This window comes from Pseudomonas syringae, assembly GCF_023278085.1.
Taxonomy (GTDB): Bacteria; Pseudomonadota; Gammaproteobacteria; order Pseudomonadales; family Pseudomonadaceae; genus Aquipseudomonas; species Aquipseudomonas syringae_Q.
This window is the reverse complement of record NZ_CP066265.1, coordinates 5,216,512-5,274,182: the sequence shown is the minus strand read 5'-3', so window position 1 is coordinate 5,274,182 and position 57,671 is coordinate 5,216,512. Positions and strand designations below refer to the sequence as shown.

46 protein-coding genes (2 of these 46 only partly in view) are annotated in these 57,671 nt (G+C 60.7%); 22 read left to right on the top strand and 24 right to left on the bottom strand.

All coding sequences use genetic code 11. From position 1 onward, the window contains the following. The 12 genes from I9H07_RS23380 to tssA form a co-directional block, all read right to left on the bottom strand. Positions 1-2,125, bottom strand: the 5' portion of a protein-coding gene (locus I9H07_RS23380; RefSeq protein ID WP_236425079.1) for an RHS repeat-associated core domain-containing protein. 2,357 nt of this gene lie to the left of the window's left edge; only the first 2,125 of its 4,482 coding nucleotides appear in the window; it begins with the start codon at positions 2,123-2,125; its stop codon lies off the left edge, out of view. A gap of 12 nt (positions 2,126-2,137) precedes the next feature. Then, positions 2,138-2,563 (bottom strand): DcrB-related protein, encoded by a 426-nt coding sequence (locus I9H07_RS23375; protein WP_058824817.1) that lies wholly within the window; start codon positions 2,561-2,563, stop codon positions 2,138-2,140. 15 nt (positions 2,564-2,578) lie between these two features. Further along, a complete protein-coding gene (locus I9H07_RS23370; RefSeq protein WP_058391036.1) occupies positions 2,579-4,513 on the bottom strand; it encodes a type VI secretion system Vgr family protein in 1,935 nt (644 codons plus the stop codon). A gap of 45 nt (positions 4,514-4,558) precedes the next feature. After that, positions 4,559-7,246: a type VI secretion system ATPase TssH gene (tssH, locus tag I9H07_RS23365; RefSeq protein WP_236425078.1), complete on the bottom strand. Its 2,688-nt coding sequence runs from the start codon at positions 7,244-7,246 to the stop codon at positions 4,559-4,561. Continuing rightward, a complete protein-coding gene (gene tssG, locus I9H07_RS23360; protein WP_024672786.1) occupies positions 7,239-8,291 on the bottom strand; it encodes a type VI secretion system baseplate subunit TssG in 1,053 nt (350 codons plus the stop codon). The genes tssH and tssG overlap by 8 nt, the downstream gene beginning before the upstream one ends. Then, complete coding sequence (gene tssF / locus I9H07_RS23355; protein WP_024672785.1) at positions 8,255-10,114, bottom strand: type VI secretion system baseplate subunit TssF; 1,860 nt, start codon at positions 10,112-10,114, stop codon at positions 8,255-8,257. Before tssF ends, tssG begins: the two co-directional genes overlap by 37 nt. Continuing rightward, positions 10,111-10,623 carry a type VI secretion system baseplate subunit TssE gene (gene tssE, locus I9H07_RS23350; protein WP_419149019.1) on the bottom strand — a complete coding sequence of 171 codons (513 nt, stop codon included), beginning with the start codon at positions 10,621-10,623 and terminating at the stop codon, positions 10,111-10,113. Before tssE ends, tssF begins: the two co-directional genes overlap by 4 nt. Next, the gene (locus I9H07_RS23345; protein WP_161632854.1) at positions 10,620-10,781 is read right to left on the bottom strand and encodes a hypothetical protein; all 162 of its coding nucleotides are present in this window, start codon (positions 10,779-10,781) and stop codon (positions 10,620-10,622) included. The genes tssE and I9H07_RS23345 overlap by 4 nt, the downstream gene beginning before the upstream one ends. 80 nt (positions 10,782-10,861) lie before the next feature. After that, positions 10,862-11,350: an Hcp family type VI secretion system effector gene (locus tag I9H07_RS23340; RefSeq protein WP_024672783.1), complete on the bottom strand. Its 489-nt coding sequence runs from the start codon at positions 11,348-11,350 to the stop codon at positions 10,862-10,864. Between the two features lie 116 nt (positions 11,351-11,466). After that, entirely contained in the window at positions 11,467-12,963 is a 1,497-nt protein-coding gene (gene tssC / locus I9H07_RS23335) for a type VI secretion system contractile sheath large subunit (RefSeq protein ID WP_024672782.1), read from the bottom strand. Positions 12,964-12,978: 15 nt separating this feature from the next. After that, positions 12,979-13,494 (bottom strand): type VI secretion system contractile sheath small subunit, encoded by a 516-nt coding sequence (gene tssB, locus I9H07_RS23330; protein WP_024672781.1) that lies wholly within the window; start codon positions 13,492-13,494, stop codon positions 12,979-12,981. 95 nt (positions 13,495-13,589) lie between these two features. Next, positions 13,590-14,597: a type VI secretion system protein TssA gene (gene tssA, locus I9H07_RS23325; RefSeq protein ID WP_236425083.1), complete on the bottom strand. Its 1,008-nt coding sequence runs from the start codon at positions 14,595-14,597 to the stop codon at positions 13,590-13,592. A gap of 394 nt (positions 14,598-14,991) precedes the next feature. Between tssA and tagH the strand changes: the two genes are divergently transcribed. The 14 genes from tagH to I9H07_RS23255 all read left to right on the top strand — a co-directional run bounded on the left by tagH (position 14,992) and on the right by I9H07_RS23255 (position 33,709). After that, on the top strand, positions 14,992-16,428 hold the full coding sequence (tagH, locus tag I9H07_RS23320; protein WP_236425077.1) for a type VI secretion system-associated FHA domain protein TagH: 1,437 nt from the start codon (positions 14,992-14,994) through the stop codon (positions 16,426-16,428). A 45-nt stretch (positions 16,429-16,473) separates the two neighbouring features. Next, complete coding sequence (gene tssJ / locus I9H07_RS23315) at positions 16,474-16,980, top strand: type VI secretion system lipoprotein TssJ (protein ID WP_236451779.1); 507 nt, start codon at positions 16,474-16,476, stop codon at positions 16,978-16,980. Between the two features lie 14 nt (positions 16,981-16,994). Continuing rightward, positions 16,995-18,329, top strand: a complete 1,335-nt coding sequence (gene tssK / locus I9H07_RS23310; RefSeq protein WP_236425800.1) for a type VI secretion system baseplate subunit TssK — start codon at positions 16,995-16,997, stop codon at positions 18,327-18,329. 6 nt (positions 18,330-18,335) lie between these two features. Next, the gene (locus I9H07_RS23305; RefSeq protein ID WP_236427110.1) at positions 18,336-19,649 is read left to right on the top strand and encodes a DotU family type VI secretion system protein; all 1,314 of its coding nucleotides are present in this window, start codon (positions 18,336-18,338) and stop codon (positions 19,647-19,649) included. Continuing rightward, a complete protein-coding gene (gene tssM, locus I9H07_RS23300) occupies positions 19,646-23,149 on the top strand; it encodes a type VI secretion system membrane subunit TssM (RefSeq protein WP_236424791.1) in 3,504 nt (1,167 codons plus the stop codon). Before I9H07_RS23305 ends, tssM begins: the two co-directional genes overlap by 4 nt. After that, entirely contained in the window at positions 23,146-23,799 is a 654-nt protein-coding gene (gene tagF / locus I9H07_RS23295) for a type VI secretion system-associated protein TagF (RefSeq protein ID WP_236424793.1), read from the top strand. Before tssM ends, tagF begins: the two co-directional genes overlap by 4 nt. Beyond that, complete coding sequence (locus I9H07_RS23290) at positions 23,800-24,528, top strand: PP2C family protein-serine/threonine phosphatase (RefSeq protein WP_024672773.1); 729 nt, start codon at positions 23,800-23,802, stop codon at positions 24,526-24,528. 11 nt (positions 24,529-24,539) lie between these two features. Further along, the gene (locus tag I9H07_RS23285; RefSeq protein WP_236426465.1) at positions 24,540-27,575 is read left to right on the top strand and encodes a serine/threonine-protein kinase; all 3,036 of its coding nucleotides are present in this window, start codon (positions 24,540-24,542) and stop codon (positions 27,573-27,575) included. Then, the gene (locus I9H07_RS23280) at positions 27,575-28,291 is read left to right on the top strand and encodes an ABC transporter ATP-binding protein (protein WP_236424795.1); all 717 of its coding nucleotides are present in this window, start codon (positions 27,575-27,577) and stop codon (positions 28,289-28,291) included. Before I9H07_RS23285 ends, I9H07_RS23280 begins: the two co-directional genes overlap by 1 nt. Then, the gene (locus I9H07_RS23275; RefSeq protein ID WP_236424797.1) at positions 28,291-29,484 is read left to right on the top strand and encodes an FtsX-like permease family protein; all 1,194 of its coding nucleotides are present in this window, start codon (positions 28,291-28,293) and stop codon (positions 29,482-29,484) included. The genes I9H07_RS23280 and I9H07_RS23275 overlap by 1 nt, the downstream gene beginning before the upstream one ends. Next, positions 29,477-31,201, top strand: a complete 1,725-nt coding sequence (locus I9H07_RS23270; RefSeq protein WP_236427111.1) for a formylglycine-generating enzyme family protein — start codon at positions 29,477-29,479, stop codon at positions 31,199-31,201. The genes I9H07_RS23275 and I9H07_RS23270 overlap by 8 nt, the downstream gene beginning before the upstream one ends. A gap of 86 nt (positions 31,202-31,287) precedes the next feature. Further along, the gene (tagQ, locus tag I9H07_RS23265) at positions 31,288-32,229 is read left to right on the top strand and encodes a type VI secretion system-associated lipoprotein TagQ (RefSeq protein WP_024672768.1); all 942 of its coding nucleotides are present in this window, start codon (positions 31,288-31,290) and stop codon (positions 32,227-32,229) included. A 71-nt stretch (positions 32,230-32,300) separates the two neighbouring features. Then, positions 32,301-33,206 carry a hypothetical protein gene (locus tag I9H07_RS23260; protein WP_058392726.1) on the top strand — a complete coding sequence of 302 codons (906 nt, stop codon included), beginning with the start codon at positions 32,301-32,303 and terminating at the stop codon, positions 33,204-33,206. Next, positions 33,203-33,709: a hypothetical protein gene (locus I9H07_RS23255; protein ID WP_236424800.1), complete on the top strand. Its 507-nt coding sequence runs from the start codon at positions 33,203-33,205 to the stop codon at positions 33,707-33,709. The genes I9H07_RS23260 and I9H07_RS23255 overlap by 4 nt, the downstream gene beginning before the upstream one ends. A 607-nt stretch (positions 33,710-34,316) precedes the next feature. On the opposite strand, the gene I9H07_RS23250 is transcribed toward I9H07_RS23255, so the two are convergent. After that, complete coding sequence (locus I9H07_RS23250) at positions 34,317-35,138, bottom strand: hypothetical protein (protein WP_024672765.1); 822 nt, start codon at positions 35,136-35,138, stop codon at positions 34,317-34,319. Between the two features lie 145 nt (positions 35,139-35,283). Between I9H07_RS23250 and I9H07_RS23245 the strand changes: the two genes are divergently transcribed. After that, the gene (locus I9H07_RS23245; RefSeq protein WP_236424802.1) at positions 35,284-37,212 is read left to right on the top strand and encodes a RecQ family ATP-dependent DNA helicase; all 1,929 of its coding nucleotides are present in this window, start codon (positions 35,284-35,286) and stop codon (positions 37,210-37,212) included. Between the two features lie 59 nt (positions 37,213-37,271). On the opposite strand, the gene I9H07_RS23240 is transcribed toward I9H07_RS23245, so the two are convergent. The 5 genes from I9H07_RS23240 to yrfG form a co-directional block, all read right to left on the bottom strand. Beyond that, on the bottom strand, positions 37,272-37,721 hold the full coding sequence (locus I9H07_RS23240) for a glycine zipper domain-containing protein (RefSeq protein WP_024672763.1): 450 nt from the start codon (positions 37,719-37,721) through the stop codon (positions 37,272-37,274). 216 nt (positions 37,722-37,937) lie between these two features. Continuing rightward, positions 37,938-40,274 carry an FdhF/YdeP family oxidoreductase gene (locus tag I9H07_RS23235; protein WP_236424803.1) on the bottom strand — a complete coding sequence of 779 codons (2,337 nt, stop codon included), beginning with the start codon at positions 40,272-40,274 and terminating at the stop codon, positions 37,938-37,940. Then, a complete protein-coding gene (fdhD, locus tag I9H07_RS23230; RefSeq protein ID WP_058392723.1) occupies positions 40,271-41,107 on the bottom strand; it encodes a formate dehydrogenase accessory sulfurtransferase FdhD in 837 nt (278 codons plus the stop codon). The genes I9H07_RS23235 and fdhD overlap by 4 nt, the downstream gene beginning before the upstream one ends. 103 nt (positions 41,108-41,210) lie before the next feature. After that, on the bottom strand, positions 41,211-42,092 hold the full coding sequence (locus tag I9H07_RS23225) for a LysR family transcriptional regulator (RefSeq protein WP_024672760.1): 882 nt from the start codon (positions 42,090-42,092) through the stop codon (positions 41,211-41,213). 41 nt (positions 42,093-42,133) lie between these two features. Next, entirely contained in the window at positions 42,134-42,814 is a 681-nt protein-coding gene (gene yrfG, locus I9H07_RS23220) for a GMP/IMP nucleotidase (RefSeq protein WP_058392722.1), read from the bottom strand. Between the two features lie 96 nt (positions 42,815-42,910). Here yrfG and nudE point away from each other — a divergent pair, with 96 nt between their 5' ends. Both nudE and cysQ read left to right on the top strand, forming a co-directional pair. Next, on the top strand, positions 42,911-43,477 hold the full coding sequence (gene nudE / locus I9H07_RS23215; RefSeq protein ID WP_024672759.1) for an ADP compounds hydrolase NudE: 567 nt from the start codon (positions 42,911-42,913) through the stop codon (positions 43,475-43,477). Continuing rightward, positions 43,474-44,316, top strand: coding sequence for a 3'(2'),5'-bisphosphate nucleotidase CysQ (cysQ, locus tag I9H07_RS23210; protein WP_024672758.1), 843 nt, complete (start codon positions 43,474-43,476; stop codon positions 44,314-44,316). Before nudE ends, cysQ begins: the two co-directional genes overlap by 4 nt. Positions 44,317-44,588: 272 nt before the next feature. On the opposite strand, the gene I9H07_RS23205 is transcribed toward cysQ, so the two are convergent. The 5 genes from I9H07_RS23205 to rfbB form a co-directional block, all read right to left on the bottom strand. Continuing rightward, positions 44,589-45,062 carry a YiiD C-terminal domain-containing protein gene (locus I9H07_RS23205; RefSeq protein WP_236424805.1) on the bottom strand — a complete coding sequence of 158 codons (474 nt, stop codon included), beginning with the start codon at positions 45,060-45,062 and terminating at the stop codon, positions 44,589-44,591. Next, positions 45,049-46,434 (bottom strand): sigma-54-dependent transcriptional regulator, encoded by a 1,386-nt coding sequence (locus I9H07_RS23200; protein ID WP_236424806.1) that lies wholly within the window; start codon positions 46,432-46,434, stop codon positions 45,049-45,051. The genes I9H07_RS23205 and I9H07_RS23200 overlap by 14 nt, the downstream gene beginning before the upstream one ends. After that, on the bottom strand, positions 46,431-48,239 hold the full coding sequence (locus I9H07_RS23195) for a sensor histidine kinase (RefSeq protein ID WP_058824899.1): 1,809 nt from the start codon (positions 48,237-48,239) through the stop codon (positions 46,431-46,433). Before I9H07_RS23195 ends, I9H07_RS23200 begins: the two co-directional genes overlap by 4 nt. A gap of 134 nt (positions 48,240-48,373) precedes the next feature. Continuing rightward, positions 48,374-48,919 (bottom strand): dTDP-4-dehydrorhamnose 3,5-epimerase, encoded by a 546-nt coding sequence (gene rfbC, locus I9H07_RS23190; RefSeq protein ID WP_058824833.1) that lies wholly within the window; start codon positions 48,917-48,919, stop codon positions 48,374-48,376. A gap of 83 nt (positions 48,920-49,002) precedes the next feature. Next, positions 49,003-50,085: a dTDP-glucose 4,6-dehydratase gene (gene rfbB / locus I9H07_RS23185; protein WP_024672684.1), complete on the bottom strand. Its 1,083-nt coding sequence runs from the start codon at positions 50,083-50,085 to the stop codon at positions 49,003-49,005. Positions 50,086-50,310: 225 nt separating this feature from the next. On the opposite strand from rfbB, the gene I9H07_RS23180 reads away from it, so the two are divergent. The 5 genes from I9H07_RS23180 (at position 50,311) to I9H07_RS23160 (ending at position 57,581) form a co-directional block, all read left to right on the top strand. After that, the gene (locus I9H07_RS23180) at positions 50,311-53,223 is read left to right on the top strand and encodes an aminotransferase (RefSeq protein WP_236424816.1); all 2,913 of its coding nucleotides are present in this window, start codon (positions 50,311-50,313) and stop codon (positions 53,221-53,223) included. A gap of 440 nt (positions 53,224-53,663) precedes the next feature. Further along, the gene (aguB, locus tag I9H07_RS23175; RefSeq protein WP_003380768.1) at positions 53,664-54,542 is read left to right on the top strand and encodes an N-carbamoylputrescine amidase; all 879 of its coding nucleotides are present in this window, start codon (positions 53,664-53,666) and stop codon (positions 54,540-54,542) included. Positions 54,543-54,547: 5 nt separating this feature from the next. Further along, positions 54,548-55,654, top strand: coding sequence for an agmatine deiminase (gene aguA / locus I9H07_RS23170; protein WP_236424808.1), 1,107 nt, complete (start codon positions 54,548-54,550; stop codon positions 55,652-55,654). Between the two features lie 218 nt (positions 55,655-55,872). Further along, positions 55,873-56,079 carry a hypothetical protein gene (locus I9H07_RS23165; RefSeq protein WP_032606068.1) on the top strand — a complete coding sequence of 69 codons (207 nt, stop codon included), beginning with the start codon at positions 55,873-55,875 and terminating at the stop codon, positions 56,077-56,079. A 227-nt stretch (positions 56,080-56,306) separates the two neighbouring features. Continuing rightward, on the top strand, positions 56,307-57,581 hold the full coding sequence (locus I9H07_RS23160) for an OprD family porin (protein WP_236424810.1): 1,275 nt from the start codon (positions 56,307-56,309) through the stop codon (positions 57,579-57,581). Positions 57,582-57,667: 86 nt separating this feature from the next. Here I9H07_RS23160 and I9H07_RS23155 read toward each other — a convergent pair whose 3' ends face one another. Continuing rightward, positions 57,668-57,671 carry the final stretch of a helix-turn-helix domain-containing protein gene (locus tag I9H07_RS23155; RefSeq protein ID WP_024672048.1) on the bottom strand. The gene runs 323 nt beyond the window's last position, so the window shows 4 of its 327 coding nt (coding positions 324-327); the start codon falls outside the window, past its right edge; the stop codon is at positions 57,668-57,670.

Below are 57,671 nucleotides of genomic sequence, written 5' to 3'. Positions count from 1 at the left end.
CGCGTTCGTCATAGCGATACTGCGTCACCTGACCCAGCGGGTCTGTCTCGGCAATGCAATTGCCACGCTGATCGTAGCGGTAGCTCCAGTTGTTGCCGGCCGCATCGGTTTCCACCAGCGGCAGTGACCACAGCTCCAGCCACAGAACGGACTCGCGACGGCCGAGCGGGTCAAGCGTTTCGCTCAGATTGCCCGCTTCGTCGTAACTGTACTGATACTGCCCGCCCAACGGATCGGTTGCGCTCAGCAACTGGCGCTCGTCACTCCAGTTGAAGCGCCAGGTGTTGCCCAGCGTGTCGGTGTATTCGGTGATCTGTTGCTGCGCATTCCAGTGGCGAACACTGATACGTTGCAGGCCGTCGATGACGCGGGTGATGCCGTTGCGCAAATCGTAATCGAATGTGTAGCTGTCGCCTTCGTCGGTCCAGTGCCGGACCACGCGCCACTCGACGCTGTCCACCTGCGCCCACTCATAGAAACAGCGCATGCCGGTGGGCAGTTGATGCTCGGCCATGCGCTGGCCCGCGTCATACGCAAAGCGCCGCTGGACCTGCCCGAGCGCATCGCGAACTTCGGCCAGATTGCCGAGAGCGTCGTAATCGTAGCTGACCAATACTTCACGTTGCTGATCGGCAAACAGCCGCTCAACGTGCTGTACGCGTTCAGGCCATTGCGCGCTGTAGGTCAGTTCAACCTGCACAAGGTCCAGCGTGTCGCGCAGACCGATCAGTTTTCCTGCGGCGTTGTAGTCGAGGTAAATCCGGTTGTCGTTGCGGTCGCCGAGTTGGCTGAGGCGCAGCCGCGCGGGATCAGCGAGCGTCGGTTCGAACAACCGGTACAGCCCGTCATCACTCTCGATCAGCAGCTGGCCATTGTCATTGCGACGCACCGCCAGCCCCTCGCCGGGGCTGAAGACTGCTCCACCCAGGGCGATGCTGCCCATGTCGATGCGTCGGGCCTGTTCATCGGTGTAAATCAGCCGCTCGCCGCCATCAGGATGTGGCTCAATCTGCACGCTGATTTCATAGGGTACGCTCCAGCCTGCACCCAGCAGACTGTGCTGGCGCTCATCGCGGCTGTTGTAAAAGCGCTGCCAGTCGATGAGCAAAACGCCCGGCAATACGAAGTCAAGTTCGTCCTCGCCACCCAGCACCTTGGCGCCCGTGGCGGCATGCACCGGATTGGGCGAACCGGACATGGCGTTGTTCAGCGCCCCGGTGACCTGGCTGACGACATAACCGTTCACGGCAGACAGCAGCATGCAGGGCAGGTTGGCGCGAAACTTACCCTTGCCGCCCTTGAGCATCATCAGGACGGTCAGCGCCAGGCCGACGCCAGGCGTTTTACCGCTGCGGATTTCCCGCACCACCACCGAATCGCCGCCGATGGTCACGTTGGATGAGACCATTCCCGACGACACCACCTTGGCTTCGCAGGTGCTGCGGTCGCCGCTACGCACGGCGGGCTGGCCGTTGATGCTGACCTTTTCCGAGCCTTCCGCGAGAAACTGCGGTGGCATCGGCGGATGCTTCATGCAGGTGACCAGATCCAACGGCTTGGGCACCGCACCGGGCACCGGTTCTGCGACAGTGGGCTGCCAGAGCTGCGAGAAAAAGCCCTTGGCCATGTCCAGAAAGCCGGACTCTTCCGGCTTGCCGACACTCATCAGGTTCGGCCCGGTGTGCGGGGCTTCTTCGTTTTCAGCGTCTTCCTGTTCGCTGTCCAGTGAGCGCAGCGGGTTCATCTGCGACGGCACGGCGCCAGCCGCTCGTGCAGCCGGAATCGAGTTGATCAGTGTGTTGGTAGAACCGGTGAGAATCGTGGCCTGTACCGTGGGCGGGAACAGGCCATTGGCAATCGTTTCGCATAAATCAGTGAGCCCTCGGTCTGCCCCCGTCCTGCTCATCGCCAGACCGACGATCACCCCCACCACCGCACCGAGCACACAGGCACCCAGCCCGCCGGTGGCAACGGTAATGCCGGTCGCCGCGACCACCGCCATCGTGGCCAGCGACCCGATGGCGGCGTACGCGGCGACCTCGAGCACGCCGCCCAGGATATCGGCCATCATTGAGCTGTGTTCGAGACCGTCGCCCAGTCGGGCAGCCCATAACGCGTCAGACATTCAGGGCGCTCTTCATGCGAGGGTCAGCGTCTGCTTGAGCGTCGCCCAATGGGCTGCCTCCGCATCTCCCAGCGGCTGAGCCTTGACGTAACTGAGGGCGATCATCTTGCGGGTGCCCGGCAGCACCAGCGCCAGCTGGAACTGAAAGACTTTTTCAGCGCCCTTGCTGAACTGGCTGCGCAGTTCGATCGCTTCAATCGACTGATCGGCACCCAAGCGTGTGCTTTGCACCGGTTGATAGCGCAGGTCCTGAACCTGCTGCTCCAGGCGCTTCAGTTGCGCGTCGAAGTTGCTGTGCAGGGTTTCGCCGTCGGCCAGTTGACTGCGGCTGACAATCAACGACGTTCCCAGCGCCGGAAACTTGAGAATGTTGATCGATGCGTCCAGCAGTTCGCTCTCGGGCAGTTGCAGCTGAAACTCATTGAGGCGGTAAACCATGGGGCTGACATCTCGTTATTGGGGCTTGGGAAAGGCGCTGGCGATATTGGCGTCGATGGTGGCTTTGATGCCCTGACCGTCAGGCGCGGCATCGGCACCCTTGCCATTGTTCAGGTGCAGCACGCCACCGGTATTGAATTGCGCGTCGCCGCTGGCGTGCAGGCTGATCTGCACACCGCAGATATTGATCTGGCCGCTGGCGTTGAGCTCCAGCACGCTTTTGCCGCATACCAGACGCAGGTTTTCACCCACTTCAATGATGTAGCTCTGGCTGACGCTGTCGGTCTTGCTCGATCCGACGGCCAACACATCGTCCTGTTTGACGATGCGTACGCGGTTGTTACCAATCAATACGGTCTCGTCATGACCGATACTCTTGAACCGGTCGTGGCCCACCGAATGGCTTTCATCCACCTCGACGATCACGTCCTGATTGCGCTCCGCATGAATGTACAACTGCTCTGCACCTTTCTTGTCCTCCATGCGAATCTCGTTGAAATTCGCAGGCGTGCCGCCCTTGCTGGAGCGGCTTTTCATGCCGCTCTGGGTGGCATTGGCGGGCAGGTCGTAAGGCACGGTCTGTTCGGCGTTGTACACACGGCCAGTGATGATCGGACGGTCGGGATCGCCTTCCAGAAAACTGACGATCACTTCCTGGCCGATGCGCGGGATCTGCATCGACCCCCAGTTCTTGCCGGCCCAGGCCTGCGAGACGCGAATCCAGCACGAGCTGTTTTCGTTGGACTGGTCGTGGCGGTCCCAGTGGAAATGCACCTTTACCCGGCCAAACTGATCCGTCCAGATTTCCTCGCCAGTGGGACCGACCACTACGGCGGTCTGCGGGCCTTTGACGATGGGGCGCTGGGTGCTGGCCAGCGGCCGAAAGCTCTGCTGGGCATCGATGCAGCTCAGGCCCAGTTCAAATTGCACACCGCCACCGGAAGCGCCGCTTTCCAGGCTTTCCTGCGCCAGGTAGTAACGTGCGCCGACAATCAGGTATTCGCGGTTCTGATCCTGACGGCCGAAACCGGTCAGGCTGAACAGATGCCCGGCACCCAGGCCGCGCGCGTTGCCGCTGAGCTCGATTCGTTCGTGCAGGCTTTGCAGTGCCTCCAGACGAGTGCGCGCATAGTGTTCGCCGTCCTGGCTCTGCACGTAGGTGCCGGGGTAATCGTACAGCGGGTAATCGCCGGCTGTGTGCGGACGCGGCATGGCCGAGCGTACGTCGATGCTCGCGCTCGGCCGCTGGAAGTCGTAGTCGTTCAGTTCCAGTGAGCCCGGCTGCACTTCCTGAGCCAGCCGCCAGTCATTGATATGATCGCGCTCGCGGTGCTGGCCGTCGGGTGGAAAGTAGGGCACCGATTCATAACCGGGAGCGGGCTGATGAGCGCCATAGGCATCGGCCAACACCAGTACGTGGCGGTCTTTTTCGTGACGGAAAAAGTAATAAATGCCTTCCTGTTCCATCAGGCGGCTGACGAAATCGAAACTGCTTTCGCGATACTGCACGCAGTATTCCCACTCGCGATAAGGCTTGCTCAGGGCGTCTTCAAAATCGGAAAAGCCCAGATCGCGGAACACTTGCTTGATGATCTGCGGAATCGTCAGGTTCTGGAAAATCCGGCAGTCGGACGTGCGGGTCAACAACCACAACCACGGGCGCAGCGTGACCTGATAGCTGGCGAACTGATCGCGGGTCACGTTCTGGCTACAGCGCGCCACAATGCCATGAAAATAGCGCTGCGCACCGCCCGCCAGTTGCACGGACAGGCTCATCGGCTTGCCCAGCAACTGGTTGAGATCCAGAGCGCCGTCCACCGAGGTCAGTTGCAGGTCATAACTGAACAGCCGCCCCAGTTCATCGCCACCGCTCATTTCCTTGAGCAGCAGCACATCCGGGCCGAGCGGGCTGCTGACTTGCGCCAGACGCGTGAGTTGCTGGAAATTCATAGGTTGTCCCGTTCAGCGTTCAACGGCTGCACCGCGCCGAGCGTTTCAGGCCGCTGCATCACTGAACTCATAATGCAGTTCGTTATCGCGCTGGCTGATGCGAACCCCCGCCAGCGCCTTGCCTTCCAGCATGCGGGTCAGGAACTCGCGGCTCATGTCCGGCAGCAAGGTGTTGGTCAGGATCGTGTCGATCATGCGTCCGCCGCTTTCGGTCTCGGTGCAACGCGACACGATCAGGTCGATGACGTCATCGTCGTAATCAAACGCCACCTTGTGGGTGCTCTCGACCCGCTTTTTGATCCGATCGAGCTGCAGGCGCGTGATGGCCTTGAGCATGCTGTCGCTGAGCGGGTAATAGGGGATGGTTACCAGGCGACCCAGCAGCGCAGGCGGGAAGATTTCCAGCAGCGGCTGACGCAGTGCCTTGGCAATGGCTTCCGGGTCCGGCACGTTCAATGCGTCTTTGCACAGGTGCGAAATCAGTTCAGTGCCCGCGTTGGTGGTCAGCAGAATCAGGGTGTTCTTGAAGTCGATCACCCGACCTTCGCCGTCCTCCATCACACCCTTGTCGAACACCTGAAAGAAAATCTCGTGCACATCCGGGTGAGCTTTTTCGACTTCATCCAGCAGCACCACGCTGTAGGGCTTGCGGCGCACCGCTTCGGTCAGTACGCCACCTTCGCCGTAACCGACATAGCCCGGAGGCGCGCCCTTGAGGGTTGAAACGGTATGCGCTTCCTGGAACTCGCTCATGTTGATGGTGATGACGTTCTGCTCGCCACCGTACATGGCCTCGGCCAGCGCCAGCGCCGTTTCGGTCTTGCCCACCCCGGACGTGCCGGCCAGCATGAACACGCCAATCGGCTTGCTCGGGTTGTCGAGCCCGGCGCGTGAAGTCTGGATACGCTTGGCGATCATCTGCAAGGCATGGTCCTGACCGATGATGCGTTTCTTCAGGTGCTGATCCAGATTGAGGACGGTTTCCAGCTCGTTGCGCGCCATGCGGCCCACCGGGATACCGGTCCAGTCGGCAACAACCGAGGCCACTGCCTGATAGTCCACGGTCGGCAGAATCAGCGGGTTTTCGCCTTGCAGCTCGCTCAGACGCCGCTGCAAGTCGACCAGTTGCTCGCGCAGCGCCTGTTGTTCGTGGTTATCCGGGTCGGCAATCACATCGACAGTCCCTGCGCGGTCACGCAGTTGCGCACGTAGTGCCAGCAGCTCATCAACCAAGGCCTTTTCATCGGCCCAGCGGGTTTCCAGCACTGCCAGACGCTCGCGCTCGGCGTTGAGCAGGGTTTCGCTGTGGCTCTGGCGGCTGGCCGTGACAATGCCGATGGCGTGTTCACGGGCGATGATCTGCAGTTCGGTTTCCAGCGCCTCGATGCGGCGACGGCTGTCGTCCACTTCGGCCGGCACCGCATGCAGGCTGATGGCGACGCGGGCGCAGGCGGTGTCCAGCAGGCTGACGGACTTGTCGGGCAACTGACGCGCCGGAATATACCGATGGGACAGTTTCACCGACGCTTCCAGCGCTTCATCAAGGATCTGCACCTGATGGTGCTGTTCCATGGTCGACGCCACGCCGCGCATCATCAGCAGCGCCTTGTCTTCCGACGGCTCGGCGACCTGCACAACCTGAAAGCGGCGGGTCAGGGCCGGGTCTTTTTCGATGTGTTTCTTGTACTCGGCCCAAGTCGTCGCCGCGACCGTGCGCAAGGTACCGCGTGCGAGTGCCGGTTTGAGCAGGTTGGCCGCATCGCCCGTGCCTGCCGCGCCGCCCGCACCGACCAGCGTGTGGGCTTCGTCGATGAACAGAATGATCGGCTTTGGCGAGGCCTGCACATCTTCGATGACCTGACGCAGGCGTTGTTCGAACTCGCCTTTCATGCTGGCACCGGCCTGTAGCAGACCGACATCCAGGCTGCGCAATTCGACATCCTTGAGCGCCGGCGGCACGTCACCGGCCACGATGCGCAGGGCGAAACCTTCGACGACGGCCGTTTTGCCGACACCGGCCTCACCGGTCAGGATCGGGTTGTTCTGGCGGCGGCGCATCAGGATGTCGACCATCTGACGAATCTCTTCATCACGACCGACGATAGGGTCCAGCTTGCCGCTGCGCGCCTGTTCGGTCAGGTCGACGGTAAATTTGTTCAGCGCTTCCTGCTTGCCCAATGCACTGGGCGACATCGCGCCGCTGGCTTCGCCCGGCACTGCACCGGCGTTGAAACCGTCGCTGGCGCTCAAGGCGTTTTCCGGGGAATCGCCAACGTATTCGTCAAAACGCTCGCTCAGGGTTTCGACCTTGAGCTTGTCGAACTCCGCCGACAGGCCCAGCAGGGCATGCCGCAGGCTTGGCGTCTTGAGGATGCCGATCACCAGGTAGCCGCTGCGCACCTGGCTTTCACCGAACATCAGGCTGCCGTATACCCAGCCACGTTCGACCGCTTCTTCAACGTGGGAAGACAGATCGGTGATCGAGGTCGAACCGCGTGGCAGACGATCCAGGGCCTCGGTCAGGTCGCGGGCCAGTCGCGCCGGTTCTACGTTGAACTGACGAATGATGCGGTGCAGGTCCGAGTCCTGAAGCTGCAACAACTGATGAAACCAGTGCGCCAGTTCGACATACGGGTTGCCCCGTAACTTGCAGAACACCGTGGCCGCCTCGATGGCTTTGTAGGCGACGCTGTTGAGTTTGCCGAACAGCGCGGCGCGACTGATTTCACCCATGTTTCCTGCTCCTTGAAATATGTGCTGACGTTGCCTGGTCGGCGTAGTGCCGGGCCAGAATCAAATCCCTGGCGTCCTCTTCGGGTTTGCCGAGCCAGGTATTGAAACCCAGCCGCTGGCGCCCGTTGAGTTGAAAAGCCGGAACCTCGGGCTGTTCGAGGATCAGGTTCAGATCCCAGTCCAGTTCGTGGCCCAGATACTCGGCAACCCAGGCCACCAGCTCTTTGAACGACTGACCGTCAGGCAACATGCCCATGTAGTCATCGAACTTGAGCGGCCCGAGCCGTATACGAAATTTGTGCTGACGATCCCAGACGTGGCTGCCCAGACAGAAATCCACCCCCAGTTGGTTCGAACTGACACCCACGCGGCTGCGCTCTGGCAATTCAAGCCATTGGCCGACGTACTCTTCGATCTCCACCGGCAGGCCGAAGTACTCGGACAGAATGGCGCGCAGGCCATCCGGGTAGCGGGTCTGGGCCGCCAGATGGCCGCTGAAATGCAATTTGGCCGTGTCTGCAATCAGACCCTGCTCAAGCAGGCTCGGCATGCCGCGTCCGCTGAGTGCTGCGAGCCGTGCAGACCAGTAATCATCGTCCGGACGATCATGGCTGACGGTCGGGCGGGCTTCGGCCCAGGCGCGATAAAACAGGCTCAACAGCCGATGATGGAACACGTCCAGAAAGCGTTTGCTGGTGCTGTCGGCGTTGTTGCGTTGACGTTCGCGCACGTACTCGGTGATGTGCAGCGGTAGCGGTCCATTGGGGCCGCCCAGGCCGAAGAAGAATTGCTCCAGACGCGCCGGACTGTTTTCGCTCGCCGGCGTCATGGAGGCCAGCGTCGACGGTGCGAAGGCGCTGTCCGGTTGTTGCCCCATACGTAGCGGGTCGTCGGCCAGACGCACCGAATGGCCGATCCTCGGCAGGTCCGGCGATTCGCACTCGATACGCCGCAACGCCTGGAAGAAATCGAATTCCCAGGGCTGCTCCTGCATGGCCGTCACAGTATTCAAAGGGTCGGACGGCGTCCGGGTCTGGCTTTCCATCGCATGATCTCGCCGCGTTCGGTGGTACGTAACACCGTCTCGGTAAAGCTGTTGATTGACACGTAACGTGCCAGGAAACGCTCGAACACCGTGCCGAGCAAAAATACCCCGGTACCGCGAAATGCGTTCTCGTCAAACTCCAGAGTAATCTCCAGCCCCCGGCCAAACACGATCGGGCCTGGCATAGGCAGACGGCGCGTGCAGGGTTTGCTGCTGACCTCGCGCAGGCCTTCGATCTGCAATTGCAAGGCAACGTCGTGATCGTCGCCGTATAAGCGGAGCAATTCGCGCAATGCCGCTGCGCCCTGACCCTGTTCGCTCAACGACAGGTAGTTCAGTGACAGCTGGCTGATCAGGCGCCAGGCCTTGTTGTCGTGGGCGTGGCTGGCGCGTGGACGGCTCGGGCCAGCCAGGCAACGCACTGCCGACACCGGCGCGCTGTCGGCGAGGGTAAAATCGGTCTTGCCGCTGCCCACACTCATGAACAGGGGCAGGTCACGATTGGTGCATAACGCGCTCAAGCCCAGTTGCCGCAAGTCATGCCGGTAGGGCGCTTGCTGGCTGTCGACAAGGCTGATGAACGTTTCGCTGCCCACATAGTTCGAGCGTGTGCCGTTGCGTCGCTGCTCGCTGGACAGCACGCGTGGCTCTCGGCGCAGCACGTAGTAAGCCTTGTCGCGGCCGTAACGCGACGGGTCGCGCACAGCATAGAACGGCAGAAATGGCTGATCCGGTCCGGTGCCGTGCCCGGTGACGGTCTTGAGCGAATGAATCTCGAAATCCATCGGTCGGGTCCGGTCGGCAATCGCATGATGCTCGTGGACGCGATCAGTCAGATGAATGCGGTCAAGACGGCGCGGGAACAGGTTGATGGCAGGTGTGCAAAACGGCACGAATTGCTCTGCGCCAACGCTGCTTTCCAGGCTTTGCTCGAAACTGTTGAACAGCACGATCAGCTCCAGTTCCTGCCCGGCGCAGCGCTGCACGGCACGGGTCAACTGGCTGAAGTCGACGAACAGAAAGCGCTGCGGCAGGGCAAAGTATTCCTGCAACAGGCGGTAGCCCTGAAATGCCTGGGGCACTACAGGCAGTGCTGCTTCACGGTCATCGAAACCGCAGGGGCGCAAGGCGTCGGCGGGCAGGCGCTCCACCCAGTCGCCGCCCGGCTGGCGGGCAAACACGGCACAGGCGTTGCCGAGCAGTTGCTCGTAAAGGCGGAAGGGTTGCTCGTCTGCGCCATGCAGGAACAACGGCAGGTTATCCAGCCCCAGCTTGTCAAAAGTCAGCTCTGCGCCAGTGCGCAAGGTGATGCGCAGCCCTGCCTTGGCCTTGGGTTCGCTGGCAGCAAGGCGTCCGAGCACTGCCGCCGGATTGCCGAAGTACTCGGCCTGGGTAACCTGCAAGGGCCACAATGTCACTTCATGAGCGCTTCGATACTCGCAGGGTGTCTGGGAATCGCGGCCCAGCGACGCGCGCATCACGCTGTCGCGGGGCAGGGTGAAGCCGCTGCTCAACGAACCCTCGTTCGGGTCGGTCTGCATCTGCACGACGGTCATCGAAGGCGTGGGCGCCAGGTAATGCGGGTAGGCGATTTCAAGCAGGTTGTGAGTGAAGGTCGGGTATTCGGCGTCCAGTTTGAGCTGCACGCGAGCGGTCAGGTAAGCAAACCCTTCCAGCAGGCGCTCGACATACGGATCTGCGCAATCGAGCCCCGACAATGTCAGACGTCCGGCGATCTTCGGGTATTCCCTGGCGAACTCGGCAGCGCTTTCGCGAATATGTTGCAGTTCCTGGTTGTACAGCCCCAACAGGCGCGGATTCATGAGCGCCTCCGTTGTTCGGCAGGCATCACCTGTACATGCCCGGATTCCAGATCCAGCTCGGTGCGCAGCAACAGGGGCAGGGCGACCGGTTGAGCCCACAGGTCGCCCTGAATTTCGAAACTTAAAGCGTTGTGATTCATTTCGTCACGTCCCACTCGGGCCCTCACGTGCAATGTCTGGGGCAGGATGCGTGGCTCGTAAGTCACAATCGCGCGGTGAATCAGGCTTTCCAGCAGGCCGACATCGATACTCGACGCGCTGTTGCCCGCCAGCGCCGGCAATCCGTAATTGACCACCGAAGTACCGGCTGGGGTGTGCAGCGTGGTATCGGCGTCCAGCAACGACGTGGTGTTCAGCAGCCAGGCCAGATCACGCAGCACCGAGGCTTTGAGCTGACTGAGAGACAGCACGCGCTTGTCCGCACTTTCCTGCGGATTGCTCGGGTCTTCGTCGGTCAGCCGATCAAGCAGCGATGGCTGCAGGCGCTCGCGCAGAGTGATGTCGTTCACCAGTCGAACAACGCTGTGTAGTCTTTCTGATCGCCGACGCCGCGCACGAGACGGGCGCACTGGTTTTTCCAATGCCCGTCGCAAGGTTTGCCCAGCTCGAACATCGTCGAGATCTTGAGGTATTCATTGCACACAGTGATAAACGAGGGCTTGGCCATGACTCAGGCACCTTGCGGCAGTAGATCCATTGCTGTTCAAGGCGTGGCGCCCCCAACGCTGTGGTCGGGGGCGCGTGCACTCAGCGCTTGGTGTTGGAGCGGATGTTCCAGCCGTATTTGACCGGGCCGCCTTCCTTGGTGCCGTCGGCTTTCTGTGGCTGATAGTCCACCAGCACCTGGGCAAAGTTGAGGGTGACGTTTTCGATCAGGCGATCATCGCTGCCCGACCCGCCGGTGCTCAGAGACGTGATGAGCACTTCTTCCAGATTGATGATCAGGTACTCGACCTGATTTTCACCGCCGGCCTTGCGCACGGTCAGCTTGACCTTGTCGATGTGCTTGCCGCTGGAGCAATGCATCATCAGGTTCGGGGTGGACTTGTCGACATACTTGGTAATCGACAGATCCTGAATATTGACCTTGCCTGCGCCACCGCCTGTACCGGTGTGCATGTTGCCGGTCTGGGACATGCCCCAGCTCCAGTTCAACACATCGATCTCTTCCTTGTGGGCCTTGTCCATGGACTCGCCCTTGATGTCACCGATCTTGATAAAGATATCGACTGCCATGTTCTCTCCTGATGTGGCGTGGACCACTCATGTGTTGATTGGCTGCACGCCGGTTCGGGCGTGCAGCCTGTTCGCATTTTTCGCAAAACCGCTCGCAGCTTTACCTGCGGGCGTGGTCAGGCACCCTTGGCCGATGGCAACTTGGAGACCAGACGCAGTGACACGGTCAGGCCCTCCAGCTGATAGTGCGGGCGCAGGTAGAATCTGGAGTTGTAGTAACCCGGATTGCCTTCGACGTCTTCGACCACTACCTCTGCTGCTGCCAGCGGATGCTGGGCCTTGGTGGTTTCGGTGGAGTGCGCAGGGTCGCCATCGACGTAGTTGAGAATCCAGTCCTGCAGCCAGCGCTGCATTTCGTCTTTCTCTTTGAACGAGCCGATCTTGTCGCGCACGATGCACTTGAGGTAGTGCGCGAAGCGGCAGGTGGCGAACAGGTACGGCAGGCGCGCAGCCAGGTTGGCGTTGGCGGTGGCGTCCGGGTCATCGTATTCGGCAGGTTTCTGCAAGGACTGCGCACCGATGAACGCTGCAAAATCAGTGTTCTTCTTGTGCAGCAGCGGCATGAAGCCGTTCTTGGCCAACTCGGCTTCACGACGGTCCGAAATAGCAATTTCGGTCGGACATTTCATGTCCACGCCGCCATCGTCGGTCGGAAACGTGTGAGCCGGCAGGTTTTCCACTTCGCCGCCCGATTCGACACCGCGAATCCGCGAGCACCAGCCGTAGTGCTTGAACGAACGGTTGATGTTCACCGCCATGGCGTAGGCTGCGTTGGCCCAGGTGTACTTGGCGCTGTCTGCACCGTCGGTGTTTTCTTCAAACGCGAAGGCTTCCACCGGATCAGTCTTGGCCCCGTAAGGCAGGCGCGCCAGGAAGCGTGGCATGGTCAGGCCGATGTAACGTGCGTCTTCGGATTCACGCAGCGAACGCCAGCCAGCGTATTCCGGCGTGGTGAAGATTTTGGTCAGATCGCGCGGGTTGGACAGTTCCTGCCACGAACCCATGCCCATCACGGTAGGCGAGGCCGCAGCAATGAATGGCGCATGCATGGCGGCACAGACCTTGGACAGCTCGCCCAGCAACTCGACGTCCGGAGGCGACTGGTCGAAGTAGTAGTCGCCCACCAGGCAGCCGTACGGCTCGCCGCCGAACTGGCCGTACTCTTCTTCGTACATCTTCTTGAAAATCGGGCTCTGGTCCCACGCCGTGCCTTTGAATTTCTTCAGGGTCTTGTGCAGCTCCGGCTTGGAGATGTTCAGGACACGAATCTTCAGTTGCTCGTCGCTTTCGGTGTTGCTGACCAGATAGTGCAGGCCACGCCAGGCACTTTCCACTTGCTGGAAATCCTGATGGTGGATGATCTGGTTGACTTGCGCGGTGAGTTTGGCATCGATCGCTGCAATGATCGATTCGATCGACTTGATGGCGTCGTTGGACACCAGATCGGTTTGTGCCAGAGCCTGTTCGGCGAGGGTGCGCACAGCGGTTTCGACCGCTTCGCGAGCGCGCTCGGTCTTGGGTTTGAACTCTTGCAGCAGCAGCGACGCAAACTCGCTGGTCTGCTCGGTGGCGCCTGCGGTTTGTGGCTGATTTTCGCGACTCGATTCGGTCATGATGTCTGGTCCTGATTACGCGTTGGGCTCGGAGTCCTGAGGCTTTGGCGCACTCGCCAGGGCCTGGAGCAACGCAGGATCCTTGATAGCCTTCATGATGATTTCTTCAGCGCCGGTCTTGCCGTCCATGTAGGTCAGCAGGTTGGCCAGCTGCGTCCGCGCTTCGAGCAGTTTGTTCAGCGAGTCGACATTGCGCGCTACTGCCGCAGGGCTGAAGTCATCCATGCTTTCGAACGTGATGTCCAGGCTCAGATTGCCCTCGCCAGTCAGCTCGTTGGGCACGTTGAACGCCACGCGTGGCTGCATGGCCTTGAGCCGTGAGTCGAAATTGTCGACATCGATTTCCAGAAACTTGCGATCGGCAACCGCTGCCAGAGGCTCTGCCGGTTTGCCGGCAAGGTCTGCCATGACACCCATGACGAAGGGCAGCTGGACCTTTTTCTCGGCGCCGTAAAGCTCCACGTCGTATTCGATCTGAACTCGCGGCGCACGGTTGCGCGCAATGAATTTCTGAGAACTGGTTTTCGCCACGTTGCTCCTCCTGGTCGCTGCTGCGACGGTGTTGGCGTCATCGGTCGTTGCCGGTAACGGGATTGCGTGATCCGGACGAAGACCCCGTGAGGGAGTCAGTCAGTCTCGGGTCCGCGCAAGTTTTCGAACTGCGACATACCGTCTGGAATCAGGTTACGCACGATGGCTTCGAAATCGGCGTGCACCAGATTCTTTGCTCGGTTCAACAGCACCGGCAGCGGGCTCGAAGGCTCGTGGCGGGCGTAATAACTCAGAATTCGATCAAGGCTGCGCAGCACATCGTCGCGACTGGCAATGTCGCCGGACACGCGTGGCGTGGCGGGTGTGGACGCTTGCACGGCAGGCTCGAGAGCTTCTGCGGCGGGCTCGTCGTCAGTGCTGGCGACGCTCTGTTCGCCCAGCATCTGCAGTGCTTGCCTGAGCAATTGTTTAAGCGGGGACAGGTCGACACCCTGCGCCGAACCGACCTGCCCGGACACGAAACCCTCGATGAATTCAGCGGCCGTGCGTGCTTCGCTCAAGGCGCTTCGGGTAGCGTTCAGTTGCTCGGGATCACTGTCGCGCAAGGCGGCGGACAGCGTCTCTGCGGTCAGTGTCTCGTCGGCAAAGCTTTGCAGGCCGCTGGCATTCAGCGCGGCGCGCAGGCTGACAGTGCCGAAGGCCCGCGAGCGGATCAGCGTGCTTTCTCGCAACAGGCGGATGTTGGTATCGCAGGTCAGGCCGGACAGCGCATTGATGCGCACGGTCGGGTCGTTGTCGTCATCCGCGTCAAGCTGCGGGTAGATATCGGCCCAGTAATGCCTGAGCAGTTCGCTGATGAGCGTCAGCACGTTGCCCAGGCCGGCAACGCCGTCCAGCGCCAGAGCACTTTGCAGAAGGAAATGGGTGATGCGCAGGTCTTTGCTGCGCTGCAGGAGTGCAACGCTCGCTTGCTCGATGGCGCGCCATTGGGGCGGCTCGGCAGGCTGTATGGAGTCGCCCATGACGCGCTCGGGGCGGCCTTGGGCATCGCGCTCCAATTGCAGAAAGTCCGGGTCGTATTCCAGATCATCGCCGCAAGGAACGTTGGCGGAAACTGCAGCGAGCAGCAACGATACATCCACCAAGATTGATCTCCCTATCACATCAGTTGTTGTAGCGCGGCTCGTCAGGACATTTCCTGAGCAACTTCCATGAATTGCCAACCCCTGTCTGCAGTGATGTCAATATGAAATCAACGGTGCATGGGCGTTGTGCATTTTTGGTGTAGTACAGATGGCTTGTCAAGGTTAAGCTATGTCGGCTTTGCGCAGGTGTGACGGGGCTGGCAACCGAAATGTTGTTTTGCCGTCGCCTGTGTCACTGTCATGGAATTGTGTATAAAGTCGCGTGCTTTCATGTTCACCGATAATTTTTAAAGTCGTTCTTTGAGCGTTTTTGCCTTATCCAGGCTGCTGCGTTCATCGTTTCAGGTTTTTCGTTATTGTTGTTCGTGCGCGTTGTAAGCAAGGAGGCGCAATGACGCTGTGTCTGACGATCACTAGTTATCACAAGATAACCCCTGGCCAATGTCCTGAAAAATCAATGGACAATGGGGTGATGGCGATTGGTCGTGGCCCGGAGAATGACTGGGTACTTCCTGATCCCGAGCGACTGGTTTCCCAGAAGCATTGCGTCGTTCAGTACAAGGATGGCCGTTACTACCTCACCGATTACAGCACCAACGGCGTAGAGCTGATCAAGGCCGGTGTCCGTCTGCGCCGCGGCAACAGCGAACCGCTTCAGGATGGCGAAATCATCCGCATCGGTGAATACGAAATACAGGCGCGAATCGACTCGGGCCTGAACCTGGCCGATCTGAACCTGGCCCATGCAGGGCCTGCCAGCGGGATCGACTCACCCAACAGTTTCGAAGCATTGATGGGGCGCCAGAACGGATCGCTGCAACCCGACGTTGCGCCTGTGAGCAGCCCGCCTGCCACCGCTCATTTTCAGGGTGGATCGGCGCACGACACTTTTCCCGATCTGTTCGACTTCCTGACGCCATCAAGCATCGCGCCGCCGACCCGGTCCGATCACGTCCCGGCCGAACAGCATGACTTTCGAGCCCCGGAGCCCTCAATACCGGCCCCCGCGCCCAAGGTGCCTGACGCTGTGCCTGCTGCCGGTCTCATTCCCGAAGACTGGGATCTGTTCGCTGATACGCCCGCGCCGATACCGACACCTTCACCGACACAGCAGCTGCCCGATACCCTGCCCGAGCCTGAGCTGGCGAGCCCTGAACCCACGCCGATCCCGGTTCCTGCGCCAGCCGCTGCGCCAGTCGCTGCAACATTGCCAGCCGAAACTGCGTCCGTTCGCACGCCGGACCTGCTTCAGGCGTTTCTACGTGGTGCAGGCCTTGATCAACTGCGCATCGACACCGCCCAGGCCGAGGCCCAGATGGAGGCAATAGGGCGCAGCTACAGGCTGATGGTCGAAGGGTTGATCGACGTGTTGCGAGCGCGCACCAGCCTCAAGGGCGAGTTCCGCATGCAGCAGACCGTGATTGGTCCGGTGGAAAACAATCCGCTGAAATTCGCCCCGAATGCCGATGAGGCCCTGTTGTTGCTGCTGCGCCACGGCAACCAGGCGTTCATGGCCCCGGAACAGGCGGTTACAGACAGTTTTGATGATTTACGCGCCCACCAGCTGGCTGTCATGGCCGGTGTGCAGGCAGCGATCAAGCATCTGCTCAAACGCTTTGAACCTGCCGAGCTTGAAACCCGGATGAGCGCACCGTCAGGTGCTTTTTCGAGCCTGCTGGGTGGTTCCCGACAGGCCCGTTACTGGCAGCAGTTCACGGAGCTCTACAGCAATATTTCGCGCGAAGCGGAAGACGATTTTCAAGAGCTTTTCGGGCGTGAGTTCAGCCGCGCCTATGAGCAGCACAGCACCCGTTTGCGCCGCCCCTGAGTTGCAGGATCAACCACCAGATAGCCAGAACATAAAGGATCAAGGATGTTTCGCAGCGTTGTATCGGCCGCTCTCACTGTATTGCTGCTGGGTGCCTGTGCCAAGGATGTGCAAACCCCGAAGGATGCGTCTGCATCCTCTTCGGACGCCGCCGTCACGTTCGATTTTCAGGCAGTCGCAGAGCTCAATCCTGGTGCGACCGGTCAGGCTGCGCCTGTTCGGGTGCGCCTCTATGAACTGAAAAACACCGCGTCTTTTCTGCGTGCGGACTATTTCGCACTGGCCGAGCGTGCGCCCGCCACACTGGGGCCTGATTTGATCGATCAGGATGAAGTGCTGGTACAGCCAGGTGAGCTGCAACGTGTGGTTCGCCAGCTTGATCCGGCGACCCGTCACGTGGGTCTGGTGGTCGGCTATCGCGCAATCGATCGCGCGCAGTGGCGTGCCGTCATCAATGTCGCACCTCGACAGTCCAGCGAACACCAGATCAGCCTCGATGTGCATGCCGTGCGCACTGACGTCGTCGCCCACCCAACCCGCCCGGCTCAATAGCAAACGGAGTACCCATGTCCTGGAACAATCGAGTGGTCTGGTCGGAAGGCATGTTTATCGGAACCCAGCACTTTCAGCAGCATGACCGCTACCTGGAAAACCTGATCGACGCCCGTAATCGGCCGCTGTCGGCAGGCGCGTGGGGGTTCTCCGAGCTGTTGATCGATCAGGGCCTGCTGGCTCAGGGCAAACTGGCAATCGTTTCGGCCAGAGGCCTGCTACCCGACGGGACGCCTTTCAGCATTCCGCAGGATGATCTTGCACCCAGCCCGCTGAGCATCGATGACAACCTGCGCGATGGCGTGGTGTATCTGGCCTTGCCGCTCAGGCGCGCCGGTGCGCGGGACACAGTGGATGAAGGCGAAGAGCTGGGTGGCGCGCGTTACCTCAGCCAGGTGCGCGAGGTGCGCGACGATAACGCGCCGTTCGAAAACCGGGCGCCAGTCGCCGTCGGCTCCAGAGCTTTGCGCCTGCTGACCGCCGCGGATGGCTTGAGCGATTACGCCGCCATCGGCGTGGTCCGAATCAAGGAAAAACGCGCCGACCGCGCGCTGGTACTGGATGACAGCTACATCCCGCCCGTCCTCGACGTCACCGCAAGCAGACCGCTTTCGGCGTTTCGCAGCGAACTGCAGGGCCTGCTGCGCCAGCGTGGCGAAGCGCTGGCCGGGCGGGTTGTGGCGTCCGGTGCGGGTGGCGCTTCGGAAATCGCTGACTTCATGCTGCTGCAACTGGTCAATCGCGCCGAGCCGCTGATCAACCATCTGAGCCAGTTGAGCCCTGTGCACCCCGAGCGCTTCTACAGCGAGCTGGTCAGTCTGGCCGGGGAGTTTGCGACCTTTTCGTCCAGCAGCCGTCGCCCTGAAGATTTCCCGCGCTACCAGCATGACGACCTGACATTGAGTTTCACGCCGGTCATGCATGCATTGCGCGAGGCGCTGTCGATGCTGATCGACAGCAAGGCCACGCCTATTCCAATTGTCGAAAAAGCCTACGGCGTGCATGTCGCCATGCTGGCAGACAAAACCCTGATCGACACCGCAAGCTTCATCCTTGTGGTGCGTGCTGATATCCCGAGCGAAACCCTGCGCGGGCGTTTCAGCCAGCAGAGCAAAATCGGCTCGGTGGAGCACATCCGTGATCTGGTCAACCTGCAACTGCCAGGCATCGGTCTGTTGCCACTCCCCGTGGCGCCGCGGCAGATTCCTTACCATGCCGGTTCGACGTACTACGAACTGGACCGCGGTAGCGAGCACTGGAAACAACTGATGCACTCCGGGGGTTTTGCATTTCATGTCGCGGGTGAGTTCCCGGGGCTGAACCTGGCTTTCTGGGCCATTCGAGGATAAACCGCGATGCATTCCAACGACGACGGTTCATCCCCGCCCGCCAGTGACCGCACCCAGTTCATGCCGCGCCCGGGCGGTCGCAGCGGGGCCGGTGGCGCCCCGGAGCCAACACCGCCGCTGAGTGTGCCGTCGGCGCCACTGGCGACCGGTCAGGCGCAAGGGCTCAATCCGCTGGAAAGTGCCGCAGGTCCGTTGCTGGCGTTGCTTGCCCGGCTGCGCAGCACCATTGCCCACCCGGCACCGGCCAGCCTGCGTGCGCAATTACTTGCCTGGCTACGCCAGTTCGAGGAGCGCGCCGAAGCGGCCGGGGTAGCCCGCAATGATGTGTTGCTGGGGCGTTACGTGCTGTGCACCGCGCTCGATGAAGCGGTCATGAGCACCCCTTGGGGCAGCACCAGCGAATGGGGCAAACAAAGCCTGCTGATCACGGTGCATAACGAAGCCTGGGGCGGCGAAAAGGTTTTCCAGCTGCTCGAACACTGCTTGCAGAGCCCGCGCGAGCGCTTGTACCTGCTGGAGCTTTTGTACCTGTGCATGTGCCTGGGTTTCGAGGGCCGCTACCGGGTGATGAACAACGGTCGCAGCGAGCTTGAAGCCCTTCGCGAGCGCACCAGCGCCGCCATTCGCAGCGCACGCGGCGAGCACGAACGTGAGCTGTCGCCGCACTGGCGGGGCCTGACCCTGGCCCGTGATCGCCTGACCCAGTTCATGCCGCCGTGGGTCGGTGTCGCCATCGGGCTGGCGCTGTTGCTGCTGTTGCTGTTCGTGCTGAGGCTGAAACTGGCGTCTGACGCCGAACCGGTGTTCAAGAATATTCATGCGCTGGGCGAGATTCCGGTGCAGTCCATCGACCGTCCTGTCGTGCAGCCGAAACTGATCGAGCGCCCGCGTCTTGCTGGCTTTCTGGCCGATGACATCAAGGCGGGCAAGGTGGCGGTTGAAGACGCTGTGGACCGCTCGGTGGTGACGATTCGCGGCGACGAGCTGTTTGCATCGGGCAGCGCCACCATCGTTGACGACTTCCAGCCACTGATGCTGCGCATCGCCGATGCCATCCGCAAGGTCAAGGGTGACGTGCGCATTACTGGCCACAGCGATAACCGTCCCATCGCGACCCTGCGCTTCCCGTCCAACTGGGCGCTGTCGCAGGCGCGTGCCGAGCAGGTACTGCACATCCTCGCCGCAAAAACGGGCCAGCCGCAGCGTTTCACCGCTGAAGGGCGCAGCGATACCGAGCCACTGGGCTCCAACGCGAGCGCTGAAGGCCGGGCGAAGAATCGCCGGGTTGAAATCACTGTATTGGCGGAGGGGGTCGAGTGAAGGTTTTTTTCGGTTTTGTCATTCGCTGGCTCGTCCCGTTGCTGGGCCTGATCGCTCTCGGCCTGATCATCTGGTTCGTCGGCCCGCTGCTGGAAATACTGATCCCGGAAGGCCGTCGCTGGGCGTTAATCATCCTGTTGTTCGCGATCTGGATCGGTTACCGGGTGTTTCGTATCGTTCAGGCCCGCCGCCAGGCCGCGGCGGTCATGCAGAGCCTGGCCGCCGAGACCGCGCCAGACCCGGCCAGCGTCGCCACCGCCGAGGAACTGGCGACCTTGCGTCAGCGCATGGACGAAGCGCTCACCCTGCTGAAAAAGGCCCGCCTGGGCGGTGATCAGCGACGCAACCTGTATGAGCTGCCGTGGTACGTGATCATCGGCCCGCCCGGTTCGGGCAAGACCACTGCGCTGGTCAACTCGGGGCTGCACTTTCCGCTCGCCGCACAACTGGGCGCTGGCGCCGTCCGTGGTGTGGGCGGTACCCGCAATTGCGACTGGTGGTTCACCGATCAGGCGGTTCTACTCGACACCGCAGGTCGCTACACCACTCAGGACAGCCACGCGCAAGTCGACAAGGCAGCCTGGCTGGGCTTTCTCGACTTGCTCAAGACCCAGCGTGCGCGTCGGCCCATAGACGGCGCGTTCATTGCCATCAGCCTTTCCGATCTGCTGCTGGGCAGCGATGCCGAACGCGCTGATCATGCTGCAGCGATTCGCCTGCGGATTCAGGAACTGCACACTCGGCTGGGTGTGCGTTTTCCGATCTACCTGATGCTGACCAAGCTTGATCTGGTGCCGGGCTTCATGGAGTTCTTCGATGCGCTGAGCAAGGAAGAACGCGCTCAGGTCTGGGGCATGACGTTTGCGCTGGACGATGGCAAGAGTGCCGAGGGGCCGCTGCAGGACTTTCAGAAAGAGTTCTCGGCGCTGGAACAGCGTCTCAATGAACGGTTGGTGGAGCGCTTGCAGCAGGAGCGCGACCCGGCGCGGCGCGACCTGATCTATGGCTTTCCACAGCAGTTCGCTGCATTGCGACAAACGCTGCAAAGCTTTCTAGACGGCGTCTTCAAGCCCAACGCTTTCGAGGAGCGCGCTCTATTGCGCGGGGTGTATTTCACCAGTGGCACGCAGGAAGGCAGCCCGATCGATCGCCTGATCGGCAGCATGGCCCAGAGCATGAATCTGGACCGCCAGCAGTTGGCGCGACAAACCGGAACCGGGCGCAGTTATTTCATCGAGCGGTTGTTCACGGCCGTGGCGTTTGCCGAACAGGGACTGATGGGGGTCGACCCCAAAGTGGAGCGCCGCCGCAAGTGGATTGCCCGCGCTGTGCTGGCCGCTACGGTCGCGCTGATGTTGCTGGTCGGGACACTGTGGCTGATCAGCTACAACGCCAATCAGCACTATATCGAGCAGGTTGATCAGAAAGTCGCACCTCTCGGACAGACCGTCCAGAACCTGAGCCCCGCTCAGCGTGATGTATTGGCGGTGCTGCCGCTGCTCAACGCGGTCCGGCATCTGGCAAGTGAACCACCGGACTGGGCGCAAGGGCTGGGCCTGTATCAGGGCGACATGCTCGAAGCCGAATCTTCCAGCGTCTACCGCAAGCTGCTGATCGCGGTATTCGCGCCGCGCCTGGTGACAAGGCTGGAAGAGCAATTGCACAGCGGAGGCTCTTCGGACTTTTTGTACGAAGGCCTGAAGGCTTATCTAATGCTCGCCGACACTGAGCATTACGACCCGGACTTCATCAAAGCCTGGATTGCACTGGATTGGGACAGCAGCCTGCCTCGCGATCTGCCGCCGGAGCAGCGGCTGGCCTTGGGTGAGCATTTGCAGGCGCTGTTTGAGCGACATCCGCCCAAAGCCCGCCTGGACCAGCGTCTGATCGATGATCTGCGTCGCCAATTGCAGCAGCTACCGGTAGCGCAGCGCGTGTATGACCGGGTCAAACGGCAGAAACTGCCTGACGGCGTGCCGGATTTTCGCTTGAGCGAAGCCGGTGGTCGTGATGCTGCGCTGGTGTTCAGTCGCAAGAGTGGCAAACCCTTGACTGAACCGCTCAGTGGCCTGTTCACCGCCAGGGGCTATCGCGAAGGTTTCCTGCTCAGCAGCCTCAACCAGGCGTCAACGCTGGCTGAAGAGCAGTGGGTACTGGGCCGTGATCAGGCCGAACAACTGGACGTTGCCAGCCTGGCTGCCGAAGTGCGTCGCCTGTACTTCCAGGATTACATGCGTCAGTGGGATGCGTTGCTGGCGGACATCGACTTTGTGCCGATCACCAGCGTGGCGCAGGCAGCCGATGTGCTGCGGGTGATCTCGGGGCCGGCTTCGCCGTTGAAAAAGCTGCTCTCGGCAGTGGCCAGAGAAACCGACCTGCAAGAAGAAGAAAAACTGCTGGCGGCACAAGGCAAGAAGGTCGACGGCAATGTCGACCAGCTCAAGCAGCGCCTGGGCTCCTTGTTAGGCCAGCAACAGGCTGCCGCCAGCAGTGCGCCGGTCGCAGTGGAAGATCCGGTGAGCGCCCACTTTGCCGATCTCAAGAGCCTGGTCAGTAAAGGCGAAGGCGAGCCTGCAGCAATCGATGCGTTGCTGTCCGACATGAACGCGCTCTATGTGCAGGTCAGCGCAATGGTCGGCGCCAGTGGCGATGCGTTGCTGGGTGAAGCCAAAAACCAGGCCACGGCCGCCGCGGCGCGGGTCAGCCTGACCGCAGAGCGCCAGCCACCTCTGGTGCAGGGGCTGGTCAAATCAGTCGTCAGCTCCACGACCAATACGATGATGGGCGGTGTGCGCAATCAGCTCAATGCCGCCTGGGTCAGCGAGGTGGTGAACGTCTATCGCCAGTCCCTCAGTGGCCGCTATCCGATGTCCCCCGGCAGCGCGCGTGACGCAACGCTGGACGACTTCGGTCAGTTCTTCGGTGTCGGTGGCGTGATGGACAGCTACTTCCGCAAGTACCTGCAACCTTACGTCGACACCTCTGCAAGCACCTGGCGCTGGCAGCCGGGCGCCGCGCAAAAGCTTGGGATCAATGCGGGCGTGCTGCAGACATTCCAGCGTGCGAGTGCGATTCGCGATGCCTTCTTCCGCTCCGGAGGCACGCAACCGACAGTACGTTTCGAGCTGAAACCGATCGCCATGGACACCTCCATTACCCAGTTTCTGCTGGATCTGGATGGTCAGCAGATCAGCTACGACCACGGCCCGAGCCGCCCGGTTGCCATGCAATGGCCCAACCCGGGCAGCATTGGCGTTGTGCGGCTGTCGATCTCACCCCCGTCTGCCAGTGGTCGTTCAGGTGTAACGCTTGACGGGCCTTGGGCCTGGTTTCGCCTGCTGGAACAGTCAGACCTGACGGCTGGCAATGCGCCAGATCGCTTCAACCTGCGACTGCGCGTTGACGGCGTGAGCATCTCTTACGAACTGCGCGCCAACAGCGCATTCAACCCGTTCAAAAGTCGTGTACTGAGCGGCTTCAGTCTGCCGGAGCGGTTATGACAACGGTGGGCTTCTACGGAAAGCTGGCCAGCCGTGGTGACTTCGTCAGCCGCGACCTGCCGCAGAGTTTCATTCAGCCATGGGACGCCTGGCTGGCGGCGGGCTTGCTCGCTAGCCAGAAACAGCTCGGCGGCGCCTGGCTGGATGCCTATCTGATCAGCCCGCTGTGGCGGTTCTTGCTGGCCTCCGGGGTGTGCGGGCCGCAAGCCGTCACGGGCGTATTGATGCCGAGCATTGATCGGGTCGGTCGTTATTTTCCAATGACGGTCGCGGCGCCCATCGACGCCGGGCAGGCGGCCGGGGCTTTGGTCAGTGGCGCGGATGACTGGTTCGAGCAGGCGGAAGAGCTCTTGCTGGCGACGCTTGAGCCGCAGGCGACGTTCGAATCGTTCGAAGCCGGGCTGCAGGTGCTGGGTGCGCCTGTGTTGGCGCAAAGCGAGCCCGTGCATGCCTTCGCCGGGCTGCAACGCTTTTCTGCTGTCACGCCTCAGGAGCGAAGTGTCGCACTGGTCGAGCGTGCCTGCGAAGGGGCCAGCGTCTGGTGGGGCAACGGCTCGGACAGCATCACGCCAGGCATGCTGCGCTGTCAGGGGCTCCCGGCTGCGGCGGATTTCGGCAGTTTTCTATTGGGCAAGGGGGCCGGGGTCTAGATGAGCGCAACCTCCACCATGACGTACACGTCGGCCAGCTACAGCCATGTCGGCATGGTTCGTCAGATCAACGAAGACGCCTTTCTGGAGATGTCGGCCGACGGCTTATGGGTCGTGGCAGATGGCATGGGCGGGCACGCGGCGGGCGACTACGTCAGCAGCCTGATCGTCGACACCCTGCGCAACTCGCCTTCTGCCTCCGCGCTGGAGGCCTGTGCCGAGCTTTTGCGGGAACGGCTGGATGAAGTGAACGCGGCGGTGCGCAAGGAAACCCATCAACGCAATGTGAGCATGATGGGCAGCACGGTGGTGCTGTTGGCTGTGCGGGAGAATCAGGGCGTTTGCCTGTGGGCCGGGGACAGCCGCCTGTATCGCCTGCGCAATGGCGAGCTGCAGAGCATTTCACGCGACCACAGCTATGTGCAGGACTTGATGGACAGCGGTCTGCTCAACGAGGCGCAAGCGCGGGTGCATCCACGTTCGAACATCGTCACCCGGGCAATCGGTGTTCAGGACCGGCTCGAACTGTCACAGGCGCAGCTACAGATTCTGCCCGGCGATACCTACCTGCTGTGCAGCGACGGCCTGAACAAGACCGCCGAAGACCATGAGATTCGTGACGTACTGAGTCACAAGGACCCGTACGAAATCGTGCGCAGCCTGGTGCATCTCGGGCTGACACGCGGTGCACCCGACAACATTACTGCCATCGTCGTCAAAGCCGGTTGAAGAACATACACATGGACATACGGATTCCTGGATTTGACATAGAAGGCGAGATTGGCGAAGGCGCCATGGCGACTGTCTACCTGGCTACCCAGCGTTCGCTCGAACGCAAAGTGGCGCTCAAGGTGATGGCCGCCACGCTGGCTGCCGATCCGAGTTTCTGCGAGCGTTTTCTGCGTGAGGGCCGCACGCTGGCGCGCCTGTCACACCCGCATACCGTCACTATCCACGACATCGGCAACGTCGATGACCTGTATTACATGGCCATGGAGTTCCTGCCCAACGGCACCCTCAAAGAGCGCATTGCGTCAGGCCTGAGTGCCGAGCAGGGTTTGCTGTACGTCCGGCAGATCGCCTCTGCGCTGGGTTATGCCCATGATCAGGGCCTGGTGCACCGGGACGTCAAGCCCGCCAACATTCTGTTTCGTGCCGACGGCAACGCCGTACTGTCGGACTTCGGCATCGCCAAGTCGCTGGATGATCGCACTCAGTTCACGCAGGCCGGCTTTGCTGTCGGTACCCCCAGTTACATGAGCCCGGAGCAGGCCCGTGGTCAGGATATCGATGGCCGCGCTGACCTGTATGCGCTGGGTGTGGTGCTGTACGAAATCCTCGTCGGCAAGCTGCCCTACAACGGTATCGACGCGCTTTCCACTGCGCTGGCGCATCTCACCGAACCGCTGCCCGAGTTGCCGGTGCACCACGGCCGCTATCAGGACATTCTCACCCGTCTGCTGGCCAAGAATCCGGCCGAGCGCTTTCCGGATGCCAAGGCCTTGCTGGTCGCGCTGGACAAGCTGGGGCTCGACGATACGGAGCGCACGGTGTTTCAGCCGTTGCTCAAGCCCGACGCGCCGCGTGATGAGCTTGCCGGCCTGACGCCGGTGTCCATCGATATTCCGGGCAGCCCGCCGCCGGTGACCGCGCCCGTTTCTACTCCGCCGCCGGAGCTGACACTGAGCAAGACCGCGCCGCCGGAAAAGCGTCGTGTGTTGCCGTTGGCCTTGCTCGCCGTTGCGATTGCTGCGGTGATCGGAGCCGGTGGTTACTGGTTTTTACGTGGCGACGGGCGTGATGCCGATATGCGAGACACCACGGCGCAATCCATGCCGCCAGCAACGGCTCCGTCGGCGGCTGCGGCACAGCCAGCGGTTCAGGCACAGCCTTCCTCCGCATCGACCGATAGCGACGGTGGTCAGCGACCCTTGCTGATGCCGGGCAAGAAGACGCTGTTTCAGCGCGTGTTGAGCAAGCCTGGCGCGCGCTATGCCAGTGAACCCGGCGCTGCGGGCGGGCAGGCGTTGCCAGCGTTTTCCGTGTTGTACGTTTATCAGCGCCAGACCGTCAACGGCAGCCCGTGGTTACGGGTCGGCGCAGCCAGTGACGGGCGCAGCGAGGGCTGGTTGCCCGCCGAGCAGGTCAGCGACTGGAAGCAGAGCCTTGTGTTGAAATTCACCGAGCGCTCCGGACGGGCCCCCGTGATGTTCGTGCGCCAGCCCGAGCAACTGGAAAAGCTCATTGCTGACCCTGCGGCGGCCAAAAAGCTGCTGCTCGATGCTCAGAAACACGCCGAAGACAATACTCAGGTGCTGGCTCTGGAGCCCACCGCCAGCGCGGTTCCCCAGGAACAATTCTATCTGCTGCCGATTTTCGCATCGCAGGAGAGCTTCGATGAAAACGGTCAGCCGGTTCAACTGTTGAACGTGGCGTCGATCGATCCGGGCAACCTGCCGCAAAAGACTGCAGGCAATGACGTCAGAACGGCTCAAAGCGCCGACGCCTTCCGCACTGCAGTGGTGCTGGTGGTGGACACCTCGGTGTCGATGCAGCCCTACATCGATCAGGTTCGCGAGGTGGTGCATGGCTTGCAGGAAAAAATCGCCCAGCGCGGCGAGCTGGACAGCGTCAGTTTCGGTCTGGTGGGTTTTCGCAACAACATCAGCAAAACCCCGGGGCTCGAATACCTGACCAAAACCCTGGTCACGCTGGACCAGGGCCGTGACCCGCAACGCTTCATGGAACTGGCCGCGCAGGTCAAGGCTACCTCGGTCTCCAGCCATGCGTTCAACGAGGATTCCTTCGCCGGCGTGATGCAGGCGGTCAACGACATGGACTGGTCGGGCTATGGCGGCCGGCTGATTCTGTTGGTCAGCGACGCCGGTTCGCTGCGCAAGAGCGATCCGCTGAGCAGTACCCAGATGAACGAAGCCGAGGTGCGGCAGGCGGCGCTTGGCAAGCAGATCAAAATTTTTGCCCTGCACCTGCGTACCGATGCAGGCAAGAAAAACCATGCGTCTGCCGAGCAGCAATACCGGACGCTGACTGCCGATGCGAACCCGCAGATCGGCAACCTTTACATCCCGGTAGCGGGCGGCGATGTGCGCCAGTTCGGCGCGCGCGTCGACGAGATCGGTTCAGTGTTTGCCGACCTTGTGCATCAGGTCCGCAGTAACCCTTCGCAAGCGGTGCCGGTCCTCACTGCTGCACCGAGTATTGCCGAGAAATCTGCGGCGGTCGGTTACGCCATGCACATGGATTTTCTGGGGCGTAAATCAGCCAGCCAGGCACCGCAACTGGTCAGCGCCTGGACGGCCGACCGGGATGTCACCAACCTGAAGCTTCCGGCATTTCAGGTGTGTGTGATGTTGACCAAATTGCAGCTCAATGACTTGCAGCAGTCGCTCAAACTGATCGTGGACGCCGCGCGCAAGACCCAGACTTCGCCCAAGGACTTCTTTCAGGAAATCGCCAGCGCCAGTGCCTACATGAGTCGTGATCCGTCAGCCCTGCGCAAGGGCGGGAATCTGACTGAAGGCGGCATTCTGGGTGAGTACCTGGAAGGCCTGCCGTATCGCAGCAAATCGCTGAACATGACTCAGGACCTGTGGCTGTCGTTGAGTGTGGCCGAGCAGGAAGATTTCATCGACGAGCTGGACTCGAAAATCCGCCTTTATGAAACCTTCCATAACGACCTGGCCAACTGGGTGCGTTTCGGTGATGCCGAGCCCGGCGACGCGTTGTACCGCGTTCCATTGTCGACGCTGCCGTAATGTTGAGTCTGCGCGAGGTACACAAGGCCCGAGGGCAGGGCAGTCAGCGCTACAGCCTGGTAATTCCGCGCCTGGAGCTCAGGGCCGGGCAGCAATATGCGCTGGTCGGGCCTAGTGGCTGTGGCAAAAGTACCCTGCTGGATATTCTCGCGCTGGTGTCGGTTCCGGACCGGACACAGCGCTTCGACTTTTCGACCCCCGCAGGCGAGTACGACATCGGCAGTCTGTGGCGCGAAGGTCTGCAGAAACAGTTGGCCGATCTGCGCAGTCGGCATCTTGGCTATGTACTGCAAACCGGCGGGCTGCTGGGTTACCTGGATGTGCAGGGCAATATCGAACTGTCGCGCAGGCTGCTGGGCCTGGCCGACGACGGCACGGTCAGGCAACTGGCCGAGCAACTGGAAATCAGCGATCAACTGCGCAAGAAACCTGCGGCACTTTCGGTCGGGCAACGCCAGCGCGTGAGTTGTGCGAGGGCGCTCGCGCATTCGCCACAACTGCTGCTGGCCGACGAACCCACCGCTGCGCTCGACCCGCTCAATGCAGGCCGGGTCATGCAGTTACTGCTCGAACAGGCAAAGAAACAGAATGCCTGCTGCCTGATTGCAACCCACGACGAAGCGCTTGCCCGCAGCGCCGGGCTTGCAGTGCTGCGCATCGAGTGTCGACGTGATGCCGACGGCGGCGTGACCGCAACGCTGGGAGAACCGAGCTGATGCGCGTGCCTCTCATCGCCAGCCTGGCCTGGCAGGATTACCGCAGCGAAAGCAGGCTGTCAGCCTGCAACGTGCTGGCACTGGTCGCGGTGATCGCGCCCTTGCTGGTGTTGTTCGGCCTCAAGTTCGGCTTGATCGGCAGCCTCACCGAGCGTCTGGAACAGGACCCGGCCGTGCGCGAGGTCATTCCGCTGGGCGGCGGTCGTTTCACCACGCAATTCATTCGCAGCCTGGCCATGCGGCCCGACGTCAGCTTTGCACTGCCCAGAACCCGGCAGATAGCTGCAACCGCTGATCTGTCGCTGAATAACCAGATGCTCAACGTCGAGATGATTCCGACTGCAAATGGCGACCCGCTGTTGAGTGCCCTGCCTTCACCTCAGGGGCTGGACAGCGTGGTGTTGAGCAGAACCGCCGCAGAAAAACTCAGTGCCCAGGCAGGTGACTGGCTTGACGCCGCGTTCACCCGTCAGGTTTCAGGCGTGCTTCAGGCGCAACGCACTCGATTACGCGTCTTGGCAGTGCTCCCGCTGGAAGCGTTTCAACGAGACGCATTGTTCGCGTCATTGGGGCTGTTGCAAGCCGCTGAAGATTATCGCGATGGCCGCGCTGTACCTGCCTTGGGCTGGCTGGGTGAGTCGGCCCCTGAAGCGCAACGTATCTATCCGGCCTTCCGGTTGTATGCGCGAAACCTGAATGATGTCGAAACATTGCGTCGCTACTTTGCCGACAGTGGCCTGCTGGTTTCAACCCAGTCGCAAGCCATTGCCCAGGTTCAGTCGCTGAGCCGCAACCTTTCAATCGTGTTCTGGATCATCGCCGGTCTGGCCCTTGCCGGCGCGTGCGCAGCGATCTTTGCGGGGGCTCTGGCCTCGGTCGAGCGCAAACGCCGTGAGCTTTCAGTGCTGCGCCTGTTGGGTTTCAGCACCGGCGCATTGCTGTTGTTCGTGGTCTTGCAGGCTGTTTACAGCGGCGCACTGGCCGCGCTGGTCGCCGCTGCGTTGTATGGCGCAGCCGAGCTGGGCCTGAATCGTCTGTTCGTGCAGGTGGCCGGCGAGTACGCCAGCCATCTGCTCCCCCGTCATTACCTCGTGGCCCTGTTTGCCGTGCTGGGCGCCAGTGCCGTTGCTGCCGCGCTCGGCGGCCTGCATGTGGCCCGAATCGAAGCTTCGGAAGGAATCAGAGATGTTTGAGTTGCGCAGAGCTGCCCTGATGCTGGCGATCGCTTCGCTGTGTGTATCGTCGTTCAGCGCCTTTGCGGATGACAACGACACGCTGGATAACCCCAAACCCTTGGCGGACGACATCAGCCTGCCGTTGCCATGTGACGGCGAAATGGTTTTCCGTTACGTGTACATCCTGGCTCAGGGCAGCCTGGACGACCGCGAGATCAACCTCGGCTATCCGTTCAGCGAAGGCGAGGCGGGCTACAAACAATCGTTCATTTCCGGCTATCGCCGCGACTTCATCAATGGGCAGTTCACGCTAAAGGACCTGCCCGGCGACTGGCGCAAGGTCATCGGCCCGCTGCTGCCGAAAACCGATGCCGGAACACCACTCAAACCGATGATGTACTTCATCGGCAAATACGAAGTCACCGCGCGGCAGTATGCGCAGGTCATGTCTCAGGCTCAGTCCCTCGCCAGCGGCGAAGCCCCGCCCGCCTGTGATGTTCCGCCGGGCATGGCGGGGCGCTTGCCCAAGGTCAAGCTGTCGCGCTTCGAGGCTGAGCGCTTTGGTGCGGTGTACAGCGCCTGGCTGCTGAAAAATCACCGGGATCTGCTGCCGGTCAGCGGGCGCGGTACCGACGCAGAAGACGGCGGCGTCGGTTTTGTCCGCCTGCCGACCGAGGTCGAGTGGGAGTTTGCTGCACGCGGCGCGCAAGCCGTCAGTCGCCAGGACATGGATGGACGTCTGTTTCCACGCCGTATCGAGGGCAGCGAGGGTGACGGCCCTCTGGCCGATTGGGCGGTGTTCAACCAGGTTGCTGGCGGGACCGGGCAGGCAGCACGGTTGATGCCTGTGGGGACGAAACTGCCCAACCCCATCGGCATGTTCGACGTGATAGGCAATGCGGCGGAAATGGTCCAGGAGTCGTTCCAGTTGGTCCACGCCGGGCGTCGCCAGGGGGCTTATGGCGGTTTTGTGGCCAAGGGCGGGAATTACCTGGAAGGCGAGGGCACGCTGTTCACCGGCATGCGTCGCGAGTACCCGCTGTTCGCCGCCGACGGCACCGAGCAAAACAATGAAACCACAGGCTTTCGGGTCGCCATTGGTGCGCTGTCCGCGCCGCGTTCACGTTACAAGGAACTGTTCGATCAATGGCAGAAGGAAGGCCGTCTGGCGGCGCTGACGGATGACATTACCGACACCGATGATCCGACCAAACGTCTGGACAGCATCATTGCAGCCAGTGCCGACCCTCGTCTGCAAGCCGAGCTGGGGCTGGTCAACGAAGAACTCAAACGCAACGTCTCGCTGATTGCCCGGCAGCGCGAGGAGGCCGCTGGCAACCTGATCCAGTCTGCTGCGCTGGTGGCCGAGACCATCAGCAACTACAACATTCGCCTGACCAATCTGAAGAAAAGCCAGCAACAGGCCGTTGCGGCCAAGGACGAAACCGGCGCCAGGCTGTATGGCATCGCGATCGACAATGGCCGCAGCGCGCTGGACGGCGCGGTGGCGATCTATATCGACAACCTGGCAACCGGCACGCGTTACACCGATGCGGTGATTCAGGCGCAGTTTCAGCGGATCAAAGAAGAGCTCAGTCGTAAACCCGTCATCGGCAGGAGTCTGGTGGCCAGGGCAACATTGTTCGTACGCCATGTCGGTGAGTACCGCCAGCAAAAGCGGGCCGACCCGGAAACGATCTTGAAGCAATTGCTTGCATCGGCCAGTCAGCAATGACTGACCGGGGTGTGGGAAGCAAAGAAGGGACTCGGGTGGCATCAAGCCGCTCCGGGCTAGTCAATACCAACGAAGAGAATGCCAATATGCTTTTGTCCCGTAAACCGTTTGTCTCGGCCTCTAAAAGCCGTTCGCTGCTGCTGGCGACTGCCGGTTTCAGCGCTGTTCTGCTGGCCGGTTGCGCGAGTTCGCCGGTATCCAAGGTCGGCGCGACCACCAAGGTCGAGTATTACCCTTCTTGCTACGAGCCTGTGCAGCATCTGCGCCAGACTGACTCGGACACCACCAAGTCGGTCGCTACCGGCGCTGCGTTGGGCGCGGTCGGTGGTGCGCTGGCCGGTGCTCTGACAGGCGATTCGGACAAGCGCGCACGGAATGTGGCGATTGGCGCAGCAGGCGGCGCACTGGTGGGCGGCGCAGCGGGTTACTACACTGAGCGTCAGAAGCAGATCACCGATGACAAGGCGCGTATCGCTTCCTACTCCACCGATATCAGCAAAAGCGCTGCCGATATCGACCGCAGCACTGCTTATGCCAAGGCTTCGCAGACCTGCTACCAGCGTGAGTTCAGCAACCTGATTTCAGGTCGCAAGTCGAACAAGATCAATGCCACCGAAGGCCGCAAGCGCCTGGCCGAAATCGTTGCAGGTCTCAAAGAGTCCAACGATCTGATCGCCGCCGTCAACGGCCGCGCCACCGAAGACCTGAGCAGCTACACCCAGGCTTATGAGAAAGACCTTCAGCAGGTTGGCGTGAAGCGTAATGACGTCGTGGTTGTTGCCAATGCCGAGACGGCACCTGTTGCCGCCACATCGACCAAGAAGATCTCCAAAGTCAAACAACCGGCCAAAGTGAAACTGCCGGCTGTGCCAAAAGAAGCGGTGGGTACCGAGAAAGAGCTGCAACAGGCCAGGGTCAAACAGGCTGAAAGCCAGCAGGTTGTGAGCGCCGGCAAAAGCGAAGTCGAAAAAATGTGCAAAAGCCCTGATGTAAGCGACTGGGCTCCAGTGCCTTGCCCTAACGTCTGAGTGTTTTGACGTATGGATTCGCCGATCTCCTGCGGGAGGTCGGTGAAGTTTTCGGGATTCAAGGAAGATCAATGTCTCAAGCAATGATCGGGCTGACCAACAGCCCTTCGCAGGTGCTGGCTCGCCAGCAGATTGCAGGCAAAATCAATATTCAGCGGCTGTTCACCGCCATCGATTCAGACCCTGGCATCGTCGGGGCCGGTGTTGTCTACATTGATGCCGATTTCAACGTGGTAACCCTTCGAGAATTCACGCCGATCTGCAGTATCAAACCCAAGCGGGTGATTTTGCGGGAGGCGAAAAAACACATAGCACCGCAGCAATTCGCCAGAGAAGTACAGACCAACCCTCGAGAGTCGCGCCTGCTTTATGAAGCCTTCAGCGCCACGATGTCCTGCGGCGGCGCCATTCTGGGCTGGATCGCCGTCTTCGGTAGTGGTGCTGCCGTGCCTTTCACGGGTGGCACCAGTCTGGTCATCGCCGCCATAGGCTATGCCTCTACAGCCGCCAGTACAGCGCAATGCGGCATCGGCCTGGCAAGAACCATCAACGAGATATCCTCCCCTGAGGCAAATGACAAGCTGAATGATTCCGAGTGGTACAACGCCATCAGTTCGGTGCTGGACATCGCTTCTTTGGCAGGGGTAGGTGCCACTGGCCTGACAACCTATAAATTAATGCAGGCGAGGAAAGCTGCAACGGGGCGCAGCTGGTACGACCTCACTAAAGAGCTCAATCGGCAGCAGCGCAAACAGCTGACCGATGAGCTGCTGACACTTCAGAATCCGAAGTTGACCGCCAGGCTACTGAAACTAAAACAACGAAGCGGTGAATTACCTACACGCTTGACGTCAACCCAGCTTAAAGCCGCCACCGTCATTCAGCTCCAGGATGTCTTGAGCATGGGGGTCGGGTTGGCTGGAAGCAATTACGTACAGACCTTTGCGGTTGGTCTGTATGAGGAAATCACCGAATGACAGACCGCCACAACTACTACGCCTTTCGCGCCCGCTACTTTCCTTCCTTTCTGGGCTCGATGTTCCTGACTCTTTTTTCGGTGGTCATCGCCACGTCTCAGGTCAGCTACGTCTGGTTTGGTGACGTTGCGGACATCGGTCTCTATCAAGCCATGTTTCTGATTGGTGCTTCGATGGTGCTCGCGTTCGCAGGCTTGATGATCAGTCGTGGACGTAGTTGGGGCGTATGGGTGCTGGTGGCGATGATGGTAGTGAGTCTGTTGGCGGTGCTGCCCAATTTTCCGGCAAAGAGTCCGGGTGCGCAGCTGTTTATCTACGTGCTGGGTTTGCTGTGTCCGCTGTTGGGTCTGTTGCTGCTTAACAGCAGGCTGCACCGGGAAATGCGTGCAGAGTTCGTCGCCTTGAGGTTCGAGCGCGAAGAAAGCAATGTTGAGGCGCGCCGCCAAGATGCGCTGGAAAAGAACCGTGGGAATCTGCGCAAGAGGAAAGCGCGACGCAAGTAGGCGTTTACAACCGGCTTTCCCGCGCCCAATAAAAAACCCGCCGAAGCGGGTTTTTCCAAGACCATCCCGACTCCCTGTCGGCCGCCTCCCAGGCGATGGTCGATCATCCTTGATCGTGATGAACTCCTGTTCACCACTTGATGGATCCAATCTTACGGAGAGTGAACAAGGCCGGAAATAGCCAAGTGACTCCATCGCGTGTAAGCCTTTCGCTATACCTCACTGATTCGGGGCTGAGCACCTGCAGGGAGGGCAGTTATTCTGGCGTCAGGAAAAATGTCGAGTCGTACAGGTTTTGTCGGCAGCAAAAAACGCAGGCAATAAAAAACCCGCCGAAGCGGGTTTGTACCAAGACCATTCCAACTCCCTGTCGGCTGCCTTCCCGGCGATGGTCGATCGTCCCTGATCCTGGTGAACTCCTTGTTCACCAGTTGTTGGATCCAATGCTACTGGCCTGGCCGAGGTTGCAAAATAGCCAACGTGCCCTGCTGCGTGTAAGCCTTTTGCTATACGTGTGTGGGAATTGGTCTAATGCGGATCACGTTCATGCAGCCTGGAAAGGTCTGCAGGCCTTTAAAATAAAGGCCCTTGGGGCGACAGGGCAGGTTCAGGGTGAAAACGTCGCTGCTATCTCGCAATAGCGCTGCTCGACGTTTTTACTCGCTTCATCGTGGTTGCGGGCCACGCGTCTGGTCCACTCACGGCATTGTTCTTTGAAGTTGACCTGCGCCGATTTGCGGCACTCGCGTCGTTCCAGTGAGTGAATGGCGAAGTTTTCACAGACGCTGTCGCCGTCGATGGTGTTGCCGTACACCCGCCATTGCGCGCTATAGCGATTGCGTCCGTCCCACTCGCGGATTGAAACGGTTGCCACGCTGTAAGGCCTGGAGGGTCGAGCGGAGGTGCGCGTTGTGTTGGCCTTGAAGTCCGCCATGTAGTCCGCAGAGACCATACCTTTGGCCGTTTCCGCCTGAGCGGGGCGCGGGACCTGGCCGAATCGGCAGTTCACGACGCTTTCATCGATGACATTGCCGTTTTTGATGCAGTTGTCCAGAGGCTGTACGGCGGCGGGCTGTTCCGGCGTTGCGGCGACAGGCAAAAGCTCTGCCGTCCTGCGTAGCTGCACTGGAGGTGCGCTTGCGACCGCTGCGGGCTGCGCCTCGATCTCGACTGTCTCAGCGTCGGGTGCTCGCTGTTCGACAGGCGCAATGGGCATGGCTTTGGTGCCTCTCACGTTAGAGGCGATCAGCCCGGCCAGGCATGCCGCAAAAACCAAGCAGGCCAGCCAAAGTCCGTAGGGGGATGACCGGCGAGGCACAACGACGCGTTTTCGGCGTGGATGCGAGCCCAGCACGACATCCACCTGGCCTGGCACGAGGCGCTGAATGCGGATAACCCCGTCGTCCTCGGGTTGCTGTATGGATTCCATTCCTGCTCCTGATCAAGCGTTGTCCGGGCGTGATATTAAAACGCTATCGGCTGTGTGTCGGGTTTCTGTAACGCTTCGGCGCTAGGTGCATTTCGCCTGGCGCGCTAAGGTTGTGACCGTTTTGATTTCTGGAGAATGACCGCCCATGCACCAGCGTCTCGAACAGGTATTCGGTTACACGCAGTTCCGGCCGGGGCAGGAGGCTGCCATCAGCGCTGTGCTGGCCGGGCGCTCGGCTGCGGCGATCTTTCCGACCGGATCTGGCAAATCGCTATGTTACCAATTGCCCGCACTGATGTTGCCGAATTTGACGCTGGTGGTGTCGCCGTTACTGGCACTGATTCAGGATCAGCTGGCTTTTCTGCATCGTCACGGTATTTCGGCGGCGAGTATCGACTCGGCACAAAGCCGTGAGGAAGTGGCTGATGTCATGGCCAGGGCGCGTTCCGGCGAGCTGAAGATCCTGATGATCTCGGTCGAACGGCTCAAGAATGAGCGCTTTCGGAACTTCATAGCTCAAGTGCCGATTTCTTTGCTGGTGGTCGACGAGGCGCACTGTATCTCGGAGTGGGGGCATAACTTTCGGCCCGACTATTTGAAGCTGCCCGACTACCAGCGTGAATTCAACATCCCCCAGGCATTGTTGCTGACGGCTACTGCGACGCCGCAGGTCATTGTCGACATGCAGGACAAGTTCGCCATCACCCCCGACGACGTGATCACCACCGGTTTCTACCGCGCCAATCTGCACCTGTGGGTCAAGCCGGTAAGCGGCCGTGACAAGAGACGGCGGCTGGTCGAATGGCTTGATGAAAAGCGCGGACAGCCGACCATTGTTTACGTGACGTTGCAAAAAACCGCCGAATACATCGCCGCACACCTTGAGCAGAACGGGCTGCCGGCCAGCGCCTACCATGCCGGGCTGCCCAACGATCAACGCGAGTCGATTCAAAAGCGTTTCATGGGCGGCAGCCTGAATTGCATTGTGGCGACCATCGCGTTCGGGATGGGGATCGACAAGAGCGACATTCGTAACGTGGTGCATTTCGATCTGCCCAAATCCATCGAAAACTACAGTCAGGAAATCGGCCGGGCAGGGCGCGACGGGGCCGCATCCGACTGCCTGGTGCTGGCCAACCGCGACAGCCTTAACGTGCTGGAGAACTTCGTGTATGGCGACACGCCAGAGCGCGAGGGCATTGCGCGTGTGCTGGATGACCTGCTCAACGCACGCCATGACGGCCAATGGGAGTTTTTGCTCGGGCCGCTGGCCGATCTCAGCAACATCCGCCAATTGCCGCTGAAAACCTTGCTGGTGCAACTGGAACTGCGCGGGATCATCGCGCCGCGTTACGCGTATTTTGCGGAATACCGTTTCAAGTTTCTGCTACAGCCAGATGATCTGATGGCGCGGTTCGAAGGCGAGCGGCAACAGTTTGTTCAGGCGCTCATCGACACGTCCAGCCGGGCGCGTACCTGGGCCACCGTTGATTTCGATGCGATGTACCAGCAATACCGCGCCGAGCGTGGGCGGGTGGTCAAGGCGCTGGACTACTTTCAGGAGAAGGGCTGGATCGAGCTTGAAAGCAAGCAGATGACCGAGGTGTACAGCCTGCTGCGCAGCGATTTTGACCCGCAGGCATTGAGTGCCGAGCTGCACGACTACTTCGCCCATCACGAAGCCACTGAAGTGGCGCGCATTCACGCCATGCTGGAAGTCTTCTCCAGCGATCAGTGCCTGACCCATCGCCTGGCCCGCTACTTTGGCGATCACAACGCCCCTGAGCGGTGCGGGCATTGTTCGGTGTGCCTTGGCGAAGTCGCCCACCTGCCCGAACCACCCGCACTGGAGCCGCTGGCGAGTCGCGACTTTCAGCAACTGTGTGGCGGTTTTATCCACAAGCATCAGGACTATACCGGCCAGCCGCCAAGTGCCGAATGCCTCACACGCTTCCTCTGCGGCATCAGTGTGCCGCTGTTCACCAAGCTGAAGGCCCGTGCGACTGCCGGGTTTGCGGTGCTGGAGGATTATCCGTATGCGCAGGTGAGGGCGTGGGTGCAGGGAATGCTCTAAAACCAAACCGGCCGCTCAAGAGCGGCCGGTTCTGGGTGTATCAACAGTCAGCGAGCAGATCAGTCGCGACCGTGACGGCGATGCCCGTAGTGCTTGTTACGTTTATTGCCACGATACTCACGGCCACCACGATCCCGACGATCATCGCTGCGGCTCTCATTGCCCATGTAGTTACCCAGTGCGGCGCCACCGCCGCCGCCTACCGCCGAGCCGACCAGGCTGCCGGTATTACCGCCAACGCTGCGGCCCAGAACGTTACCGCCTGCTGCGCCCAGACCACCGCCGATGGCGGCTTCTGTACGATTGCGTCGGTCTGCGCCGACCGCGCCACCGGCTGCACCGCCAACGCCAGCGCCAATCGCTGAACCGGTGCTGCCGCCGAGCTGTTGACCGACGGCCGAACCGAGTACCCCACCCAATGCTCCGCCTACGCCTGATTCGAGATTGCCTGCAGAGGCTGTACCGCCGATCAGGGTAAGAGACAACAACAGTATCGAGGAATACTTCATGTATTGAATCTCATAGGGATGACGGCGCGATATTGGTGTCAAGTGAAGAATGTAGCAATTCAAATCCGACGAGTAACACGTTTGCCACAAATAAGCCTAAGTTACTGTTTTGGTTAAGGAACTTAAATGCTAAAAAGCAGTCTCAGGTTACTTGCAAAAGGCCCGTTTCAAATGAAACGGGCCTTTTTTATGGGCGTGCTCAAACCGTTATAAGCGTCAGACAATCCGCGCTGATTCAGCTGAACGCTCAAGACGGATCGCCACGAACTTCGACGTCGGCGTGCTGCTGCCTTCGCCGACGCTTTCCAGCGGCACCAACGGGTTGACCTCTGGATAGTAAGCCGCAGCCTGGCCTGCCGGAATATCGAATGGCAGCAGGGTGAAGCCTTTGACGCGACGTTCGCGATTGTCGCCCCAGATCGAAATCAGGTCGGCTTTCTGCCCCGGCTGGAAGCCTAGGCGAATGATGTCCGCCTCGTTGACGAACAGCACGTCACGCTGACCTTTCACACCGCGATAACGGTCGTCCAGGCCATAAATCGTGGTGTTGTACTGATCGTGGGAGCGCATCGACTGCATGATCAGGTCTGGCACCTCACCGGTCGAGCTGATGCCTTCATGGATCAGCTTCAGCGGCAGTGTGTTGGACTTGAAGTTGGCGCGGGTCGACGCAGTATTCCAGCGGCGCGCACCGGCTGCGTTGCCCAGGTAGAACCCGCCAGGATGCTTGACGCGCTCGTTGAAGTCCTTGAAGCCGGGGATGGTGTCGGCGATCAGGTCGCGAATGCGGTCGTAATCTTCCACCAGCCACAACCAGTCCACCGGCTTTTTGCCCAGTGTCGCGTTGGCGATACCAGCGATGATGGACGGCTCCGAACGCATCTGCTTCGACAGCGGCTGCAACTGGCCGTTGGAGGCGTGGACCATGCTGAACGAGTCTTCCACGGTGACCGCTTGCGGACCGTTGGCCTGGATGTCGATGTCGGTACGACCGAAGCACGGCAGGATCAGTGCGTCCTTGCCATGGAACAAGTGGCTGCGGTTAAGCTTGGTGCTGATCTGCACCGTCAAATCACATTGGCTGAGTGCTTCGGCGGTGCGGTGGCTGTCCGGTGTCGCTTGGGCGAAGTTGCCGCCCAGCGCGATGAACACCTTGGCGCGGCCTTCGGCCATGGCGTGAATCGCCTCGACCACGTTATGCCCGTTGTCACGCGGCACTTGGAACTGGAAGCGTTTTTCCAGCGCATCAAGGAAGAACACCGGCGGGCGCTCGTTGATGCCCATGGTGCGGTCGCCTTGCACGTTACTGTGGCCACGCACCGGGCACAGACCTGCGCCAGGACGGCCAATGTTGCCGCGCAGCAGCATCAGGTTGGCGATTTCCTGAATGGTCGCAACCGAGTGGCGATGCTGGGTGATACCCATTGCCCAGCACATGATGACGTTCTTGCCCTTGGCATACATGCGCGCTGACTGCTCGATGTCAGTCAGTGGCAGCCCGGATTGCTCGACAATTTCTTCCCACGAGGTTTCATCGATGGCCGCCAGGTATTCCAGCACGCCCTCGGTGTGTTCGTTGAGGAATGCGTGATCGAACACCGACGGCTCATTGGCCAGTTGTGCATCACGCTCCCATTGCAACAGGAACTTGGCCATGCCGCGCAATAACGCCATGTCGCCACCCAGGGCTGGGCGGAAGTAGGCGGTGTTGGTCGGGCGGTCGCCGTTGGTGAGCATTTCGACCGGGTGCTGCGGGTGCTGGAAGCGTTCCAGACCGCGCTCCTTGAGCGGGTTGACGCAGACCACCTGAGCACCGCGCTGTACCGCTTCACGCAACGGTTCGAGCATGCGCGGGTGGTTAGTGCCGGGGTTCTGACCGAGGACGAAGATGGCATCGGCGTGTTCGAAATCCTCGAACGTCACGGTGCCCTTGCCGACGCCGACGCTTTGCGACAACGCTACGCCACTGGCTTCGTGGCACATATTCGAACAATCGGGGAAGTTGTTGGTGCCATAAGCGCGCACGAACAGCTGATACAGGTACGCCGCTTCGTTGCTGGCCCGACCCGAGGTGTAGAACTCGGCCATGTTCGGGCTGGGGAGGTTCTTCAGGTGCTTGGCGATCAGCGCGAACGCGTTATCCCAACTGATCGGTTTATAACGGTCGGTTTCTGCGTCATACGCCATCGGCTCGGTCAGGCGACCCTGATACTCCAGCCAGTAGTCGCTCTGCTCCAGCAGCGCGCTGACGCTGTAACGGGCAAAGAAGGCCGGGTCTACACGACGCTTGGTCGCTTCCCAGTTCACCGCTTTGGCGCCGTTCTCGCAGAACTTGACCATGCCGCTTTCCGGCGAATCACCCCACGCGCAGCCCGGGCAATCGAAGCCGCCGTTCTGGTTGGTCTTGAGCATCATGCGCAGGTTCTTCAGCGCGTTGTCACTGCCCAGCCAGGCCTGTGTCACGCTGATCAGTGCGCCCCAGCCGCCTGCCGCACCTTTGTACGGCTTGTAGCGGGGAATGGGTGTCTTGTCGGCTTGATGATGAGTGCTCACGGTTGAATCTCCATCGCAGGGCTATAGACCCGCGGCGCACTGTGCTGCGGCAGGTGAATTAAATTGAGGTTGTGCCGGCGAGCCCATTGCAGGGCAAGTCCGGTGGGCGAAGACAGGCTGACCAGCGTCTGGATGCCGGCGCGCAGTACTTTCTGAATCAGTTCCAGGCTGCAGCGGCTGGTGACGATAGCAACGCCGCCGGTTGTCGAAATATCCTGACGGACAAGTGCGCCGATCAGCTTGTCCAGCGCGTTGTGCCGGCCGATGTCTTCACGGCCCAGCAGCAACTGGCCGTTGCCGTCCATGAACACCGCCGCATGCACGGCGCCACAGTGGCGGCCGAGAGGCTGGAATTCGCCGATGCGCTGGCGCAAGCCTTCGAGCCATTCAATCGGCGGCAAGGGCGCGCCAGGCAAAACGTTCAGCTCAGGCAAGGCCTGCTCGACGGCTTCAACGCCGCACAACCCGCAGCCGCTGGTGCCCGCCAGTTGTCGGCGTTGCTGCTTGAGCTCCCAGAAAGCACGGCTGGCGATTTCGACCTCGGCCTGCATCGCCGAGCCGCTCCCGCTGAGTGTGAAGTCGTAGATTTCATCGGGCGCCGCAATGATGCCGCTGCCAAGGCTGAAGCCGACGATGAAGTCTTCCAGATCGGTCGGGCTGACCAGCATGACCGCCTGGCTGATGCCGTTGTAGGCGATGGCCAGGGCCACTTCTTCGGCAAGCGCATTGCGTGCCGAGTCCTTGCCCTCGAGATTCGAGTAGCTGTAGGACTGGCTTGCTTCGGGGGCTGGCGCGGAAACGGACGCCGAGCTGACCTTGCACGTGACGGGCATGGGCTGTAATACCGGCAGAATGACATCTGCAAGACTAGGCGTCTTATTGCATATCGTCTAATCGCTAGTGCTGATGCCCCGATAGATGACGTCGATCAGCGTTTTAACGGGGTATTTCTGCGACCAGCGCAAAACACGCCTCAGCCAGCGCAGAGCGGGGTGCGCTACGGCGCATGATCAGCCCGAGGCGGGCCAGCGTGCGCGCATCGGCAATCGGATGCAGACGCAAATGTTCGGTGAGCGTTTCCAGCCCGCCATCCAGCGGCATGATTGCGCAACAGAAGCCGCCGTGTACGGCTTGAAGCAACTGATGAACGGCATCAGTCTGGATCAGCGGATGAGGCTGCAGGTTGCGGCTGTGGAAGTTGTGGTCGATTGACTGCCGGAAATGCATGCCGCTGGTCAGCATGCCCAGCGGCAGCTCGACCAGATCAGCCCAGCTCAGCGGCTCTTCACCAAACGAAAAATGCCGGCGGTCATACAGCAGGCCCATGCGTGTGTCGTCCAGGGTCAGCGAATCGAAACGCTCGCTGTCCAGTCGCTCCAGATACGAGACGCCCAGGTCAATGCGGTTGCTCGCCAGTTGCTCCAGGACTTGCTCGGAACTGAGTGACGACAGCTCGAAGCGCAGGTTGGGGTGCAGCTGATGCAGCCGGTGCAGCAACGGTAACGGATCGAAACTCGACAACGGCACCACGCCCAGGCGCAATGTACCGACCAGATGCCCCCGGCACGCGGCGGCCTCAGCCTGCAAGCCGTCGTAGGCGGCCAGGACGGTACGCGCCCACGCCAGCACTCGTTCGCCGGGCGCCGTGAAACCTTCAAAACGCTGGCCCCGATTGACCAGTGGCAAGCCAAGCTCTTCTTCCAGATTGCGCAAGCGCATCGACAGCGTCGGCTGGGTGATATTGCAGCGCGCAGCCGCCTGGCCGAAGTGACGCGTTTCATCAAGGGCGATCAGAAATTTGAGTTGCTTGATGTCCATATTCTCTCCGGTGGGCAGTCCAGACCGCCGATTCTACGCGTTCAGGCTAAATGAGGGTCGAGCAAGCCCTTGATCAGCTCACGATAATCGTCCACTGCGGCGAACTCTTCGGTGTCTTTCGGGCCTTTCTGGCTGTTCGGCTGGCTGACGGCGAGCAGATGGGCCACGCCAAATTGCCGGGCACTGCGCAAGACCGGCAGCGTGTCGTCGATAAACAGGCTGCGTGCCGGATCAAAATCGGTTTCAGCCTGCAAGGCGTCCCAGAATTGTTGGTTTTCCTTCGGGAAGCCGTAGTCATGAGAACTGATCATGCGCTCGAAATAGGGCGCCAGTTCAATGCGCTCCATCTTCAGTGACAACGAATCCCGATGCGCGTTGGTGATCATGATCACGCGTTTGCCGGCCTGCTTGATGGCGGCGAGGAAGGTCTCGGCGTCCGGGCGCAGGGCAATCATGTGCGCGATTTCCCGTTTCAGGTCACGCACCGACAATTTAAGCTCGGTACTCCAGAAATCCAGGCAATACCAGTTGAGCGTGCCTGCGTTGTTTTCGAACAGCGGCTTCAGTTCCAGCCAGGCCATGGCGAAGCTGATGCCGTGCAATTCGGCATAGCGCTGCGGCAGGTGTTGCATCCAGAAGTGTTCGTCGTAATGCAGGTCGAGCAACGTGCCGTCCATATCCAACAGGACGGTATCGATTTCGCTCCAGGGCATGGAAAGCATTCAGGCCTCGTCAGGGGTGGGTGTCGGTCAAGCATATCCGACACAGACATCAGGAAAAGCTCGGTATAGTACCTCGTTCATGTAGAGGAGCCTGTCATGCGTCAGAAACCTACCGTACTTGCTCGCGCCATTGTCGCCAGCAGTCGTCTGTTCCGCGTTGAGGAGCTGCAACTGCGCTTTACCAACGGCGTTGAGCGGACCTATGAGCGTCTGGCCAGCAAAGGCTCGGGCCCCGGCGCGGTGATGATCGTGGCCATGCTGGATGCTGACCACGCCGTATTGATCGAAGAATATTGCGGTGGCACCGACGAATACGAGCTGTCCTTGCCCAAAGGCTTGATCGAGCCGGGCGAAGACGCACTTGAGGCCGCCAACCGCGAGCTCAAGGAAGAAGCCGGATTTGGGGCGCGCCATCTGGAACTGCTCACTGAGCTGTCGCTGTCACCTGGCTACATGAGCCAGAAAATCCAGGTGGTGCTGGCGACCGATCTGTACGAAGAGCGGCTGGAAGGCGACGAGCCCGAGCCGATTCGGGTTGACCGGATCAACCTGCGGGAGCTGTCGAGCCTGGCGCAGAATGCCCAGTTCAGCGAAGGCCGGGCACTGGCTGCGCTGTACCTCACTCGTGACCTGCTCACCCAGCGTGGATTGTTCCTGCCATGACCGATTCGTTGAAAAGCCTGCCCCATCCGTTGCTCGCCCCGGTGATCGAACTGGCCAGGCTGGCAGGCGAAGTGATCCTGCCGTTCTGGCGTGCCAACGTCACCGTAACGACCAAGACCGACGATTCCCCGGTGACCGCCGCTGATCTGGCAGCCCATCAGGTGCTGGTCGAGGGCTTGCAGGCACTTGACCCGAGCATTCATGTGCTGTCCGAAGAGGACGCCGATATCCCGCTCAGTGAGCGCGCGACGTGGCAACGCTGGTGGCTGGTCGATCCGCTGGACGGCACCAAGGAGTTCATCTCCGGCAGCGAGGAATTCACCGTCAATGTCGCGTTGATAGAAAATGGTCGCGTGGTGTTCGGCGTGGTTTCGATGCCGACCAATAACCGCTGCTATTTCGGCGGTGCCGGGCTGGGCGCCTGGCGCAGCGATGACATTGATCACTGCGAGCCGATTGCGGTGCGCAACGAGGTTGGCGACGGGCAGACCTTTACCGTGGTCGCCAGCCGCCGCCACTCCAGCCCGGAGCAGGAGCATTTGCTGGCCGGTCTGGCGAGCGGGCTTGGGCCTTTGCAACTGACCAATATCGGCAGTTCATTGAAGTTCTGCCTGCTGGCCGAAGGGGCTGCCGATTGCTACCCGAGGCTGGCCCCGACCTCGCAGTGGGACACCGCTGCGGCGCAGGGCGTACTTGAAGGTGCAGGAGGCGCAGTGCTGCAACTGGACGGCCAGCCGTTCAGCTACCCGGCCCGCGAATCGCTGCTCAACCCGTTCTTTCTGGCGCTGCCCGCCAAGGCCGAATGGCGCGAAAAGCTGCTCGTGCTGGCGCAGTCCTGAAATCGGGTTGGACGCAGAGCGTCCAGAACGGCGTTCCCACGCAGAGCGTGAGGAACGATAACCTGAGCTATCGTGCGACGCTCCGCGTCGTCATGCTATTCGGGACGCTCCGCGTCACAGCTCTGCGCCGCATCACGTGATTCAGATTGGACGCAGAGCGTCCAGAACGGCGTTCCTACGCAGAGCGTGAGGAACGATAACCTGAGCTATCGTGCGACGCTCCGCGTCGTCATGCCGTTCGTGACGCTCCGCGTCACAGCTCCGCGCAAGCTTCACCTGTGCAACACAAACTGCCCGACAAAGCGCACGGCCTGTTCTTCGCTGTCTTGCGCACTGATGTGGGTGTGCAGGGTCAGGCGGGCGCGGCCTCGGCGTTGGTAGGTGGTGATGAATTTCTCCCATTGCGCGGCGTCTGGCGCGTCGCAGCGGGCGATGGCGTCGCTGCGTACGGGCAGTGGATAACTGATCTGCCCGTCCTGAATCACGATATGCCCGTCGCTGATTCCCGCTTCGCGCAGCCGCAGGTGCAGCCAGCCCCAGCCGGCCAGTACTGCGCCGCAATACAGGCTGCCGCCGAACAGCGTGCTCTTGTGATTGACGTTGGGGGCCAGCGGCAGGTGCAGGCGTAGCGTGTGGTGATGCCAGTCAATCACCCGCATGCCCATTTCACGGGTCAGCGGAATGTCATGGTGCAGCACCCGTTCCAGCTCGCGGGCCGCGCTCTCTTCTGGCTCAATCGGTGTCATCGGATGCTCCGCTGCTGTCACCAAAACTCAAACCGTGCTTGCGCAATTTGTCGTGCAGGGTCTTGCGTGGCACGCCCAGTGCTTCGGCCAGGCTGCGCACCGAGCTGTGCGGACGGGCCAGTTCGGCGGCGATCAAGGCCCGCTCGAAGCTTTCCACCTGATCACTCAAGCCACCGCCCGGCGGCGGTGCCTGCTCTGCATCACCGCCTTCCAGCTCCAGTTCCAGACCCAGCGCGAAGCGTTCGGCGGCGTTTTGCAGTTCCCGGACGTTACCCGGCCAGCTATGGCGCAACAACAGCGCCCGCTGGCCCGGTTTGAGCTCGTGCTTGGGAATGCCGTGGCGCATGCTGGCAGCGTCGGCGTAATGCTCGAACAGCATCAACGCGTCTTCACCGCGCTCGCGCAATGGCGGAATACGCAGCGAGGCCACGTTCAGCCGGTAATACAAGTCCGCCCGGAAGCGACCCTGATCGGCAGCCTGACGCAGGTCTTCCTTGGTCGCCGCGATGATGCGGATGTCCAGCGGTATCTGCTGATTGCTGCCCATCCGCTCGACCACGCGCTCTTGCAGCAGGCGCAGCAGCTTGACCTGCACATCCAGGCTCATGCTTTCGATTTCATCGAGAAACAACGTGCCGCCGTTGGCAAATTCGAACTTGCCGATGCGCCGCTTCTGCGCGCCGGTAAAAGCGCCAGGCTCGTGGCCGAACAGCTCGCTTTCAACCACCGATTCAGCTAGCGCCCCAGCGTTGATCGCCACGAACGGGCCGGTGCGGCGGTTAGACAAGTCATGCAACGCGCGGGCAACGACTTCTTTGCCTGCACCGGTTTCACCCAGAATCAGCACGTCGGCGCGAGTCCCGGCCAGCGCGCCGATCTGTTCGCGCAATCGCAGGATCGGCGTTGATTGACCGATCAAGCGGGTGCTCAGTTGCTGGCGATCGCTCAGCGCCAGACGCAGGCTGCGGTTATCCAGCACCAGTCGCCGTAACGCCAGGGCGCGGCGCACGCTCTCAAGCATGGCATCACTGGCGAAGGGCTTTTCCAGAAAGTCGTAAGCCCCGGCGCGCATGGCTTTCACCGCCAGTGGTACATCACCATGGCCAGTGATCAATAACACCGGCAGGTCAGGGTCTTGCTCGTGGAGCTGATCCAGCAGCTCCAGCCCGTCCATGCCTTGCATACGGATGTCGCTGACCACCACGCCCGGCCAGTCGCGGCCGATGCGCTCGGCCAGGCCCGTGGCTTCGGGCAGCGACAAGACGTTGAGGCCCGCCAGGTCGAGAGTCTGGCGCAGTGCCTGACGCAGGTGCGAGTCGTCGTCGATCAGCACCACCTGGATCTGGCTGTCGATGGCTGTGTCCGAACTCATGCGGAAAGGTCCTCTGGCGGTTGAAGGTTGGCTCCGGAAGCGCCCGCGCGCAGGCGCAGGGTCAGCAGTGCGCCGCCGCCGGGATGGTTGGCGAACAGCAATTCGCCGCCCAGCGCCCGCATCAGCGTATCGCAGATGGCCAGCCCCAACCCAAGGCCCTGAGTGCGGGTCTTGGTGGTGAAAAACGGCTCGCGGGCCCGCGCCAGCGCTTCCTGAGAAAAGCCGGGGCCGTTGTCACGAATGTACAGGTTGACGCCCTCGGTGGTGTGCTCGGCACTTATCCACAACCTGCGCGGCGGGCCTTTTTCGGTAAGGGCGTCGAGCGCATTGGCCAGCAGGTTGCCCAGCACCTGGCGCAAGCGGGTCTCGCCGGCCTGTACCCAGAGCGTCGCGTCGGGCAGATCGCGGATCAGCTCGACTTCCATGGCACGCCGCCGCTTGGCCAGCAAGGCCAGCGCATCGTCGAGCGCCGGTTGCAGCGCGACACTTTCCGGCGCGTGGCGATCACGTCGGGCAAAGGCCCGCAGGTGCGCGATGATCGAGGCCATGCGCCCGGTCAGTTCGCTGATCAGCTTGAGGTTGCCGCGTGCCTCTTCGGTGCGCTGATGATCAAGCAGCACTTCGGCGTTCTCCGCGTAACTGCGAATCGCGGCCAGCGGCTGATTCAGTTCATGACTGATGCTCGCCGACATGGTACCCAGCGCCGTGAGCTTGCTGGTCTGGACCAGTTCATCCTGAGCCTGCACCAGTTCCTGCTGCGCCTGCTCGCGCTCCAGCACCTCCTGGCGCAGCCTGCTGTTGAGGCCTTCAAGGTCGCTGGTGCGCTCGATTACGCGCATTTCCAGTTCGCGGCGCGCCTTGGCTTCCAAGCCTATACGGTCCAGATAATGGCGACGACGCTGCATCATCAGGCCCAACAGCAGCATCAGCACCAGCAGTGCCGCGCCGCCGATCGCCACCACGGTGCGCACCGGGCGGTCGACCAGTGCGCGGGGTGCCAGAATGTTCACGTTCCAGCCGGTTTCCTCGATGGCCTGGCTTTGGGTCAGCCAGGCATATTCATCGATTTTCAGGGGGCGTGGATCGCGGGTCGGATAGGGCTGGATCGCAATGATGGCCTTTTTCTCGTCGTCCGACAGATCACGGGTCGCCCGAAAACGCCAGTCGGGGTTGGACGTCAGAATCACCACGCCGTTCTGGTCGGTCAAGAGCAGCTGTTCGGGCGTCTTGCCCCACAGGGTTTCGGTGTGGTCCAGATCGACTTTGACCACCAGCACGCCGATGACCCGCTCACCGTCGCGCACGGGCCCGGCAAAGAAATAACCCCGCTTGACCGAGGTGGTGCCCAGACCGAAGAAGCGCCCGGTCCGGCCCGCCAGCGCATCGATGAAATACGGGCGGAACGAGAAGTTGCGGCCGATGAAGCTGTCTTTCTGTTCCGAATTCGAGGCGGCCAGGGTCAGGCCGTTGGCGTCCATCAGGTACATGACGTCCGCACCGGTCTGGCGCGTGATGTCGCTGAGCAGGCGATTGGCGTTTTCCAGTGTCGTGCGGTCTTTCGGCGCCGCCAGTGCGCCGCGCAATGCGGGCAGGTCGCCGAGAATCTGCGGCAGGGTTTCGTAGCGGTGCAAGGTGCCCAGCAGGTTGGCGACGTACAGGTCGAGGGTCTGACGATTCTGGTTGGCCAGCACATTGCGGTAATAGCGCTCGGCCAGATGTTCCAGTGGCCACAGCAGCGGTGCCAGACAAAGCGCAAGCAGGGCAAGGCTGCGCCAGCGGGGGCGGGGCGGCAGAGTGGGGGTCATGGTCATCGATTGGCCGTCGCCGAAGGGTTGACGATGCCTGCTGGCGACGAGTCGCAACAGGCAACAGAAACACCCGGTCGATCCTGACGTGGGCATCCGGCGCGTAGTATGCCCGTCGCCGACTCGTCAGGCACTCAAGGAAACAGGTCGGCTTCTTTCAAGTGCTTGCCTTGCTGATCCTTGGCCGACAGGCTGGGTTGACCGTCGAACTGCCAGTCAATGGCCAGGTCCGGGTCGTTCCAGGCAATGCAGCGCTCGGCCGAAGGCGTGTAATAGTCGGTGGTCTTGTACAGAAACTCGGCATGTTCGCTCAGCACCACGAAACCATGAGCAAAGCCTTCCGGAACCCACAACTGCCGGGCATTTTCCGCGGACAGCTCGACGGCGACCCACTGACCGAAGTTCGGCGAGCTGCGGCGGATGTCCACTGCCACGTCGAGCACCTTGCCGACGGTCACGCGCACCAGTTTGCCCTGGGCGTTCTCGATCTGGTAATGCAGGCCGCGCAGCACGCCTTGTTGCGAGCGCGAGTGGTTGTCCTGCACGAACTGTCGGGTCAGGCCCGTCGCTTCCTGAAAAGCCTTTGCGTTGAAGCTTTCATAGAAGAAGCCTCGTTCATCACCGAAAACTCTGGGTTCCAGAATAAGAACTTCCGGCAATTGTGTGGCAACTACATTCACGTGGCTTCCCCTGTCATCTTCAATAGCAAAAGTTCTGGCGGTCGACAGTTTGCACTGATGTGCGGATGTCGAGAAGGCGGCAATCAGGCAATCAGGTCTTTGTTTTCGCTAAAACCCAGTCGCTCGCCCTGATAACTGCCGTCCTGAACCCTGCGACACCAGTCCAGGTTATCCAGATACCACTGCACCGTCTTGCGCAGTCCGGACTCGAAGGTTTCTTCAGGCGTCCAGCCCAGCTCCTTATCAATCTTGTCGGCATCGATTGCGTAACGCTGATCGTGGCCTGGCCGGTCGACTACGTAGGTGATCAAATCGCTGTAGTGCTGAACACCCGCCGGATGTTGCGGGGCCAGTTCATCGAGCAGGGTGCAGATGCCGCGCACCACGTCGATGTTCTTCTGCTCGTTATGGCCGCCAATGTTATAGGTCTCGCCGACCTCACCTTCGGTGACCACTTTGAGCAGCGCCCGCGCGTGATCTTCTACATACAGCCAGTCGCGCACTTGCAGGCCATTGCCGTACACCGGCAGCGGCTTGCCCGCGAGCGCGTTGAGAATCACCAGCGGGATCAGCTTCTCGGGGAAGTGAAACGGACCGTAGTTGTTGGAACAGTTGGTCACCACCACCGGCAGGCCGTAGGTGCGATGCCAGGCGCGAACCAGATGATCGGAGGCAGCCTTGCTCGCCGAGTACGGCGAGCTGGGCGCATACGGCGTGGTTTCGGTGAACAGGTCATCGACGCCGTGCAGGTCGCCGTACACTTCGTCGGTGGAAATATGGTGAAAGCGGAACGCCTGACGTTCGGCTTCCGGCAACTTCAGCCAGTAAGCGCGGGTGGCTTCCAGCAGGCTGTAAGTACCGACGATATTGGTCTGTACGAATTCCGCCGGGCCATCAATGGAGCGGTCGACGTGGGATTCCGCCGCCAGGTGCATGATCGCGTGCGGTGCGAAGCGCTCCAGTGCCGCGCTGACGCTGGCCTGATCACAGATATCGGCCTGCACGAACTCATAGCGCGTGTCGGTCGCAATGGACTGCAACGATTCGAGATTGCCTGCGTAGGTCAATTTGTCGAAGTTCAGCACTTCATGTGGGGTGTTGTTGATCAGGTGACGGATCAGTGCAGAACCGATAAAACCTGCGCCCCCGGTAACGAGTATTCGCATGAACTGACCTTCTTGAGGTTTTTAAAGTAGTGCAGCATAGCTGCTTGATCACGTATGTCAGGATCTGACAATTAAACCCGAGTGGGGCGTCGAATAAAACTGCCGTTGTTTTATCGACACTGAAGTGCTTAATCGGATCGGTGATGCACGCCAATGCCCTATAGTTGTTCGGTTGCCCATCACGCGTTATCCAAGGCCTCGGGGCCTTACCAAACAGAGGTCATGATGCCACTCGCCACGCTCATCCGCCGCTCCAGCCTGCCTTGCCCCGCCGTCAGTGTTGATCAGGCGCAGCAATTGCTCATGCAACATTACGGGTTGAGCGGCACGTTAAGCACGTTGGGCAGCCAGCAGGATCGAAATTTTCTGCTGCAAACCGACACGCGGCGTTATGTCCTTAAAATCTGCCACGGGGCTTATTCGACGGCCGAACTGAATGCCCAGCACGCGGCGTTGCAACACCTGACCCGCCACGGTGCGGTCAGCGTGCCAGGCGTGATCCGTGCCAATGACACCGAGCAGCTATTGTCCATCGACGTCGATGGGCAGGCGGTGCATATGCGCTTGCTGGAGTTTATCGACGGGCAATCGCTGGGGCATGTCGGGCATCTGAGCCATGAAGTCGTGGTCGGGCTGGGCGAGCTGTGTGCCCGGGTCGATCTGGCGCTGGCCGATTTCGAGCACCCCGGCTTGGAGCGCACTCTGCAATGGGACCCGCGTCATGCCCATGCGTTGATCAGGCATTTATTGCCGGTGCTCAAGGATGCCGACGCCCGTGCCTGCGTGATCGAAGCGGCCGAGCAGGCTCATCGCTGTCTGCTGCCATTGATTCCGGCGCTGCCGATGCAGGCGGTGCATCTGGATATCACCGAGCACAACGTGGTCTGGCTGCGTGACAGTCGTCGCCAGTGGCAAATGCAAGGGTTGATCGATTTCGGCGATCTGGTCCGCACCTGGCGAGTCGCCGACCTGTCGGTCACCTGCGCCGCACTGTTGCATCATGCCGAAGGCGACCCGCTCTACATCCTGCCGGCGATTCGTGCCTATCAGGCGCTCAACCCGCTAAAGACTGAAGAACTGCAGGCACTCTGGCCACTGATCGTCGCGCGTTCCGCCGTGCTGGTGCTCAGCAGCGAACAACAGGCACGTGTCGAGCCTGACAACACTTACATCCAGGCTAACCTGGCGGGCGAATGGAACATCTTCGACGTCGCTACGTCGGTGCCGATGGCGTTGATGGAGGCGGCGATCCTGCAGGCCGTGGGGGCGGATTTGCCGTCTGTCGCTCAGCCCGTTTATCAGCCTTTGCTGCCCGGTCTGCAAGGGCTCAAGCCGACGCTGGTCGATCTGGGCGTGCTCAGTGAGCATTTCGTCGCGGGCAACTGGGAGCAGAGCGGTATCGATGAATACCTGCTTTCGCAAGCGGCCGGGGACGATGGGCTGGCGGTCAGCCGTTTCGGTGAATACCGCCTGTCACGCACCTTGCCTGGCTGCGCGAATGAGCCCGAAACATATGCCTTGCATGTCGAACTGCACGTGCCTGCCGAGACAGCGCTGCATGCGCCGTTCAACGGCACGATACGCCTGACGGCCGACGCCGCCTTGTCGCTGGTGGGCGACGGAATCATTTTGAAACTGTGGGGTGTGCTGCCGGATGCTGCGCTGTCCGCCCAGGTTCAGGCAGGCGCGCTGATCGGGCAGGGTGGTGGTTCGCTGTTGTTGCAATTGTGTACGGCGCCAGACCTTAGCCCGCCGTTGTTCACCACGCCATCCTGGGCCGCAGCCTGGCGCAGGTTCTGCCCATCGCCTTCTGCCTTGCTCGGCTTTGACTGCGACGCGCCAGCGCTTGAAGACGCCGGCGTGTTGCTGGCTCGCCGTGATGCCAGTTTCGCTCGCTCACAGAAGCACTATTATCACGCGCCGCCGCAGATCGAGCGTGGCTGGCGCAATCACCTGATCGACATGCACGGCCGCTCGTATCTGGACATGCTCAACAACGTCGCCGTTCTCGGCCACGGTCATCCGCGCATGGCCCACGAAGCGGCTCGGCAGTGGTCGTTGCTCAACACCAACTCGCGCTTCCATTACGCGTCGATTGCCGAGTTTTCCGAGCGTCTGCTCCAAGTGGCACCTGACGGCATGGACCGGGTGTTTCTGGTCAACAGCGGCACCGAGGCCAATGATCTGGCCATCCGGCTGGCGTGGGCCTACAGCGGCGGGCGCGACATGCTCAGCGTGCTGGAGGCTTATCACGGCTGGTCGGTGGCGACCGATGCGATCTCCACCTCGATTGCCGACAACCCGCAGGCGCTCAGTACCCGCCCGGACTGGGTGCATCCGGTCACAGCACCTAACACTTATCGCGGGCCGTTTCGTGGTGCGGACAGTGCCCCGGAGTACGTGCGCAGTGTCGATCAAGTGCTGGCAACGCTGGCCGGGCAACAGCGGCAAGTGGCGGGCTTCATCTGCGAGCCGGTGTATGGCAACGCGGGCGGGATTTGCTTGCCGCCGGGCTATCTGCAACAGGTTTATCAAAAAGTCCGCGCTGCGGGTGGCGTGTGCATTGCGGATGAAGTACAGGTGGGTTATGGCCGTCTCGGTCATTACTTCTGGGGCTTCGAGGAGCAGGGCGTGGTGCCGGACATCATCAGCATGGCCAAAGGCATGGGTAACGGCCATCCGCTGGGCGCGGTCATCACCCGTCGTGAGGTTGCCGAGGCGCTGGAGGCCGAGGGCTATTTCTTCTCTTCCTCTGGCGGCAGCCCGGTCAGTTGCCGGATCGGCATGGCGGTTCTGGATGTCATGGAAGAAGAAAAGCTCTGGGATAACGCCCGGGTTGTGGGCGACCACTTCAAGGCGCGTTTGCAGGCGCTTGCCGATAAACATCCGCTGGTGGGCGCGGTGCATGGCATGGGCTTCTACCTGGGTGTGGAACTGGTGCGCGACCGCGAGACCCTCGAACCGGCCAGCGAAGAAACCGCCCAGCTGTGCGAGCGCCTGCGCGAACTGGGCATCTTCATGCAGCCGACCGGCGACCACCTGAACATCCTCAAAATCAAACCCCCGATGTGCACCACCCGCCAGAGCGTGGATTTCTTTGTCGATAACGTGTCGAAGGTGCTGGGTGAGCTTGAATAGCGTTGCATCTGAGAGCGGACGCAGAGCGTCCAGAACGGCGTTCCCACGCAGAGCATGGGTACGATAGGTGTTCTTTCGCACGCTCATCGTTCCTCACCCTCCAGCGTGGGAACGCCTTGCGTGACGCTCTGCGTCACATTCATCATGTTCTTCCAGACACTGCTCGTTCCGCATGGTCAGCATCCTCCCAGACACCTCTCGTTCCTCACGCTCCAGCGTGGGAATGCAGTTCGTGACGCTCTGCGTCACACTCGGTTTGAGAACGAGCGCCGATATGAACTATAAGCGGATTAACATCGGTAAAATATTCAATTAATTGCACGAAATTCAAATTATCAGCTTTTAAAGCCGATTTTTATCCGCTATAAAGGCTTTTATAATCGTCATTGTCCATCTGCTATGGTGATAAGCCCTCTGCATCCGCCCCTGGAGATATTTTCATGAGCCGTATCGTTTCTGTCGCTGCTACCCAGATGGCCTGTTCCTGGGATCTGGAAGCCAACATCGAGACCGCTGAAAAGCTGGTTCGTGAAGCTGCCGCCAAGGGCGCCCAGATCATCCTGATTCAGGAGCTGTTCGAAACCCCGTACTTCTGCCAGAAGCCGAACGCGGACTATCTGCAGTTGGCGACGACGCTTGAATCCAACGTCGCGATCAAGCATTTCCAGAAGATCGCCAAAGAACTGCAAGTCGTACTGCCCATCAGCTTCTTCGAGCTGGCAGGCCGTGCGCGTTTCAACACCATTGCGATCATCGACGCCGACGGCACCAACCTGGGCATCTACCGCAAGAGCCATATTCCGGACGGCCCTGGCTACCACGAAAAGTACTACTTCAACCCGGGCGATACCGGTTTCAAGGTCTGGCAGACCCGTTACGCGAAAATCGGCGTCGGCATCTGCTGGGACCAGTGGTTCCCGGAGTGCGCGCGCAGCATGGCGTTGCAGGGCGCAGAAATCCTCTTCTACCCGACCGCCATCGGCAGCGAGCCGCATGACAAGACCATCAGCTCCCGCGACCACTGGCAGCGCGTGCAACAAGGCCATGCCGGCGCAAACCTGATGCCGCTGATCGCCAGCAATCGCATCGGCAACGAAGAACAGGATGGCTACGACATCACCTTCTACGGCTCGTCATTCATTGCCAACCAGTTTGGTGAAAAAGTCGCTGAACTCAACGAAACCGAAGAAGGCGTGCTGGTTCACAGCTTCGACCTCGACGAACTGGAACACATCCGCAGCGCCTGGGGCACGTTCCGTGATCGCCGTCCGAACCTGTACGGTGCAGTCAAGACCCTCGACGGTTCGCTGGAGTCCTGATCGCCATGACCACGCTCAACAGCACGCCACGCGCCGATGGTTTTCACATGCCAGCCGAATGGGCGCCGCAGACCCAGATCTGGATGGTCTGGCCCGAGCGCCCGGACAACTGGCGCCTGGGCGGCAAGCCCGCGCAGGCCGCACACGTAGCGGTCGCCAAGGCCATCGCCCGCTTCGAACCGGTGACTGTGGCGGTGTCTGCCGGGCAGTACGACAACGCTCGGGCGCGTCTGGACATGCCGAACATCCGTGTCGTGGAAATGAGCAGCAACGATGCCTGGGTGCGCGACAGTGGCCCGACCTTCGTCCTCAACGACCGTGGCGAAATGCGTGGCGTGAACTGGGAATTCAATGCCTGGGGTGGCTTCGACGGCGGGCTGTATGCGCCGTGGAATCTTGACTCGCAAGTGGGCAGCAAGGTGCTGGAAATCGAGCGCTGCCCGCGTTATGCCACTGAAGGCTTTGTGCTGGAAGGCGGCTCGATCCACGTCGATGGCGAGGGCACACTGATCACCACTGAAGAGTGTCTGCTCAATCGCAACCGCAATCCTCACCTGAACCGCGAGCAGATCGAAACGGTGCTCAGCGACTACCTGGCTGTGGATAAAATCATCTGGCTGCCCGACGGTCTGTTCAACGACGAAACCGACGGGCATGTGGATAACTTTTGCTGCTATATCCGTCCGGGTGAGGTGTTACTGGCCTGGACCGATGATCCCGAAGACCCCAACTATGCGCGCTGCCATGCGGCGATGAGTATTTTCGAAAACACCCTGGATGCACAGGGGCGCTCGTTTATCGTTCACAAAATGCCGATTCCTGGCCCATTGTTCGCGACAGAAGAAGAATGCGCCGGCGTCGATCAGGTGCATGGCAGTCAGGAGCGCAACCCATCGGTGCGTCTGGCCGGGTCCTACGTGAACTTTCTGATCGTCAATGGCGGCATTATTGCGCCAAGCTTCGACGATCCGATGGACGGAGAGGCCCGTGAAATCCTGCAAAGGCTGTTTCCGGAGCATGAGGTGGTGATGGTTCCGGGCCGGGAATTGCTACTCGGCGGTGGCAATATTCACTGCCTCACGCAGCAGCAGCCAGCGCCTTTTAAAGTGTAATACTTCGTAACTAGTTGTATCTGGCAGTAACTAACTGGTCTCGATCTTGCTCTACTAAGCCCATCATCTGATGGGCTTTTTTATGCGTTACTGTATAACTTTTCTCGTCAGATTTATCGCTGTGACAGTAAATTAGATTGGCGGAAAACCGTTTTACTAGCTTGACTGTCACATGGCATCAGTAGATTCAGCCCCTCATGAATCAAGAGGTTTTCGTTATGAACGCATTGATAAGCCCGCAGTCTGTACGTGGTTTGTCTGCTTCTCCCAGTAACGAGGCCCGCCAGTTGCTGGCGGATTGGTTAAAGATGACCCGGCCCGCGAAACCCAGGCCAGACGTGCGCGCCATGCTGTTGCAGCGATACCCGGCCGGCCTGTTCAACGACGCCGAATTTGAAGCGCTGCTCTGTGTGCTGACAGATTAAGTAATACACCAGGCTGCGGCCCGGCCATCTGCGCGTTTGACACCCCCAGGCACCGGGACTAGGATTCGCGCCCCACTGCCTGTGGCCCCACTCCTTTGTACGTGCATCCGTAGTCCACTGCGATGACTTCGTGCGGCTCTCCATACCGCTTGTTCAGTGGCTGGAAGCCAGAACGGCCATCAGGCCGCCGCCACAGCGCATGTCAATTCGCACAAAAGGAAGACAAGATGCTTAACAAACGTATGGGTATGCTCGCTTTGGGCATCATCAGCGCCAGTCAGGCCATGGCCCAGGGACAGGCAGATTCAAAAGGTTTCGTCGAAGACAGCAGTCTGAACGTCAACCTGCGCAATGCTTACATCAATCGCGACTACAAGAATAACCGTGAAGACAAGTCCGAATGGGGCCAGGCCTTCATGGGCACGTTCGCCTCCGGTTTCACGCAGGGCACGGTCGGCGTGGGCGTCGATGCCTTTGCGCTGTATGGCATTCGCCTGGACGGCGGCAAGGGCCGAAGCGGCAATGGCGGCATCGACTTCTTCAAGCAGGGCGACAGCGGCGCAGCAGCCGATGACCTGTCCCGTGCAGGCGCAGCGGTAAAAGCGCGCTTCTCCAATACCGTCATCAAGTACGGCGAGCAGATGCCGCAATTGCCGGTGCTGAGCTATGACAACTCCCGCCTGCTGCCAGAAAGCTACACCGGCACAATGATCACCTCGAAGGAGATCGACGGGCTTGAACTGGTTGCAGGACGTTTCACGCAGGAAGCGCGCAAGAGCGCTGAAGGCCGCGACAGCGGCGACCTGAAAAGCATCAACGTCTACGGCGGCAGCTACAAATTCACCGATGAATTCAGCGCCGCGTTCTACGCCTCCGACAACGAAGACGTGCTCAAAAAGCAATACGTTAACCTGAACTACGTTTTTGCCCTGCCGCAAGACCAGTCGCTGACCCTCGACTTCAACGGCTACAAGACCAGGCTGGATAAAGACTTCACCACCAGCGATGCGCGTGACAACAAGATCTGGAGCCTGGCCGCAACCTGGGCGGTCGGCATCCACTCCTTCACCCTGGCGCACCAGCGCAGTTCCGGTGATATGGGCTACGCCTACGGCGGCTATCGCAATGATGGCGGCTTTGGTGACGGCGGCAACACCATCTACCTCGCCAACTCCTACTGGTCCGACTTCAACGGCAAGGACGAGCGCTCGTGGCAAGCTGCCTATGGCATCGACCTGTCCGGGCTGGTCCTGCCCGGCCTGAGCTACAAGGTCGCCTACGTGCGTGGTGACAACATCGACGATGGCACCGCTGGCAGCGGCGACGGCACCGAACGCGAAATCTTCAGCCAACTGAGCTACGTGGTCCAGAGCGGCCCGGCCAAAAACCTCTCGGTGCGCCTGCGCAACTCGTTCCTGCGCGTGTCAGACGACGCGCAGGTCTACAACAGCGAAGGCAACGAGACCCGCATCTTCGTCGATTACCCGATCAACGTTTTTTGATGGGGTGAGAGGACAGGCAATAACGAGAATGCCCCAGTTTTTGGCCGGGGCATTTTTATTGGGCACGCTTCAGGCTGCTGTCCTGATCAA

Coding starts and splice junctions, on each gene's coding strand:
- yrfG (WP_058392722.1), bottom strand. CDS start 42,814: ATGCTTTCCATGCCCTGGAGCGAAATCGATACCGTCCTGTTGGATATG.
- cysQ (WP_024672758.1), top strand. CDS start 43,474: ATGACCGATTCGTTGAAAAGCCTGCCCCATCCGTTGCTCGCCCCGGTG.
- tssG (WP_024672786.1), bottom strand. CDS start 8,291: ATGGAAAGCCAGACCCGGACGCCGTCCGACCCTTTGAATACTGTGACG.
- I9H07_RS23280 (WP_236424795.1), top strand. CDS start 27,575: ATGTTGAGTCTGCGCGAGGTACACAAGGCCCGAGGGCAGGGCAGTCAG.
- tagQ (WP_024672768.1), top strand. CDS start 31,288: ATGCTTTTGTCCCGTAAACCGTTTGTCTCGGCCTCTAAAAGCCGTTCG.
- I9H07_RS23245 (WP_236424802.1), top strand. CDS start 35,284: ATGCACCAGCGTCTCGAACAGGTATTCGGTTACACGCAGTTCCGGCCG.
- I9H07_RS23290 (WP_024672773.1), top strand. CDS start 23,800: ATGAGCGCAACCTCCACCATGACGTACACGTCGGCCAGCTACAGCCAT.
- I9H07_RS23255 (WP_236424800.1), top strand. CDS start 33,203: ATGACAGACCGCCACAACTACTACGCCTTTCGCGCCCGCTACTTTCCT.
- tssF (WP_024672785.1), bottom strand. CDS start 10,114: ATGAATCCGCGCCTGTTGGGGCTGTACAACCAGGAACTGCAACATATT.
- I9H07_RS23260 (WP_058392726.1), top strand. CDS start 32,301: ATGTCTCAAGCAATGATCGGGCTGACCAACAGCCCTTCGCAGGTGCTG.
- tagF (WP_236424793.1), top strand. CDS start 23,146: ATGACAACGGTGGGCTTCTACGGAAAGCTGGCCAGCCGTGGTGACTTC.
- I9H07_RS23345 (WP_161632854.1), bottom strand. CDS start 10,781: ATGGCCAAGCCCTCGTTTATCACTGTGTGCAATGAATACCTCAAGATC.
- I9H07_RS23165 (WP_032606068.1), top strand. CDS start 55,873: ATGAACGCATTGATAAGCCCGCAGTCTGTACGTGGTTTGTCTGCTTCT.
- I9H07_RS23195 (WP_058824899.1), bottom strand. CDS start 48,239: ATGACCCCCACTCTGCCGCCCCGCCCCCGCTGGCGCAGCCTTGCCCTG.
- I9H07_RS23250 (WP_024672765.1), bottom strand. CDS start 35,138: ATGGAATCCATACAGCAACCCGAGGACGACGGGGTTATCCGCATTCAG.
- I9H07_RS23285 (WP_236426465.1), top strand. CDS start 24,540: ATGGACATACGGATTCCTGGATTTGACATAGAAGGCGAGATTGGCGAA.
- I9H07_RS23340 (WP_024672783.1), bottom strand. CDS start 11,350: ATGGCAGTCGATATCTTTATCAAGATCGGTGACATCAAGGGCGAGTCC.
- I9H07_RS23275 (WP_236424797.1), top strand. CDS start 28,291: ATGCGCGTGCCTCTCATCGCCAGCCTGGCCTGGCAGGATTACCGCAGC.
- fdhD (WP_058392723.1), bottom strand. CDS start 41,107: ATGCCCGTCACGTGCAAGGTCAGCTCGGCGTCCGTTTCCGCGCCAGCC.
- tssC (WP_024672782.1), bottom strand. CDS start 12,963: ATGACCGAATCGAGTCGCGAAAATCAGCCACAAACCGCAGGCGCCACC.
- I9H07_RS23200 (WP_236424806.1), bottom strand. CDS start 46,434: ATGAGTTCGGACACAGCCATCGACAGCCAGATCCAGGTGGTGCTGATC.
- tagH (WP_236425077.1), top strand. CDS start 14,992: ATGACGCTGTGTCTGACGATCACTAGTTATCACAAGATAACCCCTGGC.
- I9H07_RS23240 (WP_024672763.1), bottom strand. CDS start 37,721: ATGAAGTATTCCTCGATACTGTTGTTGTCTCTTACCCTGATCGGCGGT.
- aguA (WP_236424808.1), top strand. CDS start 54,548: ATGACCACGCTCAACAGCACGCCACGCGCCGATGGTTTTCACATGCCA.
- aguB (WP_003380768.1), top strand. CDS start 53,664: ATGAGCCGTATCGTTTCTGTCGCTGCTACCCAGATGGCCTGTTCCTGG.
- I9H07_RS23375 (WP_058824817.1), bottom strand. CDS start 2,563: ATGGTTTACCGCCTCAATGAGTTTCAGCTGCAACTGCCCGAGAGCGAA.
- I9H07_RS23270 (WP_236427111.1), top strand. CDS start 29,477: ATGTTTGAGTTGCGCAGAGCTGCCCTGATGCTGGCGATCGCTTCGCTG.
- I9H07_RS23160 (WP_236424810.1), top strand. CDS start 56,307: ATGCTTAACAAACGTATGGGTATGCTCGCTTTGGGCATCATCAGCGCC.
- I9H07_RS23180 (WP_236424816.1), top strand. CDS start 50,311: ATGCCACTCGCCACGCTCATCCGCCGCTCCAGCCTGCCTTGCCCCGCC.
- rfbB (WP_024672684.1), bottom strand. CDS start 50,085: ATGCGAATACTCGTTACCGGGGGCGCAGGTTTTATCGGTTCTGCACTG.
- tssJ (WP_236451779.1), top strand. CDS start 16,474: ATGTTTCGCAGCGTTGTATCGGCCGCTCTCACTGTATTGCTGCTGGGT.
- nudE (WP_024672759.1), top strand. CDS start 42,911: ATGCGTCAGAAACCTACCGTACTTGCTCGCGCCATTGTCGCCAGCAGT.
- I9H07_RS23205 (WP_236424805.1), bottom strand. CDS start 45,062: ATGACACCGATTGAGCCAGAAGAGAGCGCGGCCCGCGAGCTGGAACGG.
- tssH (WP_236425078.1), bottom strand. CDS start 7,246: ATGGGTGAAATCAGTCGCGCCGCGCTGTTCGGCAAACTCAACAGCGTC.
- I9H07_RS23305 (WP_236427110.1), top strand. CDS start 18,336: ATGCATTCCAACGACGACGGTTCATCCCCGCCCGCCAGTGACCGCACC.
- I9H07_RS23370 (WP_058391036.1), bottom strand. CDS start 4,513: ATGAATTTCCAGCAACTCACGCGTCTGGCGCAAGTCAGCAGCCCGCTC.
- tssK (WP_236425800.1), top strand. CDS start 16,995: ATGTCCTGGAACAATCGAGTGGTCTGGTCGGAAGGCATGTTTATCGGA.
- I9H07_RS23225 (WP_024672760.1), bottom strand. CDS start 42,092: ATGGACATCAAGCAACTCAAATTTCTGATCGCCCTTGATGAAACGCGT.